The 54,899-nt window shown below is 69.6% G+C and carries 62 protein-coding genes and 4 pseudogenes (1 of these 66 running past the window's edge); 24 read left to right on the forward strand and 42 right to left on the reverse strand.

The window, feature by feature from the left end:
* The first annotated feature begins 25 nt into the window (after positions 1–25).
* Together G4X40_RS21630 and G4X40_RS21635 are read left to right on the forward strand one after the other, a co-directional pair.
* Entirely contained in the window at positions 26–472 is a 447-nt protein-coding gene (locus G4X40_RS21630) for a hypothetical protein (protein ID WP_277835705.1), read from the forward strand.
* A complete protein-coding gene (locus tag G4X40_RS21635; protein WP_277835706.1) occupies positions 472–897 on the forward strand; it encodes a hypothetical protein in 426 nt (141 codons plus the stop codon). Before G4X40_RS21630 ends, G4X40_RS21635 begins: the two co-directional genes overlap by 1 nt.
* Before the next feature lie 53 nt (positions 898–950).
* Here G4X40_RS21635 and G4X40_RS21640 read toward each other — a convergent pair whose 3' ends face one another.
* From G4X40_RS21640 to G4X40_RS21675, 8 genes are all read right to left on the reverse strand, one after another.
* On the reverse strand, positions 951–2,318 hold the full coding sequence (locus tag G4X40_RS21640) for a wax ester/triacylglycerol synthase domain-containing protein (protein WP_277835707.1): 1,368 nt from the start codon (positions 2,316–2,318) through the stop codon (positions 951–953).
* A gap of 64 nt (positions 2,319–2,382) precedes the next feature.
* Entirely contained in the window at positions 2,383–2,547 is a 165-nt protein-coding gene (locus tag G4X40_RS21645; protein ID WP_277835708.1) for a hypothetical protein, read from the reverse strand.
* Between the two features lie 208 nt (positions 2,548–2,755).
* Positions 2,756–3,640 carry a DUF3800 domain-containing protein gene (locus tag G4X40_RS21650; protein ID WP_277835709.1) on the reverse strand — a complete coding sequence of 295 codons (885 nt, stop codon included), beginning with the start codon at positions 3,638–3,640 and terminating at the stop codon, positions 2,756–2,758.
* Between the two features lie 486 nt (positions 3,641–4,126).
* Positions 4,127–4,615, reverse strand: coding sequence for a hypothetical protein (locus G4X40_RS21655; RefSeq protein WP_277835710.1), 489 nt, complete (start codon positions 4,613–4,615; stop codon positions 4,127–4,129).
* A complete protein-coding gene (locus G4X40_RS21660; RefSeq protein ID WP_277835711.1) occupies positions 4,612–5,151 on the reverse strand; it encodes a hypothetical protein in 540 nt (179 codons plus the stop codon). Before G4X40_RS21660 ends, G4X40_RS21655 begins: the two co-directional genes overlap by 4 nt.
* Before the next feature lie 158 nt (positions 5,152–5,309).
* On the reverse strand, positions 5,310–6,095 hold the full coding sequence (locus G4X40_RS21665) for a DUF2637 domain-containing protein (protein WP_277835712.1): 786 nt from the start codon (positions 6,093–6,095) through the stop codon (positions 5,310–5,312).
* Positions 6,092–6,346, reverse strand: a complete 255-nt coding sequence (locus G4X40_RS21670) for a hypothetical protein (RefSeq protein ID WP_277835713.1) — start codon at positions 6,344–6,346, stop codon at positions 6,092–6,094. Before G4X40_RS21670 ends, G4X40_RS21665 begins: the two co-directional genes overlap by 4 nt.
* 76 nt (positions 6,347–6,422) lie before the next feature.
* Positions 6,423–7,331, reverse strand: coding sequence for a helix-turn-helix domain-containing protein (locus G4X40_RS21675; protein WP_277835714.1), 909 nt, complete (start codon positions 7,329–7,331; stop codon positions 6,423–6,425).
* Positions 7,332–7,421: 90 nt separating this feature from the next.
* Between G4X40_RS21675 and G4X40_RS21680 the strand changes: the two are divergent.
* Together G4X40_RS21680 and G4X40_RS21685 are read left to right on the forward strand one after the other, a co-directional pair.
* A pseudogene (locus G4X40_RS21680) lies at positions 7,422–8,555 on the forward strand (amino acid permease); the annotation flags it as partial.
* A 79-nt stretch (positions 8,556–8,634) separates the two neighbouring features.
* On the forward strand, positions 8,635–8,778 hold the full coding sequence (locus G4X40_RS21685) for a hypothetical protein (protein ID WP_277835715.1): 144 nt from the start codon (positions 8,635–8,637) through the stop codon (positions 8,776–8,778).
* Between the two features lie 106 nt (positions 8,779–8,884).
* Here G4X40_RS21685 and G4X40_RS21690 read toward each other — a convergent pair whose 3' ends face one another.
* Positions 8,885–9,919, reverse strand: a complete 1,035-nt coding sequence (locus G4X40_RS21690; protein WP_277835716.1) for an NADP-dependent oxidoreductase — start codon at positions 9,917–9,919, stop codon at positions 8,885–8,887.
* 160 nt (positions 9,920–10,079) lie between these two features.
* Positions 10,080–10,436: a YrdB family protein gene (locus G4X40_RS21695; RefSeq protein ID WP_277835717.1), complete on the reverse strand. Its 357-nt coding sequence runs from the start codon at positions 10,434–10,436 to the stop codon at positions 10,080–10,082.
* Between the two features lie 105 nt (positions 10,437–10,541).
* Here G4X40_RS21695 and G4X40_RS21700 point away from each other — a divergent pair, with 105 nt between their 5' ends.
* The gene (locus G4X40_RS21700) at positions 10,542–10,973 is read left to right on the forward strand and encodes a nitroreductase family deazaflavin-dependent oxidoreductase (protein ID WP_277835718.1); all 432 of its coding nucleotides are present in this window, start codon (positions 10,542–10,544) and stop codon (positions 10,971–10,973) included.
* A 46-nt stretch (positions 10,974–11,019) separates the two neighbouring features.
* On the opposite strand, the gene G4X40_RS21705 is transcribed toward G4X40_RS21700, so the two are convergent.
* Positions 11,020–11,451: a PPOX class F420-dependent oxidoreductase gene (locus tag G4X40_RS21705; protein WP_277835719.1), complete on the reverse strand. Its 432-nt coding sequence runs from the start codon at positions 11,449–11,451 to the stop codon at positions 11,020–11,022.
* 106 nt (positions 11,452–11,557) lie between these two features.
* Complete coding sequence (locus tag G4X40_RS21710; protein WP_277835720.1) at positions 11,558–12,976, reverse strand: acyl-CoA synthetase; 1,419 nt, start codon at positions 12,974–12,976, stop codon at positions 11,558–11,560.
* 65 nt (positions 12,977–13,041) lie between these two features.
* Here G4X40_RS21710 and G4X40_RS21715 point away from each other — a divergent pair, with 65 nt between their 5' ends.
* A complete protein-coding gene (locus G4X40_RS21715; protein WP_277835721.1) occupies positions 13,042–13,878 on the forward strand; it encodes an SMP-30/gluconolactonase/LRE family protein in 837 nt (278 codons plus the stop codon).
* A 41-nt stretch (positions 13,879–13,919) separates the two neighbouring features.
* Here the strand turns inward: G4X40_RS21715 and dapC are convergent, their stop codons facing one another.
* The 6 genes from dapC to G4X40_RS21745 all read right to left on the reverse strand — a co-directional run bounded on the left by dapC (position 13,920) and on the right by G4X40_RS21745 (position 20,373).
* Positions 13,920–15,017 carry a succinyldiaminopimelate transaminase gene (gene dapC, locus G4X40_RS21720; RefSeq protein WP_277835722.1) on the reverse strand — a complete coding sequence of 366 codons (1,098 nt, stop codon included), beginning with the start codon at positions 15,015–15,017 and terminating at the stop codon, positions 13,920–13,922.
* 1 nt (position 15,018) lies between these two features.
* Complete coding sequence (fdxA, locus tag G4X40_RS21725; protein WP_277835723.1) at positions 15,019–15,342, reverse strand: ferredoxin; 324 nt, start codon at positions 15,340–15,342, stop codon at positions 15,019–15,021.
* 98 nt (positions 15,343–15,440) lie between these two features.
* Positions 15,441–16,283: a hypothetical protein gene (locus G4X40_RS21730; RefSeq protein WP_277835724.1), complete on the reverse strand. Its 843-nt coding sequence runs from the start codon at positions 16,281–16,283 to the stop codon at positions 15,441–15,443.
* Positions 16,280–18,907, reverse strand: a complete 2,628-nt coding sequence (locus tag G4X40_RS21735) for a bifunctional FO biosynthesis protein CofGH (RefSeq protein ID WP_277835725.1) — start codon at positions 18,905–18,907, stop codon at positions 16,280–16,282. The genes G4X40_RS21730 and G4X40_RS21735 overlap by 4 nt, the downstream gene beginning before the upstream one ends.
* Positions 18,908–18,975: 68 nt before the next feature.
* Complete coding sequence (locus G4X40_RS21740; protein WP_277835766.1) at positions 18,976–19,881, reverse strand: DNA-3-methyladenine glycosylase family protein; 906 nt, start codon at positions 19,879–19,881, stop codon at positions 18,976–18,978.
* A 36-nt stretch (positions 19,882–19,917) separates the two neighbouring features.
* Positions 19,918–20,373, reverse strand: a complete 456-nt coding sequence (locus G4X40_RS21745) for a VOC family protein (protein ID WP_277835726.1) — start codon at positions 20,371–20,373, stop codon at positions 19,918–19,920.
* On the opposite strand from G4X40_RS21745, the gene G4X40_RS21750 reads away from it, so the two are divergent.
* The 3 genes from G4X40_RS21750 to G4X40_RS21760 all read left to right on the forward strand — a co-directional run bounded on the left by G4X40_RS21750 (position 20,353) and on the right by G4X40_RS21760 (position 22,214).
* Complete coding sequence (locus G4X40_RS21750) at positions 20,353–21,174, forward strand: helix-turn-helix domain-containing protein (RefSeq protein ID WP_277835727.1); 822 nt, start codon at positions 20,353–20,355, stop codon at positions 21,172–21,174. The genes G4X40_RS21745 and G4X40_RS21750 overlap by 21 nt on opposite strands.
* On the forward strand, positions 21,171–21,356 hold the full coding sequence (locus tag G4X40_RS21755; protein WP_277835728.1) for a hypothetical protein: 186 nt from the start codon (positions 21,171–21,173) through the stop codon (positions 21,354–21,356). The genes G4X40_RS21750 and G4X40_RS21755 overlap by 4 nt, the downstream gene beginning before the upstream one ends.
* A gap of 165 nt (positions 21,357–21,521) precedes the next feature.
* Positions 21,522–22,214: a hypothetical protein gene (locus tag G4X40_RS21760; protein ID WP_277835729.1), complete on the forward strand. Its 693-nt coding sequence runs from the start codon at positions 21,522–21,524 to the stop codon at positions 22,212–22,214.
* A gap of 16 nt (positions 22,215–22,230) precedes the next feature.
* Here G4X40_RS21760 and G4X40_RS21765 read toward each other — a convergent pair whose 3' ends face one another.
* Positions 22,231–23,058, reverse strand: a complete 828-nt coding sequence (locus tag G4X40_RS21765) for an SDR family oxidoreductase (protein ID WP_277835730.1) — start codon at positions 23,056–23,058, stop codon at positions 22,231–22,233.
* A gap of 109 nt (positions 23,059–23,167) precedes the next feature.
* Between G4X40_RS21765 and G4X40_RS21770 the strand changes: the two genes are divergently transcribed.
* Entirely contained in the window at positions 23,168–24,424 is a 1,257-nt protein-coding gene (locus tag G4X40_RS21770) for a PucR family transcriptional regulator (protein ID WP_277835731.1), read from the forward strand.
* A gap of 26 nt (positions 24,425–24,450) precedes the next feature.
* On the opposite strand, the gene G4X40_RS21775 is transcribed toward G4X40_RS21770, so the two are convergent.
* The 5 genes from G4X40_RS21775 to typA all read right to left on the reverse strand — a co-directional run bounded on the left by G4X40_RS21775 (position 24,451) and on the right by typA (position 29,792).
* A complete protein-coding gene (locus G4X40_RS21775) occupies positions 24,451–24,870 on the reverse strand; it encodes a hypothetical protein (protein WP_277835732.1) in 420 nt (139 codons plus the stop codon).
* 72 nt (positions 24,871–24,942) lie between these two features.
* The gene (locus G4X40_RS21780) at positions 24,943–25,113 is read right to left on the reverse strand and encodes a hypothetical protein (protein WP_277835773.1); all 171 of its coding nucleotides are present in this window, start codon (positions 25,111–25,113) and stop codon (positions 24,943–24,945) included.
* 52 nt (positions 25,114–25,165) lie between these two features.
* A complete protein-coding gene (gene mshB, locus G4X40_RS21785; RefSeq protein WP_277835733.1) occupies positions 25,166–26,047 on the reverse strand; it encodes an N-acetyl-1-D-myo-inositol-2-amino-2-deoxy-alpha-D-glucopyranoside deacetylase in 882 nt (293 codons plus the stop codon).
* Positions 26,044–27,837: an ABC transporter family substrate-binding protein gene (locus G4X40_RS21790; protein ID WP_408642273.1), complete on the reverse strand. Its 1,794-nt coding sequence runs from the start codon at positions 27,835–27,837 to the stop codon at positions 26,044–26,046. Before G4X40_RS21790 ends, mshB begins: the two co-directional genes overlap by 4 nt.
* Before the next feature lie 59 nt (positions 27,838–27,896).
* On the reverse strand, positions 27,897–29,792 hold the full coding sequence (gene typA / locus G4X40_RS21795; RefSeq protein ID WP_277835734.1) for a translational GTPase TypA: 1,896 nt from the start codon (positions 29,790–29,792) through the stop codon (positions 27,897–27,899).
* Between the two features lie 244 nt (positions 29,793–30,036).
* Here typA and G4X40_RS21800 point away from each other — a divergent pair, with 244 nt between their 5' ends.
* Positions 30,037–30,264, forward strand: a complete 228-nt coding sequence (locus G4X40_RS21800) for a hypothetical protein (RefSeq protein WP_277835774.1) — start codon at positions 30,037–30,039, stop codon at positions 30,262–30,264.
* A gap of 2 nt (positions 30,265–30,266) precedes the next feature.
* Here the strand turns inward: G4X40_RS21800 and G4X40_RS21805 are convergent, their stop codons facing one another.
* On the reverse strand, positions 30,267–30,623 hold the full coding sequence (locus G4X40_RS21805) for a (deoxy)nucleoside triphosphate pyrophosphohydrolase (protein WP_277835768.1): 357 nt from the start codon (positions 30,621–30,623) through the stop codon (positions 30,267–30,269).
* A gap of 143 nt (positions 30,624–30,766) precedes the next feature.
* On the opposite strand from G4X40_RS21805, the gene G4X40_RS21810 reads away from it, so the two are divergent.
* The gene (locus tag G4X40_RS21810; protein WP_277835735.1) at positions 30,767–31,054 is read left to right on the forward strand and encodes a 4a-hydroxytetrahydrobiopterin dehydratase; all 288 of its coding nucleotides are present in this window, start codon (positions 30,767–30,769) and stop codon (positions 31,052–31,054) included.
* Positions 31,055–31,161: 107 nt separating this feature from the next.
* Here G4X40_RS21810 and G4X40_RS21815 read toward each other — a convergent pair.
* Positions 31,162–32,377: pseudogene (locus tag G4X40_RS21815) on the reverse strand (mannosyltransferase); the annotation flags it as partial.
* A 367-nt stretch (positions 32,378–32,744) separates the two neighbouring features.
* On the opposite strand from G4X40_RS21815, the gene G4X40_RS21820 reads away from it, so the two are divergent.
* Positions 32,745–33,536, forward strand: a complete 792-nt coding sequence (locus tag G4X40_RS21820; protein ID WP_277835736.1) for an Rv1157c family protein — start codon at positions 32,745–32,747, stop codon at positions 33,534–33,536.
* Between the two features lie 67 nt (positions 33,537–33,603).
* Here the strand turns inward: G4X40_RS21820 and G4X40_RS21825 are convergent, their stop codons facing one another.
* The 3 genes from G4X40_RS21825 to G4X40_RS21835 form a co-directional block, all read right to left on the reverse strand.
* A complete protein-coding gene (locus G4X40_RS21825) occupies positions 33,604–34,482 on the reverse strand; it encodes an RNA polymerase sigma-70 factor (RefSeq protein ID WP_277835737.1) in 879 nt (292 codons plus the stop codon).
* The gene (locus G4X40_RS21830; protein ID WP_277835738.1) at positions 34,479–35,627 is read right to left on the reverse strand and encodes an NAD(P)/FAD-dependent oxidoreductase; all 1,149 of its coding nucleotides are present in this window, start codon (positions 35,625–35,627) and stop codon (positions 34,479–34,481) included. Before G4X40_RS21830 ends, G4X40_RS21825 begins: the two co-directional genes overlap by 4 nt.
* A gap of 95 nt (positions 35,628–35,722) precedes the next feature.
* Positions 35,723–36,190: a MarR family winged helix-turn-helix transcriptional regulator gene (locus G4X40_RS21835; protein ID WP_277835770.1), complete on the reverse strand. Its 468-nt coding sequence runs from the start codon at positions 36,188–36,190 to the stop codon at positions 35,723–35,725.
* 318 nt (positions 36,191–36,508) lie between these two features.
* Between G4X40_RS21835 and G4X40_RS21840 the strand changes: the two genes are divergently transcribed.
* Positions 36,509–37,957, forward strand: a complete 1,449-nt coding sequence (locus G4X40_RS21840) for an MFS transporter (protein ID WP_277835739.1) — start codon at positions 36,509–36,511, stop codon at positions 37,955–37,957.
* A 40-nt stretch (positions 37,958–37,997) separates the two neighbouring features.
* Here the strand turns inward: G4X40_RS21840 and G4X40_RS21845 are convergent, their stop codons facing one another.
* The 3 genes from G4X40_RS21845 to G4X40_RS21855 form a co-directional block, all read right to left on the reverse strand.
* A complete protein-coding gene (locus tag G4X40_RS21845; protein WP_277835740.1) occupies positions 37,998–38,537 on the reverse strand; it encodes an NlpC/P60 family protein in 540 nt (179 codons plus the stop codon).
* Positions 38,538–38,814: 277 nt separating this feature from the next.
* A complete protein-coding gene (locus G4X40_RS21850) occupies positions 38,815–39,285 on the reverse strand; it encodes a limonene-1,2-epoxide hydrolase family protein (protein WP_277835741.1) in 471 nt (156 codons plus the stop codon).
* Positions 39,286–39,725: 440 nt separating this feature from the next.
* A complete protein-coding gene (locus G4X40_RS21855) occupies positions 39,726–40,442 on the reverse strand; it encodes a DUF1906 domain-containing protein (protein ID WP_277835742.1) in 717 nt (238 codons plus the stop codon).
* A gap of 257 nt (positions 40,443–40,699) precedes the next feature.
* Between G4X40_RS21855 and G4X40_RS21860 the strand changes: the two genes are divergently transcribed.
* Both G4X40_RS21860 and G4X40_RS21865 read left to right on the forward strand, forming a co-directional pair.
* The gene (locus G4X40_RS21860; RefSeq protein WP_277835743.1) at positions 40,700–40,939 is read left to right on the forward strand and encodes a maltose regulon activator MalT; all 240 of its coding nucleotides are present in this window, start codon (positions 40,700–40,702) and stop codon (positions 40,937–40,939) included.
* A 46-nt stretch (positions 40,940–40,985) separates the two neighbouring features.
* Complete coding sequence (locus G4X40_RS21865) at positions 40,986–41,444, forward strand: hypothetical protein (RefSeq protein ID WP_277835744.1); 459 nt, start codon at positions 40,986–40,988, stop codon at positions 41,442–41,444.
* A 12-nt stretch (positions 41,445–41,456) separates the two neighbouring features.
* Here the strand turns inward: G4X40_RS21865 and G4X40_RS21870 are convergent, their stop codons facing one another.
* Positions 41,457–42,194 carry a CPBP family intramembrane glutamic endopeptidase gene (locus G4X40_RS21870; RefSeq protein ID WP_277835745.1) on the reverse strand — a complete coding sequence of 246 codons (738 nt, stop codon included), beginning with the start codon at positions 42,192–42,194 and terminating at the stop codon, positions 41,457–41,459.
* 164 nt (positions 42,195–42,358) lie between these two features.
* Between G4X40_RS21870 and G4X40_RS21875 the strand changes: the two genes are divergently transcribed.
* The 4 genes and pseudogenes from G4X40_RS21875 to G4X40_RS21885 form a co-directional block, all read left to right on the forward strand.
* Complete coding sequence (locus tag G4X40_RS21875; RefSeq protein WP_277835771.1) at positions 42,359–44,056, forward strand: fumarate hydratase; 1,698 nt, start codon at positions 42,359–42,361, stop codon at positions 44,054–44,056.
* Between the two features lie 215 nt (positions 44,057–44,271).
* Positions 44,272–44,601 (forward strand): annotated as a pseudogene (locus G4X40_RS22990) (AAA family ATPase); the annotation flags it as partial.
* Positions 44,602–44,806: 205 nt separating this feature from the next.
* On the forward strand, positions 44,807–45,976 hold the full coding sequence (locus G4X40_RS21880; protein ID WP_277835746.1) for an AAA family ATPase: 1,170 nt from the start codon (positions 44,807–44,809) through the stop codon (positions 45,974–45,976).
* Between the two features lie 28 nt (positions 45,977–46,004).
* Positions 46,005–46,109 (forward strand): annotated as a pseudogene (locus G4X40_RS21885) (fumarate hydratase C-terminal domain-containing protein); the annotation flags it as partial.
* A gap of 75 nt (positions 46,110–46,184) precedes the next feature.
* On the opposite strand, the gene G4X40_RS21890 reads toward G4X40_RS21885, so the two are convergent.
* Positions 46,185–46,646, reverse strand: a complete 462-nt coding sequence (locus G4X40_RS21890; protein WP_277835748.1) for a carboxymuconolactone decarboxylase family protein — start codon at positions 46,644–46,646, stop codon at positions 46,185–46,187.
* A gap of 143 nt (positions 46,647–46,789) precedes the next feature.
* On the opposite strand from G4X40_RS21890, the gene G4X40_RS21895 reads away from it, so the two are divergent.
* Positions 46,790–47,716 carry a sigma-70 family RNA polymerase sigma factor gene (locus G4X40_RS21895; protein ID WP_277835749.1) on the forward strand — a complete coding sequence of 309 codons (927 nt, stop codon included), beginning with the start codon at positions 46,790–46,792 and terminating at the stop codon, positions 47,714–47,716.
* Between the two features lie 39 nt (positions 47,717–47,755).
* Here G4X40_RS21895 and G4X40_RS21900 read toward each other — a convergent pair whose 3' ends face one another.
* From G4X40_RS21900 to G4X40_RS21910, 3 genes are all read right to left on the reverse strand, one after another.
* A complete protein-coding gene (locus tag G4X40_RS21900; protein WP_277835750.1) occupies positions 47,756–47,971 on the reverse strand; it encodes a DUF4287 domain-containing protein in 216 nt (71 codons plus the stop codon).
* A gap of 74 nt (positions 47,972–48,045) precedes the next feature.
* Positions 48,046–48,633 (reverse strand): methyltransferase family protein, encoded by a 588-nt coding sequence (locus tag G4X40_RS21905; protein ID WP_277835751.1) that lies wholly within the window; start codon positions 48,631–48,633, stop codon positions 48,046–48,048.
* Entirely contained in the window at positions 48,630–49,553 is a 924-nt protein-coding gene (locus G4X40_RS21910) for a LysR family transcriptional regulator (protein WP_277835752.1), read from the reverse strand. The genes G4X40_RS21905 and G4X40_RS21910 overlap by 4 nt, the downstream gene beginning before the upstream one ends.
* Before the next feature lie 149 nt (positions 49,554–49,702).
* On the opposite strand from G4X40_RS21910, the gene G4X40_RS21915 reads away from it, so the two are divergent.
* Entirely contained in the window at positions 49,703–50,104 is a 402-nt protein-coding gene (locus tag G4X40_RS21915; protein WP_277835753.1) for a hypothetical protein, read from the forward strand.
* 132 nt (positions 50,105–50,236) lie between these two features.
* On the opposite strand, the gene ric is transcribed toward G4X40_RS21915, so the two are convergent.
* A complete protein-coding gene (ric, locus tag G4X40_RS21920) occupies positions 50,237–50,929 on the reverse strand; it encodes an iron-sulfur cluster repair di-iron protein (protein WP_277835754.1) in 693 nt (230 codons plus the stop codon).
* 83 nt (positions 50,930–51,012) lie between these two features.
* Positions 51,013–52,362 carry a wax ester/triacylglycerol synthase domain-containing protein gene (locus G4X40_RS21925; protein WP_277835772.1) on the reverse strand — a complete coding sequence of 450 codons (1,350 nt, stop codon included), beginning with the start codon at positions 52,360–52,362 and terminating at the stop codon, positions 51,013–51,015.
* Between the two features lie 157 nt (positions 52,363–52,519).
* Between G4X40_RS21925 and G4X40_RS21930 the strand changes: the two genes are divergently transcribed.
* Together G4X40_RS21930 and G4X40_RS21935 are read left to right on the forward strand one after the other, a co-directional pair.
* The gene (locus G4X40_RS21930) at positions 52,520–53,140 is read left to right on the forward strand and encodes a hypothetical protein (protein WP_277835755.1); all 621 of its coding nucleotides are present in this window, start codon (positions 52,520–52,522) and stop codon (positions 53,138–53,140) included.
* 169 nt (positions 53,141–53,309) lie between these two features.
* Positions 53,310–53,726 (forward strand): hypothetical protein, encoded by a 417-nt coding sequence (locus G4X40_RS21935; protein ID WP_277835756.1) that lies wholly within the window; start codon positions 53,310–53,312, stop codon positions 53,724–53,726.
* Here the strand turns inward: G4X40_RS21935 and G4X40_RS21940 are convergent.
* From G4X40_RS21940 to G4X40_RS21950, 3 genes are all read right to left on the reverse strand, one after another.
* Positions 53,696–53,911, reverse strand: coding sequence for a hypothetical protein (locus G4X40_RS21940; RefSeq protein WP_277835757.1), 216 nt, complete (start codon positions 53,909–53,911; stop codon positions 53,696–53,698). The two genes, G4X40_RS21935 and G4X40_RS21940, sit on opposite strands and share 31 nt — an antisense overlap.
* A 93-nt stretch (positions 53,912–54,004) precedes the next feature.
* Positions 54,005–54,493, reverse strand: a complete 489-nt coding sequence (locus tag G4X40_RS21945; protein WP_277835758.1) for an FBP domain-containing protein — start codon at positions 54,491–54,493, stop codon at positions 54,005–54,007.
* 164 nt (positions 54,494–54,657) lie between these two features.
* Positions 54,658–54,899: the 3' portion of a YhgE/Pip domain-containing protein gene (locus G4X40_RS21950; protein WP_277835759.1), read on the reverse strand. It continues 1,684 nt past the right edge of the window; only the last 242 of its 1,926 coding nucleotides appear in the window; its start codon lies beyond the right edge, outside the window; its stop codon occupies positions 54,658–54,660.

Raw genomic sequence — 54,899 nt, forward strand, 5'->3', positions numbered from 1 at the left:
CTACTCCCCAGCTAGGAGCTGACCTATGACCTACGCACCGAAGACCTGGGCAGATGGTCCGACCGGCGGGACGCCGATCAACGCGGCCGCCCTCAACCACATGGAGCAGGGCATCGCGGACGCCTCGATAGAGCCATTGGCGATTGTCCTGCCACACAGCGCAGCTGAGACGGTCCGCAAGGTCGGCGCTGGCGCAATGGCGATGGGCGCGCCAATGGAGTTCCCCGCCACCCTGCAACGCCACAAGGTGCGGCTAGCAACCGCGGACGCGTCCGGGTCGACGATCGTCGAGCTCCGCAAGAATGGAACGGCGATCCCCGGAGCGACGGTCACGATCGTCGCGCCCGCCCTCAGCGCCGTGGTGACCGGCACCTGGCCCGTCGCCATCGACGACGTGATCGTGCCTGTCGTGACGCAAGTCGGCGGCACACCCGGCAAGGGCCTGACGTCGAGCGTTGGGGGCGTGTCCTGATGCCGTACATCTACGTTGCCGCAGCTGGCCCTGGTACCGTGCCGATGGGCATGTCCTACTCGGGTTCGGGCGGCACGAACAACAACAACAGCTGGGAAAAGACCGTCGGCTGGACTGCTATGCCGGCATATCCAGACACGGTCATCGTCACCGACTCACTCGCTCCCTCCGCTGGGCAGTTCACCATCGATGCGAAAACCACCCGCACTGATGCTGATGGCGGCTTCCAGATGCGCGTGGTGGTCAGCGGGACCGTAGTCGCTACGTCTACGCCGGGAGGGAAGTCACAGACCGTCACCGCCACCGTCACAGTGAACGACGGCGACAAGGTGTGGATGGAGCACTACACCGGTACCGCGCCCGTGTACGCACGTCCCGTGCTCACGGGAGCTGCGAACACTTACCTGACGATCACCCCCGCCTGACCCTGGCCCCGCCGCACACCAGCGGCGGGGCCTATCGGCGTCTCACAGGTCAGTCAGGCTGCGGCGTGTACCGCTGCGGCCAGTCGCGCGAAGGTGGACCGAAGCAGGCCCTCGTACCGGCCGAGGGTGGGCATGATCGCGGAGTCAACCGTGAAGGACAGCGAGATTCGGTCGCCGGCAGACGAAACGAAATGGGTCAACGCTTCACCATGGCAGATGGTGAGCACACCGAACCGGTCCACAATTCTGGCACCCATGAACTCACCGTCGGATACGCCGCCCGGAACATTCGAGACCATCGTGTTCCCGAACCCCGGCTTCGCCACCGGTTCGGTCCTTCGCCGCAAGCGGTCGCCAGTGCGACGGGTGATGAACGCTGGCACCAGCTGGGCGAGCGACCGCTGCTGCTCGAGGGCCGGGTGCGACTGGCGGGCCTTCTCGGATGCCGTGGACGTCTGGACGCGCCGCAGTCGCTCAACCGGGTCCCGTTCGTCTGAATGCAGGACTACGGAGCCGAGCGCGAATCGGTTCGCGTTCTGAACTGCGTCGTTCATCGCGATCGGCATGAGCGCGCCGAGTGAACCATCGACAGGGTTGCCGAGTTCATCAAGCAGCTCGGCGAGCGCGCCACCGACCACGGTCAGGATCGCGTCGTTCACGGTGCCGCCGGCCATACGGCCGATGTCGCGCACCTCCGTGAGGTCGAAGTGGACCAAGCCGACAGTGGGTGACCCCTGCAGCGGCCGGTTGAAGATGCTCGGTGGCGACGTGGCCGGAGGGGTCGCGAACTCGCCCCGCGCTACCGCCCTCGCGGACCTGCGGGCGACAATCATCGCCCTGCCGATGGATCGTGCGAACTGTGCTGCCCTGCAGGGCAGTCGGAATGCGAGGCGCACGGCGCCGGCCATCTCTGTCTGCTGCCCGGACGCCCGCAGCCCCTCAACATTTCCGGTGAACACGGCCCGGCCGAATGCGGCAGTGGCGACCGCATCACCGACCGAGTGGTGGAACCTCAGCACTACGACGGTTGCACCGTCCGGGATGCCGTCACCGATGCCTCGCACACCGGTCATGACTGTCGCGTCCCACGGAGGCCTAGTCAGGTCCATTGGAGTTCCGACGAGGCTGCCGATGCGGGCCCTCGCATCGCACCAGTCGGCGACAGCTTCCACTGTGATCTGATCTCGCATATCGACCGTGTCGTCTGTGACCCATGCCGGATAGTCGATATCCGCCGCGGCACGTTGCAGGCGCCGGCGAGCGATCGGCAGCACCGCGACTCGTTCACTCAACCACTCCACGACGGCGGCGTGTTCGACCACGGCCGGAGCGAAGACGTAGACGTCGATGATGTTCGCGGGTGACGCGTCCGTCTCGAGATAGATGTTCGCTGCATCTCGGGCCGCCAACCGCAGCGGCATGTCTCGTTCAGGCATCATCATGAGCCCATACCTATCAGACGCTCAGGCGTGTCACGAAATGCATTCATTCACCCGAATGACATGGAACCTGTGAGTCCAGCGCCGCGTCCAAACCCACATGGATGCAGACGACCGGGCCGCCGCGCGCGAGGCTGGCCACGACCCCGATGACCCAGCCGTAGCCGCGGCATTCGATCTTGTTGACCGGGTGCTCGGGCGACTCCGCCACGGTCGGTATGGTCTCTCACGCGGGCCCGCACATCTTCACCGGTAGCGAACCGCAGACCCCGCCGTGCCTAACCCCGACGTGGCGCGGCGGGGCACGCAACATTGGCCGAACGGGCAGGGCTTGTGCTTTACTGAGGTTGCTAGCTGAGCTGGCCGCATGGCCAGGGTAGGTTAGCCGTCAAGGGGCACCCGCAAGGGTGCCCCTCTTACTATTTCGGGAACACGTAAAGGCCGTCGTTGCGGTCCTTCGTAACCGACTTCACCTGCACATCAGCAATGATGTCCCACATCAACTCGTTGCAAATACGTGCCGTCCCACCGTTTCGCGGGCACGCCTTGGTAGACGCGGCATACGCTGCCAGATCAGCCAACTGCACGAAGTATGACTGTTGCGAATCCCGCGGGCTCGGGTCCTCCACGAAAAGTGGCGCACTAGAACGCTGACCGGATGCCGTCCATGCCACCCGCCGGTATCGCCGGATCAGCTTGCGAATCTCGGCATCTTGACCTTGATCATGGACGATCATCACGGGCGCACCGGTCGATTCCGTCCGCTTCCTCAGCCGCTCGAGCAAATACCGCCATGCCATGTCTAGAACGTCTGTGTCACGCTTCCACAGTTTGTCCTTCCGGATCACAATCGCGAACGTGCCCGACGACACCCGATCTATGGCCCGCATATGTCGTTGATAGATATCCCGCATTTGACCATCGCCCAGACCCAAGTCGCGGTAGATCTTCTTCACTCCCGCAATATGATTCGCCTTCGCCTCCTGCTGCATCGGCACCCCGTACTTCTGCTTTGTAGACCGGCGCATGCGAACCATGTAATCCAGTCGGTCACTCCAGTCGTCTACCGGAACGAGGACGCATCCAAGAGTGAACGTCTTCGTGCCCTTGCTCATGCCAACGTCCCCAGACTCGTCGATGTACGCAAACTCTGCAGTCGGCGACTGGGCCGACAGTCTCATGCGGTCAAGGATCTCGACGGAAAACCCCGCCTGCGATGGATCTTGCTGTCCCCGCGACACTTCCGCTCGCTTCCATTCAGCCATATACGGAACGAGTCGGCTCATACGCATGCGGACGGCCACCACCGCATCCTCACGCCGAGAGTTGCATTAGGCGCGAGTTCACGTAGGCTGCGGGATGTCCGACCAAGACACTTCCGAGCCCTGCTGGAGTCCGCTCCGGCAGGGCCTCGGCGTTTCCGGGCCAGTTGTCTGCTGGCCTGTTGGTCGAGTCTAATAGGCCAGGTATGTCCGAACATGCTGCAGACATGCACACCGGGTCGAACTATCCAGGCACATCCCAGATCACCGCGTCGCACACCTGGCACCGCCACACACGGCACGGGACTGGCCGTAGGTTGTCCCATCCCACCAAGACGGTGCCGCACTCGAGCCGGTGGCCGTTCGGGCAGCACGCCGGCATCCGCTCGACAGCGCCGCCGTCGGTCCGATACCAGCGCTCGACCATGCCCACCACCTCGTGTGAGTGCGGCGACCCCGCTTCCCTCAGAGCCGCCGCAGAACGAGCCTAACGCATGACCCGAACATATGTTCGGAACAGTCGCGATCTCAGCGACAGATGGTGTTCCAGGCGGCGTCGACGATTCCGGCGGCCTGGCGTGGAGTGATGGTGAGGTTGTACTCGCGGGCGAATGTGGGCACGGTCTGCGCGATCATCTCGGTCTCGCCCATGCCGGCGTTCTTGGCTGCGCAGACGCCGATGGCGTAGCCGCCGGCGGTGCTGACTGCGTCATCCGTGGTCAGGGGCCACACGGTGTTGACGCGGGTCAGGTAGGTGTCGCCGTGGTCGCCGAGCATCGCGGCGGTGACGTCCCAGTTGTCGGGGCGTGGTCCGGCGGGTGCGTCGGTGTGCGTCTCGCCCGCGACGGCCGGGGTCTGCGCCGCATCGGTGGTGGCAGGTGTAGCGGTGGAGCTGGCGCGCGCAGCCGTGTTCGCGGTGCCGGAGACTGCAGCGTTCGCGGGATCGTTGGTGCCGCACCCGGCGGTGAGGAGCAGCACTGCGGCTGCGACGGTCACATAGATGCTGGTCCTGGTCATGCTCGTCCTGCCTCGTCGGTGGACTGAACCTCGTGCGGCGGCTGGTACTGGCCGTATGTGCCGATGGGATTGTCCTGCAGGTACATCTGGTGTTCGTACTCGGCGCGCGCCGAAACCTGCGCCGCGTCGGCGGCTTGGTCGGCGCGTCGCCACTTCACGAGAAGGCCGGCGCACACGGCCACAATCACGACGGCCAGAGCGGCCGACCCGAAGTCGCCGGATGTGAGGGTGCCGAATCCGCCGACGGCGAAGAACCCGCCGATGCCCCAGGCGAGTGGCTTCTTGTGTGCACGCGCCCAGGCAGCCGGGTCGGTTGCATCGGCGGGCTGCCTGCTGCCGCTGGCACCGTTGGCCAGTGTGGTTGCTCTCCCACCGCGGACCATCGTGATGATGACGCGCACGGGCCACAAAAAGATCAAGGCCATGATCTTCAGTGCCCACCATCCGCCTCTGAGAACGATGATCGGTAGAACAGTGAATAGACCGATGAAGCCGTTGACTGCGGCTCGCTCGGCACGGTAGCCGATGTATCCCACTGCGTCTCCCCTGTGTCGAATTGGTCAGGGTGGTGTACCACACAGATGATCATGTCGGTCGAACGGCCGACAGTTTCTGTCGCGTCGGGTCGTCCGGACCTGGGTGCTGCCGGATCTGCGTCGGGCCCGCGTCGGTCTCGCGGGCCCGGCGCGTTGGACTACTGGCCCACTGCGACGAGTGCCGGCGGCGCGTCGGCGGCCTTGCGCCACCGTCGCACCGTCGCCTCGGAGGTGCCGACCGCGAGCGCGACGGCGCGTTGCGACATGTCGGTGGTGTCGAGGAGGTGGAGTGCCCTGTCGCGCGGGCTTTGCGACGCGTCGCGGTCGGTTGCGTCGTGCGTCGCCTCGAGGTCGAACAGTGCGACGGCGGGGTGCGTCACGGTGCGTTCTGGCTGGCCGTCACGGGTGTCGCACTCGGTCTCGGCGGTCTGCTTGTTACGAATGGCGGCAGGTGCCGGCGCGTCCTCGGTGGTCGGTGCTGGTGCGTCTGGTCGCGTCGGCGCAGCGGCATCTGTCGCGTTGGCATCGGTCGTCGCGTCGGCTGCGTCCCGACGCAGTTGCACCGCGAGGTGCGGTGCGACGAGCAGACACAGCGGCGGCACGACCGCGACGACCGCACCCGCCCACCCGGGCAGCGGACCGGCGGGCAGGAGGTGCGCCGCCGCACCCGCCACGACCGACACCGTCGTCGCGGCGCCGAGAAGCGACCACGCGTAGGTGCGGCGCGCGCGCAGCCGCATCACCGCGACCGTCGCGACGACCGCCAGGCCGTCAACGACGAACGGCCACGTGTGCGCCATGAGCGGCGAGTAGCCGGCGCGGCCGGCCAGCGCGGCGAGGTTCGAGTACGAGAGCGCAAACGCAAGCAGTGCGATGCCGGCGGTCGCGGCGGCGTGCAGGTTGCAGGTCGCGGCGGCCGCGGTGGTGCGCAGTTGGCGGATCATCGGCCGGACTCCTCGGCGTAGAAGCGGTCAGCGAGGGCGCGGATGTCGTCCTCGATCGCCCACAGGGCACGCGCGTAGGAACGTGCCGCGGTCTGGCCGGGAGTGTGGGTCTCGGTGCACAGGCGGATGCGGGAGTCGTCGAGGAGCGCGCGGAGCTGGTCCGCGATGCTCGGCTGGCCCGTGGTGAGACCGGCTGTCGTGGTGCAGCTGGTGGTGGCTCTGGTGTGGTCGGTTCGTGAGAGGATGTTCATGCCGGGAGTGCCTTCCTGGTCGGCCCCTCGCAGGTCTCTGACCACCTGCGGGGGGATTCTTTTTGGGTTGGGCTGGTTAGCGGTTGGGGTGGCAGTCGGGGCAGCGGACTGCCTGGCCGAGTTCGTTGTCGTCGAGCCAGCCGTGGTCGCAGTCGTCGCGCGTGCACTCGGGTCGCGGCGCCTGCGCGGCTGCGGGGATGGGCTTGGCGAGCCACGCTCCGATCCAGGCTTGGGCGAAGCGGGCCGGGTTGGTGTCGCGGTGCAGTGTGATGGCGGTGTCGACGAGCGGCTTGGTGCCGTGGACGTCGACGAGGCGGGCGATCGTGAGGACGTGTTCGCCGGTGAGCCGGTCCCAGCGGGCGCCGAGCCCGGCGTCGCGGATGGCTTCGCGGAGTTCGTCGACGCGCTGCCTGGACGGGTCGAGGTCTTCGTCGGTCATGGACGCTGCCGCTGCTGCCGCCGAGTCGACCATCCACGACTGGTCGGTCGTCGCGCCCGGGGCAGCTGGTGGTTCTTGGTGGTTCATTGATGGTTCGGGTGCCACCGGCGCCAGGGTTGGGGTGTCACCAGCGCCAGGGTTGGTGATCGCGGATGCCAGGGTTACAACGTCAACCCGGTCGATTTGACCGGGTTCGGAATCGGCCCTGTGGATAGACATTGTTCCCGCAGGTGAGGGCGTGTTCTCGTCGCCGCGGTACGGCGAGTTATCCCCAACCCGGTCGATCTGACCGGGTTGCCTGCGCATGATGATCCGGTACCGGTTCGAAGTGCGGCCGTTCGACGCGGTCATGCGCACGACGATGCCGGCGCGTTCGAGCGCGCGGACGTGGCGGCGGGCGGTGGTTTCGGAGCAGCGGGCCCGGCGGGCGATGCTCTCGACGGCGGGCCAGCACAGGCCGGTGTCGTCGGCCCAGTCAGCCAGGCACAGCAGCACGAGGGCCTGTGTGGAGTCGGTGACGGGCGCTTCGTCGAGTGCCCAGGACATGAGTCGAATACTCATCGCGATGTTCCCCAAGGTGTACAGGGCGGCCTCGTGGTGGTGCACGAGGTCACCCGCCGATAAAAACGGATCTCCTGGGTGATGCTGATCATGGTGCTGGGCGCCGAGATCACCGGCGCCTCCGCGATCGTGTCCGGCTGGCTGCCCGCGGTGCCGCAGTGGGCCATCGCGCTGGTGTTCGTGGCCTTCTTCGCCGTCGTCAACCTGTCCAAGGTCGGCAACTTCGGCGAGTTCGAGTTCTGGTTCGCCGCCATCAAGGTCGCGGTCATCGTCGGATTCCTGGTCCTCGGGGTGCTGGTGATCTTCGGGGTGCTGCCGCACACCGACCCGGCCGGATTCACCCATTTCCTCGGCGACGGCGGATTCATGCCCAACGGCATCGGCGGTGTGGCCGCGGGACTGCTGGTCGTCGCCTTCGCGTTCGGCGGCATCGAGATCGTCACGATCGCCGCGGCCGAATCCGAGGACCCCGAACGCAGCATCGCCACCGCGGTCCGCAGCGTCGTGTGGCGGATCAGCGTGTTCTACCTGGGCGCCGTCGCGATCATGGTGTTCGTGCTGCCCTGGCACTCCGCCGACAGCGGCACCGGACCGTTCGTCGCGGTGCTCGATCAGGCGCACCTGCCGATGGTCTCCGGGCTGATGGAGGTCGTGGTCGTCATCGCGCTGCTCTCGGCGTTCAACGCCAACGTCTACGGCACGTCCCGGATGGCGTACTCGCTGGCGCTGCGCGGCGACGGCCCGCGGGTGTTGACGCGGCTCTCACGCACGGGTGTGCCGAGCGCGGCGGTGTGGCTGTCGGTGTTCTTCGGGTTCGTCAGCGTGCTGCTGAACTGGCTGCTGCCCGACCAACTGCTCTCGATCCTGCTCAACGCGGTCGGCTCGGCGCTGCTGGTGATCTGGGTGTTCATCGCGGTGGCCCAGTTGCGGCTGCGGCCGCGGCTGGAGCGGGCGGGCACGCTGCCCGTGCGGATGTGGGGTCACCCGTACCTGACGTGGCTCACCCTGGCCGCACTCGGCGGACTGATCGCGCTGATGGCCACCGACGCCGATGCCCGCAAACAGCTGCTCTCGACCCTGGTGTTGTTCGCGGTGATCGCACTCTGCGGGGTGGTCACCGCACGACGGCGCCACCGAAGGTCGAATGACAGTCAGACAAATCACGGGCAGGCGAATCACCCACCCGCCGCAGACCGTTCACCTGTGTGACATCCGGCATTCGACGGTGGTCCGACTTCCGCGGGCAAGGTGATCGTGTCCGCAAGCCGACACCCGCGAAGGAACGAATGTGAACATCATCGCCGAGCTGATCAAGTCCATGAATGCCGGTTCGACCGCCCTGACCACCAGCAGCGCCGACGGCGGCGCGGCCTCGATCTTCAAGAGCCTGTCGGCCGGTTCCTCCGCGCTGGGCACCGCCTCGGCCGCCTGAACACCTCCCGAAGCGGCCGTCGTCGGTCGTGCACGGATTCCGGTCTCCGGGTGACGCCACACCGACGTCGCCCGGAGATCGTCTTCGGTGCGCATGTCCCGGGCGGTCAGAGCGCCGCGGGCGCCACCTGCACGACCACCTTGCCGAAGTTCTCCCCGCGCAACATCCCCAGGAACGCCGACGGCGCGTTCTCCAGCCCGTCGACGACGTCCTCGCGGTAGCGCACCTTGCCCTCGGCGATCCACGTCGCCATGTCGTGTCGGAAGTCGGCGTGCATCTCGGCGACGAACTCGGCCTGGATGAACCCCCGCACGGTCAGGCTCTTGGTCAGCACCGCCGACAGGAAGCCCGGCAGCCGGTCGGGCCCCGCCGGGACCGCGGTCGCGTTGTACTGGGACACCAGACCGCAGACCGGCATCCGCGCGTAGGTGTTGAGCAGCGGCAGCACCGCGGCGGTCACCGGCCCGCCGACGTTCTCGAAGTAGACGTCGATGCCGTCCGGCGCCGCCTCCCGCAGGCGGTCGGCGAAGTCGGGCGCGCGGTGGTCGACCGCGGCGTCGAAGCCGAGTTCGTCCCGCAGAAACGCGCACTTCTCCGGCCCGCCGGCGATGCCGACCGCGCGGGCGCCGTGGATACGGGCGATCTGGCCGACCGCCGATCCCACCGGCCCCGACGCCGCCGCGACCGCCACCGTCTCCCCCGAGACCGGCCGGCCGATCTTCAGCAGCCCCGCATAGCCGGTGAAGCCGGGCATGCCCAACACTCCGAGCGACGCGGACAGCGGTGCCCGCGACGTGTCGAGCACCCGCACCGCGGACGCGTCGGCGACCGCGTGCGTCTGCCAACCGGTGTAGCCGAGGACGTGGTCGCCGGGTTTCACGGACGGATCGCGCGAGTCGATCACCTGCGAGACCGTCGCGCCGACCATGACATCGCCGACCTGTATCGGCGCCGCATAGGATTTCGCGTCGCTCATCCGGCCCCGCATGTACGGGTCCAGCGAGAGGTACACGGTCCGCAACGAGACCTGTCCGGGGGCCGGTTCGGCGACTGCCACGGTCTCGGTGCGGAAATCGGCGGCCACGGGCTCGCCGTGGGGTCGCGCGGCCAGGACGATGCGGGTGGTCTGCAGGGCGCTCATGGGACGTGACCGTACGCCCGCGTCCGGGCGGCCGCCGCTGTTCGGCCGCCGCTGTTCGGCCGTCGCGGTTCGGCCGTCGCGGTTCGGCCGTCGCGGTTCGGCCGTCGCGGTTCGGCCGTCGCGGTTCGGCCGTCGCGGTTCGGCCGTCGCGGTTCGGACCTCAGCGTTCGCGCCGGCTGCCGAGCCCGAACACGACCGCCGACACGATCACGAACACGACGGCGACCGGCACCAGGCCCGCGCCGATCCCGATGATCGCGGCGATGACGAACAACGCGATCTGCGCGGCGAGGCGCCCCGGATTGGCCAGCCTGCGCTGCGCCCCGGGAGCCATCCAGGTTGTCCACACCCCGGCGGCGACCAGCGGGAACAACACCGCCAGGATGACCTGCAGCGCCAGCCCGGACCCGATGCGCCAGCCCGAGACGGCGAGGATCACCAGCATCGCCAGTTCGCAGAGGAACGCCAGCGAATCGAGCACGGTGACCCGGCCTTCGTTCGGCTTCGCAGCGCCCATGGACGGCAGTCTACGACCACCACCCGCCGCGCTCGTGCGCATTTCGTCGCCCCATCTGTGGACGTTCGACACGCGCGAGCGGGCGATCGCGTGTTGACTGGGGCCATGTCCCAGACACCCGAATACGCCCCCAGCCCACAACAGTTCGTCAGCGACCAGGTCGCGAAGTTCGAGAGTTCCGGCGGTACCGAGGGCAACGAGATGAACGGCAAGCCGATCATCGTGCTCACCACCGTCGGCGCGAAGTCCGGCAAGCTGCGCAAGGCCCCGCTGATGCGGGTCGAGCACGACGGCGTCTACGCGGTCGTCGCCTCCCTCGGCGGAGCGCCGACCAATCCGGTCTGGTACCACAACATCGTCGCGAACCCGCAGGTCCAACTGCAGGACGGCGCCGAGAAGCACGACTACACCGCGCACGAGGCGACCGGCACGGAACGCGACCAGTGGTGGGAGCGCGCCGTCGCCGCGTGGCCGGACTACGCCGAGTACCAGCGCAAGACCGACCGGCAGATCCCGGTGTTCGTCCTCGAACGCTGAACGGGTGGCGCGGCGGCGGCCGGGTCCCCGGCCGCCGCCGCAGCGGTCAGGAACCCGCCATGCCGTAGACCCGTTCGACGATCACCGTCAGCAACAGCCGTCTCTCGCGGACCATCGCCTCACGGAACTCGTCCCAGTCGGGGTGTTCGCCCTGCAGGGTCCGGTACAGCTCGACGAGCCGGTTGACCGTGAGGTCGTGCGGGTCCTCGGCGTGCGGGGTCAGCTCGGCGCGCCCCTCGACGACCGCGTACGACCAGCCGTCGTTGCCGTTGACCTGCAGGCTGACCCGCGGGTCGCGGCGCATGTTCGTGGTCTTGGCGCGGGTGTCGGTCACCGAGATCTCGAAGCGCTGGTGCAGTTTGTCGAAGTGGTACATCACGTTGGACAGCTGCGGGCGGCCGTCGCGTTTGAGCGTGACGAGTGTCCCGATCCCCCGGTCCCCGAACAGGTCCTCGAGTTCTTTCTGATACGGGCTCATACCAGCGAGATTACCCAGCAAGATCGGTCGCGTCGCGGGTTTGCGCGCAGCGGTCCGGCTCCGGATCGCCTTCCGGTCACGCGCCGGATCGCCTCGTCGTCCGCCCTCAGCTCAGCCGGCGCTTCTGCACCTTGCCCATCGCGTTGCGCGGCAGCGATTCGACGAGTCGGATCTCGCGGGGACGCTTGTGCACGGACAGTTCCGACGCGACGTATCCGATCAACTCGTCGGGGGTCGGCGACGTCCCCGCCCTGGCCACCACATAGGCCACGACCCGCTGCCCTAGGTCGTCGTCGGGCACCCCGACGACCGCGACCTCGGCGACCTCGCCGTGCCCGAGCAGCGCGGTCTCCACCTCGCCGGCGCCGATGCGATAGCCACCGGACTTGATCAGATCGGTCGACGCGCGACCGACTATCCGGTGGAACCCGGATGCGTCGACGGCCGCGACGTCGCCGGTGACGAACCAGCCGTCGTCGGTGCGGGATTCGGCCGTCGCATCGGGCCGGTTCAGGTAGCCGTCGAAGAGCATCGGCCCGCGCACCTGCAGCGCGCCGATCGTCTCGCCGTCGTGCGGGACCGGCGCGCCGTCCTCGCCGACGATCCGGGTGCTGACCCCGGTGACGGGCACGCCGACCCAGCCGGGCCGTCGTTCCCCGTCGGCGCGGGTGCTCAGCGTGATCATGGTCTCGCTCATCCCGTACCGTTCGACCGGGCGCAGGCCGGTGAGCGCGGCGAGACGCTCGAACACCGGCACCGGCAGCGGCGCGCTGCCGGAGACGAGCAGCCTGGCCCCGGACAGCGCCCGCGCGGACCGCTCGTCCTCGGCGATCCGCGACCACACCGTCGGCACGCCGAAGTACATCGACCCGCGCGCCGACGCGTAGGCGGCTGGAGTCGGCCGGCCGGTGTGGATCAGCCTGCTACCGATCCGCAGCGGGCCCAGCAGCCCGAGGATCAGCCCGTGCACGTGGAACAGCGGGAGCCCGTGCACGAGGGTGTCCTTCTCGGTCCACTGCCACGCCTCGGCGAGCGCGTCGAGGCCGGCGGCGACGGCGCGCCGGGACAGCAGCACGCCCTTGGGCGCCCCGGTGGTGCCGGAGGTGTAGATGACAAAGGCGGTCGATGCGGGATCCGGCTCGGGGTGCGCGTGCCAGTCGCGGGCGTGCAACCGCACCGGGACCACCGGCAGTTCCCTTCCGACGGTGTCACCGGCGGGCGCCGTGCCCAGCCACGCCTGCGCCGCCGAGTCGGCGAGGATGTGCGCGCGTTCGGCCGGGCCGGCGTCGGCGGGCACCGGCACCACGGCGACCCCGGCGAACAGGCAGGCGACGACCGCGACGACGGTGGTCGCGGTCGGCTCCGCGAGCACCGCGACCGTCCGCGCGCCGGCGATCCGCCGGGCCAGCGCGCCCGCGGCGCCGACGAGGTCGCTGCGCGAGAGGGTGACTCCGTCGATCGTGACGGCATCGGGCACGTCGTCGCCCCGGGCGACGGCGAGAGGGTTCAGGGAACGGAGCAGCACGGATCCCAGCCTCTCACAGGACGACCCGCCCGCCGGCGCACAACCGGCGGACTAGCCTCGGTGACATGACCACGGCCACACCGGAAATCCTGCTGACCGACCTGGTCTTCCCCGAGGGCGCCCGCTGGCACGGGGACGCATTGTGGTTTTCCGACGTGCACGCCGACGTCGTGCTGCGTTTCGATCCGGCCGCGGGCCGACTCGACCGGGTCGCCGCGGTACCGGGCGGCCCCGCCGGCCTCGGGTTCCTGCCGGACGGCCGGTTGCTGGTCACCGCCGGACACGACCGCACGGTCCGGAGGCTCGAGCGCGACGGACGGCTGGTCGTGCACGCCGACCTGTCCGACCTCGCCTCCTGGCACCTCAACGACATGGCGGTAGACGGTCACGGGCGCGCCTGGGTCGGCAACTACGGCGACGACAGCGCGCCGCCGGCCCCGCCGCGGCCGGCGAACCTGGTGCGGGTGGATCCGGACGGCACCACGACGGTCGCGGCCGGCGAGATGCTGTTCGCAAACGGCATCGTCGTCACCGCCGACGGCGGCACCCTCATCGTCGCCGAGACCCGTTCCACGCCTGGACGATTGACCGCCTTCACGATCCTGTCCGACGGCACCCTGACCGACCGTCGCACGCTGTGCACGTTCGCGCCGTCGGTGCTGCCGGACGGCCTGACCATCGCCGCCGACGACGCTGTGTGGGTGGCGTCGCCGTTCAGCGGCGAGGTGCTGCGCGTCGACCCCGGCGGCGCCGTGACAGACCGGATCGAGGTCCCGCACCCGTATGCGGTCGCGCTGGGCGGTCGCCGCGGAGAGGACCTGTTCGTCTGCTCGGCCGACCACTGGGAGCCCGACCTGGCCCGCACGGCGCGCTCGGGAAAGATCCTGCGTCTTCGCCCGTGAACGCGTTGCGGGATCGACACCTCCCGACTCGCGCACGGCACTCACAGCCGGGCGGCGGCCGCCTCGATGCGCTCATCGGAGGCGGTCAGCGCGATCCGCACGTGCTCGCCGCCGCGGGGGCCGTAGAACTCGCCCGGCGCCACCAGGATTCCGCGATCGGCGAACCAGTCGACGGTGTCGCGGCACGGCTCGCCGCGGGTGGCCCACAGGTACAGACCGGCCTCCGAATCGTCGATCCGCAGGCCCGCGCCGAGGACGGCCTCCTTGAGGATCGCCCGGCGTCTTCCGTAGCGCTCGCGCTGGATGCGCTCGTGCTCGTCCTCGGACAGCGCCGCGGTCATCGCAGCCTGGATCGGCAGCGGCACCATCATCCCGGCGTGCTTGCGGACCGCGAGCAACTCGGCCACCAGACCCGGATCTCCGGCGATGAACGCCGCGCGGTAGCTGGCCAGGCTCGAGGTCTTCGACAGCGAGTGCACCGCCAGCAGCCCGTCGAGGCTGCCCCCGGTCACCCGCGGATCGAGGATCGAGACGGGCTCGGCATCCCAGCCCAGGCCCAGGTAGCACTCGTCGGAGACGACGATCGCGCCGCGCTGACGCGCCCAGTCGACGACCTTGCGCAGGTGGTCGACGCCGAGCACCTTGCCGGTCGGGTTCGACGGCGAGTTCACGTACACCATCGACACCGGCGCGGGACCGACCTGGGCGGTTCCGTCGGCGCGGAGCACACGGGCGCCGGCCAGCAAGGCGCCCACCTCGTAGGTCGGGTAGGCGAGTTCGGGGATCACCACGGTGTCGCCGATACCGAAGCCGAGCAGCCGGGGCAGCCAGGCGATGGCCTCCTTGCTGCCGATCACCGGCAGCACCGCATCGGCGGGGATCCCGGCCAGCCCGTAGCGCCGTTCCAGTGCCGCCGACGCGGCGGCCCGCAACTCGGGGGTGCCCGCGGTCGTCGGATAGCCGGGGCGGTCCGCGACCGATGCCAGCGCCTCACGGATGACCGGGGCGACCGGATCGACGGGGGTTCCCACCGACAGGTCGACGAGGCCACCCTCGTGGGCGGCCGCGCGGGCCGTCACGTCGGCGAGCGAGTCCCAGGGGAAGTCCGGCAGGGTCCGGGCGACCGGCGTGCGGGTCAACTCACTCCTCGCCCATCGGGGGGAGCGCCTTGACGAACGGGGCGTCGTGGTCGACCTTGCCGAGCTTGGCGGCGCCGCCGGGCGAGCCGAGATCGTTGAAGAACTCGACGTTCGCGTTGATGTAGTCGCTCCACTGGTCCGGGACGTCGTCCTCGTAGAAGATCGCCTCGACGGGGCAAACCGGCTCACACGCACCGCAGTCGACGCACTCGTCGGGCTGGATGTAGAGCATGCGGTTGCCCTCGTAGATGCAGTCGACCGGGCACTCCTCGACGCATGCCTTGTCCAAGACGTCGACGCACGGCTCCGCGATCGTGTAGGTCACTGCTACTCCCTCTGCCCTTCTGACACCGACCATTTCGGGGTGAACATCCCCCACCCCAGGGGAACACCAGTATTCCCCACCCGCGGTGGGGCGCCGGATCAGGGTGCCCTGACCGCCGGTTCCGGGACCAGTTCGGCCCCGGTGTTCTCCTCGATCCAGCGCCGGCCGGACTCGCCCGCCGCCACGGCTGCGCCGCGTTCCCCGGCATAGTCGGCGAGCGCGCCCATCAGCGGCAGGTGGCCGAGCCACCGGTAGACCGCGGCCGGGCGTGGTCGCTTGTCGAGTTCGTCCGGGATCGCGCGCACCGCACGGGAGGTCGCCCAGACGGTGCGCAGCGTCGGGAAGGGGCGTGCCGGCACGGCGACGTCGTCCCGCGCAATCGGCAGCGCGTGGACGGGAACGATCTCGCGCTGGTCGATCTCGCGGCGGAACAGCACGGCGGCGAGCATCTCGACCTGCACGCCGCGATCGGTGACACCGAACTCGCGGGCGACGGCGACCAGCATCAGCGCCTGGTTGGCGACCGCGAGCAGATCCTGCAGCGGCAGCCGTTTGGCCAGCGGCCCGAGGACCCCAGGCGCGGCGACGACGACAGCACCCCAGCCGCCGGCGCGCCGGACCCACCAGTGCGCGCGGCTGCGCCGGTCCGCGCGCGCCCACGCCGCGGTGCCGGGCACGCAGGCGGCGTCCAGCAGCCGGGCCGCGAGGTCGCGGAGGTGTTCGAGCAGCCGGTGGTGCTCGAACAGATCCGCGAAGGACCAGTCCGAGAAGCCGGCATCCCAGCCCAGGTCCGGGTCCCGTCCGAACGTGCGGGCCTTGAGCCCCAGCGGATCGGCGGCCACCAGGTCGAGGGCCGGGTTGATCAGCTGCGCGGCGTGGTCGAGCACTGCGACCACGCGCGCGTCGCCGACCGGATCGACGCCGTGCGCCGGCCGGCTCATCCCACCCCCACCGCGGCGGCGCCGGCCGATTCGGCGTAGCCGGTGCTGCGCTGGCGGGCGGGCCGTCCGATGCCCTCGGCGATCGCCCGCAACTCGGCGACCGTCTTCTCCGAGCCGTGCTGCGAGCCCGCCATCCGCGAGATGGTCTCCTCCATCAGCGTCCCGCCCAGGTCGTTGGCGCCGCCCTGCAGCATCGCCTGGGTTCCGGCGGTGCCGAGCTTGACCCAGCTGGTCTGGATGTTGCGGATCCGGCCGTGCAGCATGATCCGTGCCAGCGCGTGCGCGGCCCGGTTGTCGCGCCGGGTCGGCCCCGGGCGCGACGCCCCGGCCAGGTACAGCGGCGAGGACTGGTGCACGAACGGCAGCAGCACGAACTCGGTGAACCCGCCGGTGCGGTCCTGGATGCCGCGCAGGATGTTCAGGTGCCCGACCCAGTGGTGCGGCTGGTCGACGTGGCCGTACATCATCGTCGAGCTCGACGGGATGCCCACCTCGTGCGCGGTACTGACCACGTCGATCCAGCTCGAGGTCGGCAGCTTGCCCTTGGTCAGCACCCAGCGCACCTCGTCGTCGAGGATCTCGGCGGCGGTGCCCGGGATGGTGTCCAGGCCGGCGGCCTTGAGCTCGGTGAGCCAGTCCCGCACGCTCTGGCCCCCGCGGGACGCGCCGTTGACGATCTCCATCGGGCTGAACGCGTGCACGTGCATCGACGGCACCCGCGCCTTGACCGCGCGCACCAGGTCCGCGTAGCCGGTCACGGGCAACTCCGGGTCGATACCGCCCTGCATGCACACCTCGGTCGCGCCGGCGACGTGTGCCTCCCAGGCCCGGTCGGCGACCTCCTCCGCCGACAGTGTGAAGGCGTCCGCGTCGCCCTTGCGCTGCGCAAACGCGCAGAACCGGCAGCCGGTGTAGCAGATGTTGGTGAAGTTGATGTTCCGGTTGATCACGTAGGTGACGTCGTCGCCGACGGCGTCTTGCCGCAGCGCGTCGGCGAGCGCGACCATCGCCTCGAGTCCCTCGCCGTCGGCGTTCGCCAGCGCCCGGTACTCGTCGTCGCTGCAGCCCGCGGGGTCGCGTTCGGCGTGACGCAGCGCCGCCAGGACGTCGGAGTCGACGCGGGCGGGCGCGCTCAGCGAGAGCACCTGCTCGCGCACGGTGTCCCAGTCGCCGAACGCGCTGCCCAGGTCGGAACGCGTCTCGGTGTTGCGGCCCTCGGTGTCGATCGCCGTGTTCAGGTCGACCCGGCCGGACGACGACCACTGCTCGTCCGGTTCCTGCCACGGCGAGCCGGTCGGGCAGGTGTCGGGCCGGGCCAGTCCGGTGTCGGGGTCGACCAGCGCCGCGACGTGGCCGGCGATGCGCGGGTCGATCCAGGCGGCGCCGGCGCGCACGTACTTCGGCTGGGCCGCGACCCGTTCGCCGAGTTCGAAACCCGCGGCCGCGGTGAGTTCGGCGAGTGTGTCGAGGTTCGGCCAGGGTCGCTCCGGGTTGACGTGATCCGGAGTGAGCGGCGAGACCCCACCCCAGTCGTCGACGCCCGCCGCGAGCAGCGCCGCGCACTCGGACGCCGACACCAGGTTCGGCGGGGCCTGGATGCGCATGCCCGGCCCGAGCAGCAGCCGCGCCACCGCGATCGTCGCCAGGTACTCGTCGAGGTCCGCGTCCGGGGTGTCGCGCATGGCGGTGTCCGGCTTGGCCCGGAAGTTCTGCACGATGACCTCTTGCACGTGACCGAAGGCCTTGTGCGACTTGCGGATCGCGTGCAGCGACTCGGCCCGGTCGGCGACCGTCTCACCGATGCCGACGAGGATGCCGGTGGTGAACGGGACGTTGAGCCGGCCCGCGTCGGTCAGCGTGCGCAGCCGGACGGCGGGATCCTTGTCGGGGCTGCCGTGGTGGCACTGCCCCTTCTCGGTGAACAGGCGGGTGGAGGTGGTCTCGAGCATCATGCCCATCGACGGTGCGACCGGCTTGAGCCGGGAGATCTCCTCCCAGCTCATCACCCCGGGGTTCAGGTGCGGCAGCAGCCCGGTCTCCTCGAGCACGCGGATCGCCATGGCGCGCACGTAGTCCAGCGTCGACCCGTAGCCGCGGGACTCGAGCCACTCCTGCGCCTCCGGCCAACGGTCCTCCGGCCGGTCGCCGAGCGTGAACAGCGCCTCCTTGCAGCCCAGTTCCGCTCCGCGGCGGGCGATGTCGAGCACCTCGTCGGGGTCGAGGTACATGCTCTGGCCCTCGGCCTTGAGCTTGCCCGGCACGGTGACGAACGTGCAGTAGTGGCAGCGGTCCCGGCACAGCCGGGTCAGTGGGATGAACACCTTGCGCGAGTACGTGATCAGCCCGCGCCCGTCCGCGCCGAGCCGTCCCTCCGAGGTCAGGCCCGCATCGCGCACCCGCGCGGCCGACTCGCACAGGTCCCGCAGGTCGTCGCCGGTGGCCTGCAGCAGCGCGGTCGCCTCGTCGACGTTGAGCGTGGCGCCGTCGCGGGCCCGGCGCAGCACCCTGCGCATGGCCGACGCGGTCGGGGCGTCCGGCCGGGCCGCGGGCACCGTCGGGTCGGGGAGCATCTCGGGCTGGGAACTGTGGTCGCCTGTCGGGGTCACCCACCGATCATGCGCCATGGGCCGTGCCGGGACCACCGGGGTCCCGGACGGCGCGCCACGAATCCGCGGCAGTGTCCGGGGCAGGTTCAATGGCCGCGGTGGTCGGTCACCGGGGTGCGCGGGCCGAATCGCGGCAGCCGGGCCGCCCCGCTGACCTCGAGCAGCCGCACGGCGCGGTAGCGGTGCGGTTGCAGCGGTTCGAGGTATTCGAGCATCCCGGCGTCGTCGAGCGGACGACCCAGCAGCGTCCAGCCGATCATCGGCGCCAGGTGCAGGTCGCCCACCGACAGCGCGTCGGCGTCGCCGAACGCCCGCTGCGCGACCTCGGCGGCGGTCCACTGCCCCACGCCGGACAGGCTGCACAGGCGGCGCTGCGCCTCGTCGGGCCGCAACCGTGTGGTCGCCTCCAACCGCGCGGCACGCTGGGCGCAGCCCACGATGGCGCGGGCCCGGCGCGGGTCGACGTTTGCGCGGTGGAACTCCCAGGACGGCACCGCCCGCCAGATCTCGGCCGACGGCGGCACCCGCATGCCGGCGGGGGCCGGGCCGGGAGCGGGCTCGCCGAACCGGCTGAGCAACCGCCGCCAGGACGCGAAGGCGGCGACCGAGTGGACGCGCTGCTCCAGGATCGCCGGGACCAGCGCCTCGAGGACCCGGTCGGTGCGGCCGATCCGCAGCCCGGGGCAGCGGCGGTGCGCGTCGGCGAGCACCGGATGCTGCGGCGCGAACCCGTCGACCCGGTCGTGCGCGCCGAGCAGCGCGGCCAGTCCGTCGACCGCCTCGGCCGCACCGGCACCCCAGGCCTCGCAGTGCACCCGGTCGCCGCGCTGGGCAAGCCGGCAGGTGGCCGGTCCGGATTCGGGCCGGGTGGTGCGCCACAGCGCGCCGTCGTCGCCGCGGCGGAAGGCGGGGTCACCGGCGCCTCGCCGATGCGGCCGCAGCAACTGCTCGACGGTCGCCGAGGGTACGACGGTCACCGTCGCCTCGACCACCGAGCCCGCATGCACACCCCGATGGTACGAGCGGTGTCAGCCGTCGACGGCGGCGATCCGCACGGTCCCGTCGGCGGCGACGGAGAAGCCGGGGTTGTACGCGACCTCCCAGCGGAACCCATCCGGGTCGGCGAAGTACCCCGACACCCCGCCCCAGTCCCGCCTCGTGGCGGAGGTGATCGCGGTGGCGCCGGCGGCGACCGCCCGGTCGATCACCTGGCCGACCGACTGCTCGTCGGGGACAATGTGTCCCAGCGACATCGGCGCGGCCGTCGGCCCGTGCCCGACACCGCCCGCCTCGGCCGAGAGGTCGTCGACGCCCCACAGCGAGAGGAGCAGTCCGTGCCCGATCTGCACGAAGATCACCTCGCCGGGCACGTCGAGGACCGGTTCCCAGCCCAGCCCGTCGACGTAGAAGCGGCGGGACCGGTCCAGGTCGCGGACGCCGAGCGTGAGGACGTCGACCCGCGGTTGCATGCGCTCTGTTCCCATGCCGAGCACGCTACGGAGGTCGCGGCCGCGAGTCTGGAAGAAAACGGCCACATCGGCGGCTACTGCGAGGTCCCGGTCGACGAGCGGCCGGACCTGTTCGCGTGCTGGTGGGTGCACCGGAACGTCCCCGGCGCGGCGGCCACCGCGACCCCGCCGACCACCGCGACGAGGACGACGCCGCGGATCCTGCCGGACAACTGCGCCGACATCATCGTCACCGACCGCGGGCGTTCCTGGTTCGTCGGCCCACCCACCCGCGCCGACCTACCCCGGCTCACTGCCGGTGAGGTCGTCTACGGGTTGCGGCTGCGTACCGCCGCCATCGAGGCCGTCACCGGGTGCGCGGCGGATCTGACCGACACCGACGCCGGCCTCGAGGATCTCTTCGGCTCCCGCACGGCGCGCGAGTTGATCGAACGCATTCCACTCGGTCCCGCCGCGGTCGGCGAGGTGCTGCGCCGCCGGTGGGCCTCCCACCCCGTCGACGAGCGGGCGCGCCGCGCCGTGGCGGCACTGACGCACCCCACGCGTGACCGGATCGGTTCGGTCGCAACGGAACTCTCCTGGTCGCCCCGGCACTTCCGGCGCCTTGTCGAGCAGGCGACGGGACTGTCGCCGAAGACCATCCACCGGGTGGCCCGGCTGCACCGTTTCCTGGCCTCGGCCGAGGGCTCCCGACAACCACTCGCACGGGCCGCGGCGCAGGCGGGCTACGCCGATCAGTCCCATCTGGGCCGTGAGGTCCGTGCACTGGCGGGGATCTCGCCGGCCGCACTGTTGTCGGAACGGAGTCGACGATGACCACCCCAGCCCGCAACTCGGGCGGCGACGCCGGGACCGCCGAACCGACCGTCGACGAGTCCGATCTCGGCGGCGACCCCGTCTGCTGGCTCGACCGGGTCTGCCCGGAGTGCGGGCTGTTCCTGCCCGAACGCCCGCCCACCGTCTGCCCGCGCTGCGACGCACAGGTCGACGGCGACTGACCCCCGCCCCCGATCCCACCCGGCCCGATCGTGCCGGACCGAATTCCGCTCGGGCCGATCGAATCTCGGCGATCACAACGGGTGTGTTCCCGCCCCCGCGGCGGCAGGCTGTGTGACACCTCGGCTCCCCGAGCCGTTCCGGGTCCACAGAAGCGAGAACATCCCATGCAGATCAGGAAGTACGCCGTCACGTCGGCGCTGGTGATCGCCACCGTCGGCGCGGGCACCGGCCTCGCCCAGGCGGCGCCGCCGGCCGCCTCCCCCGCCACGGCCTCCGCGCCGGCTGCCACCCACACCGCCGACGGGGTCGGCTGGTCGGTAACCCGCACCGGGCAGCACGTCACGGTGCGCACCGAGTCCGGTTCGCTGGCCGTCGAATCCGGCCGGCTGGTCGTGCGCGACGATCGCGGCACGATCGTCGAAGCGGTGCCGCTGGCGCTCGAGCACGCGGGCAACCTCTACCCCGTCGCGGCGCACGTCGACGGCCGCCAGGCGACGCTGGCCGCGTCGCGCACCCCCTCCCCGCTGTCCGCCCGCCTGCACCAGGTGGACCTACCCGCGGCGGTCGGCGGGGTCCGGGATGCCATCGGGCTGACCGCATCGGTCGGCGGGTTCCTCGGCGCCGCAACCGGTTTGGTCGGCGGATGCCTGCTGGGCGCGACCGCGGCCGGCGTGGTCTCGGCACCCGCGGCCCTGCTCTTCGGCGCGGGCCCGCTGGCCGGCTGCGTCGGCGGCGCACTGCTGGTGGGCACCACCGCGTCGCTCGCCGGCACCGCGGTCGGCGGCATCGGCTCGGCGCTGGCCAACGCGCCGCAGTTCATCCGGCTGCTCAACGCGCCGCCGGCGAAGAAGGGCTGAACCGGGCGAGGAGCGGTCAGCAGGCCCGCACGCGGTCCTCGTAGGCGGCGCGCGCGGCGGTGTCGTAGCCGCTGATGAACTGCGACTCGACGCCGAACAGCCGGCTGACCGCCTCCCACAGCGGGCCCGGGACGAAGCCCTGCGCCTGCACGAGCAGGCCCGCGACCCGGGTGAGGCGCACCCGCGGTCGAGGCCGGGTGAGCAGGCCGGCGATCGCGTCGGCGACCTCCTCGGGCTGCACTTGGCGGAAGCCGCGCATCCCCGTCGTGCCCGACGCCAACTGGGTGTTCGTCAGGTTCGGCAACACCGACGAGACGTGCACCCCGGTGCCGCGCACCTCCTTGCGGACCGCATCGCTGAAGCCGAGCACGGCGTGCTTGGCGCCGCAGTAGGTGGACAGGCCGGGCATCGGCAGCTCGCCGGCCAGCGACGCGATGTTGACGACGTGGCCGCGGCCGCGCGGCACCATCCGTTGCAGGGCCAGCTTGGTACCGATGATCACGCCGAACACGTCGATGTCGAGGATCCGCTTGGTGACCGCGTCGTCCTCGTCGACGATCCGGCCGACCGGCATGATCCCCGCATTGTTGATCAGCACGTCGAGCGGCCCGACCGTCGCCTCGACGTGGTCGAGGAACGCGGCGAACGACGCCGGATCGGTGACATCGACGCGGTGGTGGGCCGAGGTTCCCAACTCCGCGGCCGCCGCCTCGAGCGCGTCGTCGTCGATGTCGCCGATCGCGACGCTGGCGCCGAGCGCGACGAGCCGTCGCGCCGTGGTGTGACCGATGCCGCGGGCACCGCCGGTGATCGCGACGACCCGGCCGTCGAGGGGCTTGCTCATCGGGGACTCCACTTCTGGTGCTGACGTTGACGAGTGCTGTGATCCTGTCCCAATCCGAGCGCCGCCGACAGGCCCGAACAACCGAAGTCACCGCTACTATTTGTGCCTGATGCACAATCCTGCCGACGGGACCCTGACCGAGCTGATGGCCGGCCTCGCGCCGCACTACCTGCAGCCCGCGATCATCGAGCACTTCGTCGCCCTCGTCGACGACGAGATCGCCGCCCAGACACCCGAGGTCGCCGCCGATGCCGAGCTGCGCCGGGACGTCGACGCCAGCACCCGCGCCCAGTTGCAGGTGATCATCGCCGCGGTCGCGCGCGGCTCCGACCAGATCACTCCCCCTCCCGAGGCCGCCGCCCTCGCACGCACCGTCGCGCGCCGGGGACTGGACCTGCGGGTGCTGCTGCGGATCTACGGGACCGCCCGGCAGTCGGTACTGCACTTCGTCGACGAAGCCGTCGGCGAACTCGACGTCGACGCGGAGACCAAACGCCTACTTCTGGTGCGGGTCTGGTCGACGGCGGTGCGCTGGCTCGAGTTCACCACCGATCTGGTGGTCTCCACCTACGCACAGGAGCGCGAGGAGCGGGCGCGCGGCGTGCAGGCCCGCCGCGAGGAGACGGTGCGCGCCCTGCTGACCGGCGCCGCGATACCGGTCGACGAGGCCTCCCGACTGCTCGACCACCCCCTGCGCGGCCCGCACACCGCGCTGGTGGTCTGGACCGGGGACACCGAGCCCGCGGCGGACGTGCCGACCCGGCTGGACCGCTTCGCCCGGGCGTGCGCGGACGACCTCGGAGCCCGGCAGATGCTGACGGTGTCCGCGGGCGCCCGGGAGGTGTGGGCCTGGGCCGCGGCACCGACCGGGGCGCCGGGGCACGCCGCGGCGCATCTCACCGTGTCCCCGCCGACGGGGCTGCGGGTAGCGGTCGGCACGACCGGGCGGGGACCGGCCGGCTTCGTGCGCAGCCACCGGGAGGCCGTCGCGGCCCGGCGCATCGCGACCGACATGCCCGCCGCTCCCGCGGTCGTGCACCACGACGACGTCGAGGTCGCGTGCCTGGTCTCCGGCGACCGCGATGCCCTGCGAGCCCTGGTCGCCCGCGAACTCGCCGGACTGGCCGCCGCGGACCCGACCGCGGCGCGACTGCGTGAGACGGTGCGAACCCACCTGGCGTGCGGCGGCCGGACCGGTGCCACCGCTGCGGCGCTGGGACTGCACAAGAACACCGTCCGCTACCGCCTCGAGCAGGCGCGCGACCTGCTCGGACGCGACCTCGGGACGCGCCGGCTGAAACTGGAGATCGCGCTGCTGGCCGTCGACACCTACGGCGCGGCGATACTCCCGGAGCAGCGCGCCTGATCGGGGCTGCGCAGCGGATGCCGGGGTCAGCGGGCGCCGGCGGCCCCCCGCGCGACCGCGAGGTTCACCGAGTTGCGCACCAGCACGACCAACGCCGGCACAACTCCGAGCACCAGCAGCAGCGGTGTGGTCCAGTTGCTGGGCAACAGCACGTCGCCGCCCGGCCCGCCGAAGGTGCACACCGCGAAGGCCGCGGTCCAGGCGATCAGCGGCAGCGCACGCACCCACGTCCGGTCCGAGAGACGGCAGGCCTCGAGGATGATCAGCACGTTCAGCACGCCGGCGACCAGCGCGGACACCGGCATCGGAACGGACCCCACGTGCAGCGGCAGGAACAGCACCGCGAGCACCGCCAAGATCACGCCGTCGACGATGAGCAGCCCCATGATGACGCGGTCGAGAATCGACGGAAGACGCCCGGGGTCCGCTTCGCTGCTCACACTCATGCGTCGATTTTCCGGCATCGGCCCGCCTTCACGGAAACCGGGGCGTCCGGCACGAGTGGTCCCGGCACCCGATCACGGCACCGGCGGGTATCCCAGGTTGGTGAGCATCTCGCTCTGCATGTGCACGAATCCGTACAGCGCGTTCATGTAGGCCTCGTGCTGGGACGGCCAGTCGGGCTTCATCGAGTTCACGAACGCCACGATCGCGTTCTGCACCGACCAGTTCATCAACAGCCTCCGCATCGTTCACCGTGTGATGGAGACCACATTAGTCGCTCGGCGGCGCAGCGGACCGTCAGGCCCGCACGCCCGCGAACAGATCGTGTTCGCGCCCGTCCGGGCCCCGTTCACCGTGGCGCCCCCGCACCAGCACGAAGTGCTCGCGGTCGAGGACCGGCTGCGCGATCAGGTTCGACAGCGTGTAGGAGCGGCCGTCGGGGGACACGAGCACCTGGGTGGCGTGCGCCGCGAGCGCGGCTCGCTTCTCACCCAGCACGCCGCGGATGTCGATCTCGGTGGTGACTTCGGCGGCCGGCACCGCCGGCAGCTCGCCCGGGTGCGGCATCCGCCAGGCGTCCGGCCTGTCGCCGAGATCCGCGAGACCCGCGGCGAGGGCATCGTCCTCGGTGACCGTCCAGTACAGCTTCGCCGGCTCCCACGGCGCGCCGCGGTCGGGGAACCGGTCGGTGCCCGCCGCCTCGACCGCGGCGGTCGTGATCCGGTGCACCTGGATGTGGTCGGGGTGCCCGTAGCCGCCGACCGGGTCGTAGGTGACGACGACGTGCGGTCGCAGGTCGCGGATCACCTGGACGACCGCACCGACCGCCTCGTCCCGGTCGGCCCGCACGAACGCACGCGGGTGTTCGGCCGACGGCGTGCCGGCCATCCCCGAGTCCCGCCAATGCCCGGCCCCGCACAGGAACCGGGGAGCGAGCGCGCCGCCGGACAGCTCGCCGAGCGCGGCCTTCAGCTCGGCGATGCGGTAGCCGCCGAGCTGGTCGGCCTGCCCCGTGACCAGCTGCGACCAGCGCTCACCGATCACCTCGCCCTCCTCGCCGAGGGTGCAGGTCAGGACCGTGACCTCGACGCCCTCCGCCAGGTAGCGGGCGATGGTGCCGCCGGTGGTGATGGTCTCGTCGTCCGGGTGCGCGTGGACGAGCAGCAGGCGGCGGCTCATCGCGGCGTCCGCGTCCAGCCGCTGGCGTCCGCGAACACCCCGGCGGCGACCGGCGCGTCCAGCGACACTCCCGCGACCGTCGGCCCCGAGGCCGCGACGGTGGTGTCCTGCAGGATCGGCAGCACCGCCGCCAGGTTCCACAGCGCCGGTTCGACCGCCGGGAGCACCTCTCCGATCGGGCGCTGTCCCTGCAGCGCGGCGTCGATGTCCGGCTGCACCGCGGGATCGCACGCGCCGGACAGGTTGCTCGGCGGCATCAGACCGCTCGGCGGCGGCAGCGGCTCGCTCGGCGCGTCCGTGACCGTCGGTGTCGGCGCCCCTGTGGTCGGGGTGGGGGCGTTGGGGGTCGCGGTGGGCTGGGCCGTGGCGGTCACCAGGCCCGGCGGACGTGCCGCGTTGGCCGCGAAGCACCCGAACCGGGACTCCAGCGAGGTCGCCGGGTCCCCGCCGACCTGCGACCAGCCGACGATCGCGCCGACCGCGCCGGAGTTCAGTTGCAGGCCGTAGAGCTGCTCGGGATCGGTTGGGGCGACGGTCGCGTCGATGCCGGCACCGCGCAGCATGTCGGCCGCGCTCGAGGCCACCGCACCGGCGGTGTCGTCGCCCGCCGGGACGCCGATGACCAGCTTCAGCGGCTTGCCGTCCTTGAGCAGCTTGCCGTCGACCTCGGTGTACCCGGACGTCGCGAGGTCGGCCAGGGCCTGCCCGTGAGAGATCGGCGGCGGTGCGGTCGGCGCGTAGCCCGGATCGGAGGGCGCCAGCGTCTGGGCCCGGTCCGGGGCGGATCCGCTGACGCTGCCGGCGCCGATGGTCGCCAGCCTGCCTGCGTCGAGCAGACCCATCAGCCCGCGGCGCACGTTGATGTCGTTGAGCGCCGGGGTGCGGGTGTTCAGCGTCAGCGACAGCAGCCGCGGCTGGAACTGCCGGATCGCGTGCACCCCGGGGATCGCGGCCAGTTGCTCCTCGGTGGCCTCGCCGCCGTGCACCTGCGCGACCTGCGCGTCATCGGTACGGAGCGAGTCGGCGACCTGAGCGGCGGTCCCGCCGCGGCGCAGCAGGATCTGGTCTGGGTCGACCCGTGAGCCCCAGAACCGGTCGTTGCGTTCGAGCAGGATCTCGTCGCGTCCGCGGTCCACCGACTTGATCTGGAACCGGGAGCCGGACACCGAGATCGTGTCCTTGAGCCCGGTGTTGAACCCGCCGGGCGAGTCCTTGACCAGGTGCGACGGCAGCAGGTCGGTGAACAGTTCCGGCCACGCCGGATACGGCTGCCGGAACACCACCGACACGGTCTTGCCGCCCTCGCCGGACGCCTTGACGTCGCTGATCTGGGCATAGCCGGCCGGATTGACCACGCCGGGCTGGCTGATCATCTGCTGCCAGAGGTACCGGAAGTCCTCCACCGCGATCGGTGCGCCGTCGGACCACTGTGCGTCGGTGCGCAACTGGTAGGTGACGGTGAACGGGCTCTGCGAGGTCACCCCTGCGGACACCAGCACGGTGGGGTCCGGCTCCCAGCGCACCTGGCCCGGGTGGTCCGCGACCGCGACGGGCCGGAACGGGCTGGGCAGCACCAGCGAGGCCACCGCGGTGTTCGTCGGCGACAAATCCGCCAGCAGGTGCGGGTTGAATCCGCGGCCGACGCTGTCGATCGCCACCGTCACCGTCGTCTTGGTGCGGGTCGGCGTCGTCGTGACCGGGATGTCGGTGCTCTGGATCGGCGGCGGCGGGTTCGCCGTGCACGCGGCGAGCGCGAGCACGCCCGCCACAATCAGCCCGGCACGCAGCACCCGGGTGTCCCTACGACTCGCTCGAGTGCGGGCAGGACGCCCGGGTGCTGGGCGCGTCACTATCCGGCGGCCTTGTCGCGGGACTTCGCGCGGGAGCGCTCGCGGGCCCGTTCCGTCGACGACAGGTGCAGCTTGCGCACGCGCACGATCTCCGGCGTGACCTCGACGCACTCGTCGGCCGCGCAGAACTCCATGGCCTCCTCGAGGCTCAGCGTGATCGGCTTGGCGAGGGTCTCCATCACGTCGGCGGTCGCGCTGCGCATGTTGGTCAGCTTCTTCTCGCGGGTGACGTTGATGTCGAGGTCCTCGGCGCGCGGGTTGATGCCGACGACGTGGCCCTCGTAGCTGTCGGCGCCCGGCTCGACGAAGAACGTGCCGCGGTCCGCGAGCTGGATCATCGCGAACGGGGTCACGGTGCCCTGACGGTCCGAGACCAGCGAACCGGTGTGCCGGGCGCGGATCTCGCCGGCCCACGGGGCGTAGCCGTGGAAGACCGCGTTGGCGATGCCGGTGCCGCGGGTCTCGGTGAGGAAGTCGGTGCGGAAGCCGATCAGGCCGCGCGAGGGCACGATGAACTCCATGCGCACCCAGCCCGCCGCATGGTTGGACATCTGCACCATCTTGCCCTTGCGGGCCGCGAGCAGCTGGGTGATCCCACCGAGGTGCTCGTCGGGGCAGTCGATGGTCAGCTCCTCGTACGGCTCATGGACCTTGCCGTCGACCTGCTTGGTGACCACCTGCGGCTTGCCGACGGTCAGCTCGAAGCCCTCGCGGCGCATCTGCTCGACGAGGATCGCCAGCGCCAGTTCGCCACGGCCCTGCACCTCCCACGCGTCGGGGCGGCCGATGTCGAGCACGCGCAGCGACACGTTGCCGATCAGCTCGGAGTCCAGCCGGGTCTTGACCATCCGGGCGGTGAGCTTGTGCCCCTGGACGCGGCCGACCAGCGGCGAGGTGTTGGTGCCGACGGTCACCGAGATGGCCGGCTCGTCGACGGTGATGGTCGGCAGCGCGACCGGGTTCTCGGTGTCGGCGAGGGTGTCGCCGATCATGATGTCGGGGATGCCCGCGACCGCGACGATGTCGCCGGCGACCGCCTCCTCACCGGGCTGACGGTGCACGCCGACGGTCTGCAGCAGCTCGGTGATCTTGACGTTCTTCACGCCCTCGCCGTGCATCCACGTGACGGTCTGGCCCTTGCGCAGGCGACCGTTGTGCACGCGGACCAGCGCCAGCCGGCCGAGGAAGTCGGACGCGTCGAGGTTGGTCACGTGCGCCTGCAGCGGCGCCTCCACGTCGCCCTTCGGGGCCGGGACACAGTCCATCAGCACCTCGAACAGCGCATCGAGGTTCTCGGCGTCGGGGGCGTGCCCGTTCTCCGGGCGCTCCTTCGACGCCTTGCCCTCGCGGCCCGAGGCATACAGCACCGGCAGGTCGAGTGCCAGCTCGGCGGCCTCGGCGGCGTGGTCGTCGAGATCGGAGGCCAGGTCCAGCAGCAGGTCGTGGCTCTCCTCGACGACCTCGGCGATCCGGGCGTCCGGACGGTCGGTCTTGTTGACGACCAGGATGACCGGCAGGCAGGCGGACAGCGCCTTGCGGAGCACGAAGCGGGTCTGCGGCAGCGGCCCCTCGGACGCATCGACCAGCAGCACGACGCCGTCGACCATGGACAGGCCGCGCTCGACCTCGCCGCCGAAGTCGGCGTGGCCGGGGGTGTCGATCACGTTGATGACGGTGACCGTGCCGTCCTGGTGGTGGCGGTGCACCGCAGTGTTCTTCGCGAGGATCGTGATGCCCTTTTCGCGCTCGAGGTCACCGGAGTCCATCACCCGATCCACCACCTCCTCGCGTTCGGCGAACGCGCCCGACTGCCGCAGCATGGCGTCGACGAGGGTCGTCTTGCCGTGGTCGACGTGGGCGACGATGGCGACATTACGGAATGAGGTGGTGCTCACGCGGGGCGTTCTCCTGGTTGTGCTCGATGTGGTGTGCTCGAATGCGGCCGGCCTGGTGATAGACCGGATTCGATGGCCGCGCGAGCCGAACACGTCAAAACTCCGCCCCGCCTCACAGCCTTGACTAGACTACCCGCCCTTACGGCCTCTCGACTGCGGCAGGGCACGTTAACCTTGGCTGACCGGCGTCGGCGCACGCACGCGGCACCCGCCGGACACCGACGAGCCGAGGGGAGCCGGGACCGTGGGCAAGCACAAGTCGGGCGGCAAGTCGGCCACCGCGAAGTCACGGGACAAGAAGGCACGCAAGGCCCGCAAGGTCGCGGGCCTGACCCCGAAGAAGAAGTGCTGCAAGTCCAGTCCCCGCTGCCTGCGCTGCCCGGTCGTCGTGCACCGGATGCAGAAGGCGGCCACGCACGATCCGAGCGACAAGAAGCTGGTCAAGGCCCTCAAGAAGGCGCGCGCCGCCTGAGCTCACGCGAGCAGGGCCAGCAGGTCCGGCAGCCAGGCCCGGTCGTTGTCCACCAGCTCGGCCGCCAGCAGTCCGTCGGCGTCGACCCAGCGGATTGCCGTGTGCACCAACGGCACCGGCTCACCGGCGATCAGCTCGGCCCGGTACGCCCGCAGCACCTTGCCTCCCGGCAGCGGGACATCCACCCCGATCCGCGGCCCCACCTGCGCCTGCACCCGCAGTTCCTCGTGCAGTTCACGGCGCAGCGCCTGCGCCGGCGTCTCCCCCGGCTCGACCTTGCCGCCCGGCAACTCCCACAGGCCGGCGAGTTCGGCCGGGTGCGACCGCCGGGCGAGCAGCAGCCTCCCGTCGCGCACCATCGCCGCGGCCACCACTTCCTGTCCCGTCACGCGCCAGACGGTAGCGCCCGCCGCACGACGCTGTGACGCCCGCCGCCCACCGCCCTTTGACGCCCGCCGCCCACCCCCTGGTGGGGCCGCGCCGCCGGTGGAACGATCGAGGCATGGCCAAGCTGTTGACGGACACCGAGATAGACGCGGAACTGGCGGACCTGCCGGAGTGGAACCGTGACGGTGACACCCTGGTCCGCATCATCAAGGCGGAGACATTTCCCGCCGCGATCGACCTGGTCGACCGGGTCGCCGTGGAGGCCGAGGCCCGGAATCATCACCCCGACATCGACATCCGCTGGCGCACGGTCACCTTCTCGCTCACCACCCACGCGATGGGCGGGATCTCACCGTTCGACGTCGGCCTGGCACACGCGATCGACCGCATCGCGCTCGGCTGACACCGCCTCGTGCTCGACTGGCACCGCCTCGTGCGGGGCGGGCGCCAGTGGCACCGGAGCGGAGGCGCCGACGTGGGTGTCGGACACCGCGCCGGACGGCAGCGCCCTGCCCCTCCGTCCCGCGTAGGCGACCCACGCCAGCAGCGCGAGCGCGCCGACCACGTTCACCGTGCCCAGCCACGCCAGCACCCAGTGCCGGGAGATCTCCCAGATGGTCGGCTGGAAGAAGCTGAGTACCCACGCGACGCCCACCAGCATGGCCACCAGCCAGGCGCCGGCCAGGATCTTGGTACCCAGCAACTGCCGCATCGGACCGTGCAGCATCCAGATCAGCATCGGCACCACCCACACCCAGTGGTGGGTCCAGGAGATCGGTGAGGCCAGCAGGCCGAACAGCTGGACGATCACCAGGGTGCCGAGCCGGTCGTCCCTGCCGAGGGCGCGCCAGGCGAGCAGGCACAGCACCACCGTGACGGCCATGCCGCCGAGCCAGAGGGGACCGGAGCCGACGTCGTGGCCGACGATCCGGCTCAGCGCCCCACGCATGGACTGGTTGATCACCGACCCGACCGGGCCGATCCGGTTCGGGTCGCCGAGCAGCTTGGTGAAGTACCGGTGCGCCTCGTGGCCCATCACCAGGTAGCTGATGCCGATCGTCGCCAGGAACGCGACTCCGGAGAAGACCGCCTCCTTCCAGCGCCGGCGGGCCAGGAAGTACAGACCGGTCACCGCGGGCGTCAGTTTGATCCCCGCCACGAACCCGACCAGTCCGCCGGCCAGCCACCAGCGGGTGCTGCGGACCGCCACCATCACGCCGAGCACCAGGAAGACGTTGACCTGCCCGTAGTCGAGCGTCGTGCGGACCGGTTCCAGCCACATGCCCAGCACGGTCCACAGCGCCGCCGCGGTACGCCAGCGCTGCTCCGCCGCGACCTGCTTGCCGAGCAGCAGCTCGAAGCTGATCCGGACGACCCCGTACAGCGCCGCCACGGTGAGGATCTGCCAGCACACCCCGACCAGCTCGAACGGCAGATAGTGCAGCGGGAAGAAGACGATGGCGGCGAACGGCGGATATGTGAACGGCAACGGGAAATCCGGCGTGTACCGCGAGAACGTGAAGTCGTAGAGGTGCCCCGACCGCAGCACTGCCGAGCCGTCGACGTACACGTGCAGGTCGACGAGGTTGTGCCCGTTGGGGCCGAACAGCGTCCAGACCAGCCGGATCAGCATCGACAGCGCGAGCAGCCACAGCGCGTGGGCCTGCACCCAGCGCGCGACGCGGACCGGGACGGTCGGCGCCGCCGTCGAGCGGGACGGCGGCATCGCCCCTCGCGCATTCTCAGACACGGCCTGGTGCACTCCCGATCGGATTGGGTACCGGGACGCGCCCGAATTGCCTCGTAGACGATAGCGGGCGGGCGGATCCGGCGACCATCGGCGTCGGCGCCACCATCCCCGGCCACGCCCGGATCATCCGGTTCGTCCCGAATTCCACCAGTTCACTCCAGTAACAATTGCATCACTGTGCATATCGGCCACTTCGGCCACGCACTAGGGTCGGCTGTGGACAGGCCTCGACGGCAGATGATGTCAGCAGGTTGGCGACAGGACGGGACGATCTAGTAGCTTGCAGGCCGTACGCCACCATCAGCTTCACCGACAGAACCGACCGACAAGGATGGACACAACGGTGCTCCGCATTCGAGGAACGAAAAGGACCGTCGCGGCTGTAGCGATCGCAAGTGCGGCCGCCCTCGTCGCCCCCGCTGTCGCGTCGGCCGATCAGCCGCACACGCCGCCCCCGGCCGCCCCCGCCGCGCCGAGCCCCGAGCAGCTCACCCTGCTGCAGGCCTTCGCGCCGGCGATCATCGGCGCCGCCGCCGACACCTCCGACCCGAGTGGGGCGCCGAACTCGCAGATCCTCGGCCAGGCGAAGAACCTGCTGGACAACTCGAACCTGCCGAAGGACATCAAGGACAAGCTCGGCCAGGTCATCACGTTCCTCGACGGCAGCGGCGGCGGCGGGCCGAAGATCCCGCAGCCCACCGACCCGCACGCGCCGGTGATCCAGCAGTTCCTGTTCCCGACCATCGGCAAGAACTGCATCGGCGGCACCTCGGACGCGGTCGGCACCGCGCTGATGACCGGCGGACCGCAGGCCGCGCCGAAGCCCGGCCCCGGACCGCACCAGGCCGGCTACGTCTTCACCGCGCTGGGCACCTCGGGCGCTCAACCCAACCCCGCGCAGCCACTGAACGTGTCCTGGGTCAACCTGGACACCCACGCGTCGGGAATCCAGGCGCTCACCAACGAGGCCGGGATCAACAAGGACGGCCCGACCACACTGTCCACCGTCGTCAACACCGGCTCCGGTCGCATCATCTCGACCGTCTACGGCTCGATCACCAGCAAGGGCACCGACGGCCAGGCGCCGGTCACCTGCTCGATCCTGCCGACCGTCGGGATCGGCGTCGTCAAGTAGCGCCTGGTACCCCACCATCGTCAGCGGCTCCGCGGGATCTTCCCGCGGAGCCGCTTTCGTCGCGCGCTCAGCGTGCGGTCTCCCGTGACCGCGCGAATGCGGCGAGCTTGTCGGGATTGCGCACGATGTACACGCCCGACACCAGCGCGTCCGCCACCTCGACGAGCAGCACGCAATCCAGCCGGTCGCCCGAATAGATCGCGACCGCGGGCATCGCGTTGCAGGCCATGGGTTCCAGGCGCATCTGCGGCACCCCTATGCGCACCAGACCGGACAGGTACCGGGCCACCCGCTCCCGGCCGACCACGGGCCGGCGCGCCGCGCTGACCTTGCCGCCGCCGTCCGAGATCTCGACGACGTCGGGGGCGAGCAGGTCCATCAGCGCCTGCACGTCGCCGCCGAGGGTCGCCGCGAGGAAGGCCTCCGCGACCTGTTGCGCCAGCACGGGATCCGGGTCGAAGCGCCGCCGACGCGCCTGGACGTGCTCCCGGGCGCGGTGCGCCACCTGCCGCGCCGACGCCTCGGTCCGGCCGACGCACCGGGCGATCTCCCGATACTCGAACCCGAACACCTCCCGGAGCACGAAGACCGCACGCTCGTCCGGGCCGAGGGTCTCGAGCACCAGCAGCATCGCCATCGAGATCGATTCGGCGAGAACGACATCGGAGGCCGCATCCGCGTCGACGCGGATCGGTTCGGGCAGCCAGCTGCCGACGTACTCCTCGCGGCGCCGCGCGCTCGACCTGAGCTGGTTCAGTGCCACGCGGGTGACGATCCGAGCCAGGTAGCTGCGCGGGTTCTCGACCTCGTCCGCCCGGACCGCGTTCCACCGAAGGTAGCTGTCCTGGACCGCGTCCTCCGCGTCGACGGCGCTGCCGAGGATCTCGTAGGCGATGGTGAACAGCATGGACCGGTACTCGGCGAACACCTCCGCCGGCCCGGTCACGAAGGAACCCTTGCGCCGGTGTCGGTTTCGTCGAGTCCCGCCCGGGGCCCGCCGGCCCAGCGATAGTCACCGTCGCGGATGTACCGCAGCGTGCCGCGACAGATCTGCTCCTTGACGCTCGCACCCAGGCGGCCCCGCACGGCCCAGCGGCGCGCGCTGTCGTCGGCCCGCACGGTCTGCACGTACCCGCCGCGGCGGCCGAGGCTGATGCACTGCAGCACCATGCCTATCGACAGCGGTTCCGGCGCCCGCCCGTCGATCTGCGCGAGCACCGTGTCGGCTCCGGTCGCACCAAGCGGAATCGCCGCCTGACAGCTCATACGCAGATGCGCCGCCACCCGCCGCGGCGGGGCGACCGCGTCGCCCACCCCGACGATGTCCGGTCGCTCCACGCACACCAACGATTCGTCCGTGCGCAGCCGGCCGGCCGCGTCCACCGGCAGTCCGCTCGTGCGCGCCAGGTCGGGCACCTCGAATGCCCCCGCCCAGACCGTGCAGGCGCTGGGCAGCGCGGTCCCGTCGTCGAGGTCGACCGAGTCGGACCCCACCCGTTCGGCCCGCACGCCGGTGCGGACCTCGACACCGAGTCGCTGCAGTCGCGCCGTGACCCGGCGCCGGCCCCGCTCGGGCAGCCCGCCGCCGATCGGCCCGGCCGACAGCAACCGCACGGCCAGGTGCGGGTGGGTTTCCGCGATCTCGGCCGCCGTCTCGACCCCGGTCAGGCCCGCGCCGACCACCGTGACAGGGTCACCGGCGTCCAGTTCCCGCAGGCGTCGTCGCAGCCGCTGCGCGCCGGCCAGGTCCCCGACCGTGTGCGCCTGCTCGCGGACCGCGGATCGACTGCCGACCGCGTACACCAGCCGGTCGAATCCCAGCTCGCCGCCGTCCGACAGCAGCACCGAGTTCCCGACGATCCGCGTGACCGCCGAGATGCGAAGTCCCACACGTGGATCCAGCACCGACGCCAATGGCGCCACCGCGTCACCGGTACCGGCCGCCAGCTGGTGCAGCCGGATCCGCTCGACGAACTCCGCGCGCGGGTTGACGACCGTCACCCGTACCCGGCCGTCGCCCTTCGACACCAGCCTGTTGGCAGCCATCACCCCGGCGTATCCCGCGCCGACCACCACCACATCCGTCACCATCGTCGCCACCCCTTCCACGTGTCCATCGAAGTCGTCTGACGACCTCAAGACACCGCGACGGCCCGGGATGTGACAGCACCGTGACGTGTTCTACGTCACGGCACCGGCGGCTCGTCCGGCCGTGGCCAGATGTTGCCCTCGAGCGCCTCGATCCCCGTGTTGAACTGCAACAGCCCGTCCCGCAGCCGATCGAGGTCGGCGCGGTTCCAGCCGTCGACCACGCGGGCGATGCCCGCCCGTGACGCCCGACGGTCGAGACGCAGCGCCGCCAGGCCCTCGTCGGTCGCACGGATCTTGCGGGCCAACCCACCATCGGGGTCGGGAACCCGGTCGACGAGCTTGTGCCGCACCAGCGCGCCGACCTGACGGTTGACGGTGGAGATGTCCAACCGCAGGGCCGTCGCGAGCTCCTTGAGGCTCATCAGCCCCTCGAGTTCGAGCCGGCCGAGGATGACGTAGGCGGACCGGTCCAGATGCTGGTCCTGCGAATGCATCCGGGCCCTGATGTAGTGCCGCGACAGCAGGGTCAGCTCGTACTCGATGCCCGCCACCAACTCGACCATCTCGTCGACGCTCTTCGTCACCGTGCCGTCTCCGTCGTCATCGTCTCGTGCCTCGTCGTTGCCCGTACGGGTCTGCCATCATGCCCCGTCGCGCCTCGTCGGCGGTCGCTCGTCCCACCGAATCCGATTGTGCCCGACCCAGCTGTCGGCGAGCTGCTTACTTGTGCATCATGCACATGATATGTACGCTGCACAAACATGCTTGAGGGGGGGCAACAAAGTTCCGCGCCCGGCATCCGGCCGCCGTCGGCAGCCTTGCCGGCGGACGCGCGCCACTCCCCCGAGCCCCGTTCGTACCGCGCCGTACAGAGGAGTTCGATGACGACACCTGCCGCCCTGCGCCCACAACGCACACCCAACGTGATCGTCGCGGTCCTGGGTCTGTGCGGCATCGTGGTCGCACTCATGCAGACCCTGATCGTGCCGTTGGTGCCGGTCCTGCCCACCATCCTGCACTCGTCCGCATCGAACGCCTCGTGGGCGATCACCGCGACGCTGCTGGCGGGCGCGGTCGTCACCCCGATCGCCGGCCGCCTCGGCGACATGTTCGGCAAGCGACTCGTCCTCGTCGCCAGCATGGCGCTGCTGACCATCGGATCCGTGCTCTGCGCGGTGTCCTCGTCGCTGATCGTGGTGCTGGTCGGCCGCGTGTTCCAGGGCCTTGCGATGGGCGCGATCGCCCTGGGCATCAGCATCATGCGCGACGAACTGCCCGCCGAGCGGGTCGGTTCCGCGATGGCGGTGATGAGCGCGACGCTCGGCGTCGGTGGTGCCATCGGCATGCCGGTCGCGGCGATCATCGCCGAGAAGTCCAACTGGCACGTGCTGTTCTGGGTCTCGGCCGGCCTCGGCCTGATCTGCGTCCTCGCGCTGCTCGCGGTGATCCCCGAGTCACCCGTGAAGACGCCCGGCAAGTTCGACTACGTCGGCGCCTTCGGCCTGAGCGCGGCACTGGTGGCGCTGCTGCTGCCGATCAGCAAGGGTGGCGACTGGGGCTGGACCAGCGGGCCGACCGTCGGCCTGGTCATCGCCTCGGTCGTGATCTTCCTGGCCTGGGGCTGGTACGAACTGCGCGTGTCCACGCCGCTGGTGGACCTGCGGGTCTCGTCGCGCCGCCAGGTGCTGTTCACGAACCTGTCGTCGGTCGCGGTCGGCTTCGCCATGTACGGCATGTCGCTGATCCCGTCGCAGATCCTCATGGCCCCCAAGGCCAGCGGCTATGGCATGGGCCTGTCGATGATCGAGGCGGGCCTGATCATGGCGCCGTCCGGCCTGGTCATGTTCTTCTGCTCACCGGTCTCGGCCCGCATCTCCGCCCGCAGTGGTCCACGCACCAGCCTGGGTCTCGGTGCCGTGATCATCGGGCTCGGCTATGTGTTCGGCCTGTTCCTGCAGAATTCGCCGTGGGAGATCATGGTGTCGACGATGATCATCGGCGCCGGCATCGGTATCGCCTATGCCGCCATGCCCGCGCTGATCATGGGCGCCGTGCCGATCACCGAGACCGCCGCCGCCAACGGCCTCAACTCGCTGATGCGCGCGGTCGGCACCTCGCTGTCCGCCGCGGTGGTCAGCACCGTGCTCGCGAACATGACGATCTCGCTCGGTGCGTTCGAGCTGCCCTCGCAGCACGGCTTCACCGTGTCGATCCTCATCTCCATCGGGGCGGCCGTGATCTCGCTGCTGCTGACCCTGCTGATCCCGCGTCGGCAGCCGGTCGAAACGGCTGCGTCCGCACCGGAGCGGGAGAAGGCCACCGTCGGCTGACCGACCGTTCCCCGTCCGTACCCGCCGGCGATGCCGTCGGTCAGAACCGCCGAATCTGGTTGATCGGCGGTTCTGCCGACAGCGGGGTCAGTCCGATCGGCACTCCGTAGTCGTAGGCGTTGAACACCTGGCCGAACCCCGCATAGATCCCGACGTGGTCGTTGGAAGTGCGGAAGGTGATGATGTCGCCGGGCTGCATCGCCCACAGCGGCACCGGCGTGCCGACCAGGGCCTGCTGCTGGCTGGTGCGGGGCAGATTGACGCCGGCCTGCCGGAACGCCCACTGGACCAACCCCGAGCAGTCCCAGGAGTTCGGGCCGGTGCCGCCCCATTGGTAGGGCTTGCCGGTCTGGGTGGCCGCCGCCGCCAGCGCGACCAGACCGGCCGGGCTGGGAATCGGCAGGGCGATCGACCCCGCGCTGCCCGAACTCCCGGAACTGCCCGCACTTCCCGAGGAACTGCCCGAACTGCTACCGCTGCTGCCGTCCAGCGGCGCCGCGAGCGCCGGCGCGGCGCAGACAGCCGCGACGGAGAACGTGAGCACCGCGACGATCGCCGACCGCCGAAGCGACGCGGTCAATCTGCCGACCGAGGTCGATCTGCCAACTGCTGTGTGTGACGACACGAGATCCCGTGCTCCGATCTTCGACTCGCCCGCCGACCGGCCCCGCCGCGATCCTGCGCGACTCCGACCGGCCCCCGACTCGGCGCCTCGTCGAGGCACCACACAATGGCGGTGTCCTGCGTCCCCACCCCGGACGAGGTGAGCTGTGCCACAGGATCCACCGAAGATTACAAAACAGACACGGTCCGACAGTGACGAATCACGGAATTACCAAGATCTCGACAGGAATCGGTCACAGACGCGGACGCAACCGCGGGATCAGTACCCCCACCGCGCCACGCACGGTGGCGCGCAGCATGTTCGACCAGTCGAAGTAGTCACGCCAGAGCGTGATCCGGCCGTCCGACACCTCGAACACCCCGCACACCCAGAACTGCAGTCGGAACGGACCGAGGAACAGGACGTCGGTGCGCTCGGTGAGCACCGCGGAACCGTTCTGGGCGATCCGGTGGATCCGCACATCGAACCCCGCCGGGGTGCGGGCCAGCACGCCGAACACGCGGCGCACGCGGTCACGTCCACGCAGAGTCGGCAGCGAGACGTTCTCGTACACGATCTGCGGTGCCACCAGTCGCATGGCGCCGTCGACGTCCTCGCGCGCGAGGGCCCGCAGGAACTGCGCGACCGCCTCGGCGCCGTCCGGCGTGGCCTCCTGGCCCTCCGGTCGCCCGCCCACTGCCGACGGATCCTCGGTGGCGGACATGTGCACTCCCTCGCGTCGACGACAACCCCGATCCCACCGGATTCCGGTGTCGATACGGGCCGTTCGGTAGTGAAGTTACTCTCACCCGACAGGCGCTATGACGCACCCCACAGGGTCGACCTGGGGAAACATAAGACAATCCTATTTGTCCGATTCGCCATACCTTGCAGGAGCTATACCCGCCGGTAGCCTGGATCGTGCGGGCCACCAGCCAGGCCCGATTCACTCGCAACACCAGGAGTAAACAGACATGGGATCCTCGGACATCTCCGACTTCTTCGGCGCCGTCTCCGACATCTTCGGTGCGTTCGACACCTTCACGGGTTCGGTGGAGAAGCTCAGCGGAAAGTAGACCCGAACAGAGGTCCAGGAAGGCCCGGCGGCAGGTGATGCCGCCGGGCCTTTCGCCTGCACAGAGCCTGTCCTGTTGCCCTACCGGGTCACCGCCACTGCCCGTAGTCGGCCTCGAGGATGCGGTTCACGTCGATGCCGATGCCCTCGATCGAGCGCTGATCGATCTCGAACTGGTGCAGATGGGCCGCCGGGTGGACGTATCCGGGCGCCGTGCCCCAGTTGTGTTGCCAGAAGTACCGTCCCACGCCCGCAGCCGAGGCCCAGTCGATCGTCGGCGCGTTGGCGTACACGCCGCTTCGCTCCGAACCGACCACCGACTCCCACCCGCGCAGGTACCCGGCGATCAGCGACTCGAACTGCCAGCGGGTCGGGTTGTCGTCGATCGAGGCGTAGATCGGCGCGTCGTCCGGGCCGCCGGCCGCCCGGTGCAGCGCCAACCCGCGCTCCGCATGCCGCTTGCCCGCCTCGGTGCCGCCGCGCCAGTCTGCGGTTGCACCCTTGCCGTATTGGTAACAGGAGACGACGGACAGTCCCGCCGCGCGCAACGCGTCGGCTTCGCCCGCGAGCATCGGCTTGCCCGCCATCCACTCGGCGCCGGCGCGGCGATCGGAGACATAACGGATCGCGCCGATGTGACCGGCCGCCCTGATCGCCGCGGCATCCGGCACCCCGGCCGCGTAGTCGACAAGGGTGCCCAGCGGCGCCGCCTGCGCGAGCGCGCCGGACCCCAGCACCCCGCCGACACCGAGGGCCGCGGAACCGGCCGCGACGTAGCGGAAGAGATCTCTTCGGGAAACCTGCACGACGACCTCACCTTGCTGTTCGTGGACCTGTGGTCTCGGGATCACCGGGGCCGGCGACCGGGATGATCGACGACCGCCCGGGACGTGGCCGAGTTCAGCATATTCACAGCAGCCTCACTGGCATCTCGAACCACTTTCATCACATCGTGAGGCGGACCCCCGGCGCGATCGACCGACCCGCGGCGGGTGCCCCTCGCCGGATTTCGGGCGTAACGTCCCCTGTGGAACCACAGTCACCTCCTGATGGGAACAGCATCATGAGCAAGGAGAAGTGGTGGGTCATGGCGGGGTCCGACTGCGGCTTCGCCCTCGAGCAGCGACCCGATGGCGACCTGGTCGTGGTCAACACGTCGACCGCCGAGGAACACGCGATGCACGGCTACGTCTGGATGCACGCGAAACACCCCGAGTCCATGGGCGCCGGACGCAGCGACATCCAGATCCGCAGCGAGGGCCCGCCGCCGTACGGGGTGTGGGTGGAGCACCCGGAAGGGTAATGTGATCTAGGACACTCACATCCCCGATGGGCACTCAGGAGTTGCCATGACTGCCCGACGATTCGCCCGAAAGTTCCTCACGATCGCCGCGCCGGTCGCCGCCGCGGTCACGGTCGGGGCGCTCTTCGCTGCTCCGGCATCGGCCGATCCGCCGCATCCGTTCGGCGGCCCCGCCTACACCATCGGCTGTCCCAATCAGGGCAGCATCGCCTCGGTGACCGCGGTGACCGGCCAATCGGGGGCCCCGATCGGACCCGGCCAGATCCTGTTCGAGTCCCATCCCGCGCTGCCACCGATTCCCGCGGCCGGGCAGATGACCGTCGCCTGGGTCAACACGAACACCGGACAGTCGGGGATCGTCAACCTGATGGGCACGTATCCGAACCTCTCGGCCCTGGTGACCACCGGCCCCGGAAACGTGGTCGCCACCGCGTTCGGATCGATAAACTTCGGCAGCAGCCCGATCTGTCAGGACAACCCGACCATCGGCACGTTCGTCGTGTGATTTGCCGCAGGCTCAGCGCACCGACAGGTGCCACACCACCGCGGCCGCCAGTGCGCCGACGCCGTTGAGTGACCAGTGCAGTGCGATCGGCGCGAGCAGACTGCCGCTGCGACTGCGCAGCCACGTGAAGACGAACCCCGCCGCCGCGGTCGCCGCGACCGCGCCGAGGATGCCGAGGATCTGACCGGCGGGGCCGCCGCCCAGCAGGTGGGTGAGCCCGGTGTTGCCGGAGGTCAGCCCCAGCGACGACGCGATGTGCCAGAGGCCGAACAGCAGCGACCCCGCGGCGAAGACGCCGCGCGCTCCCCAGACCCGGCCGAGCGTGCCCTGCAGCACCCCGCGGAAGGCGAGTTCCTCCGGGATGACGGTCTGCAACGGGATCACGACCATCGACGCGAGGACCGCGCCGGACACCGTGGCATAGCGGTTGTTCAGGAAGAACTGCCGGGTGAACGGGAGCGCGACGCCCATCGCGACGACCGCCACGACCGTGCCCGCCGCGGCAAGCGCGTAGAGACTGCCCTTGCGCCAGTGCCGCGGGGACAGACCCAGTTCGGCCCAGTCCAGACCGCGCCGGCGGGTCAGCACGACCAGGACCACCGCCGCGATCGGCACGGTCGCGATGCTCGCCCAGGGGGTGGTGAAGTGGGCGATGAGATTGGTGGCGACGAGCACGGCCACGACGACGGCCACGTCGATCCAGGCATGTATCGGACGCAGTTTCGGGGCGTCGGCCGTCGCGGTGATCACTTCATCCAGAGTAACCGGCAAGCGGTGCCGCAACTGTGAGTCATAACACCCCCCGGGGCATATTCGGCGGCCGGCCCACGCCCCGCCGTCGACCGGCGCCGCGGCGTCGTTAGCCTGGGAACAAGCCTGGATATACCTCGCACAGCCCGCGAACAGGAGAGATGATGGCCGACTTCCTCTACGAGGACCTGCTGCCGATCGGTGAAGATCCCACCGAATACCGGCTGCTGACCGCCGAGGGGGTGTCGACCGTCGAAGGACCCGGCGGCCGAACCTTCCTGAAGGTCGAACCCGAGGCCCTGCGGTTGCTCACCGAGACCGCACTGCACGACATCTCGCACTACCTGCGCACCGACCACCTCAAGCAGGTCGCGAAGATCCTCGACGACCCCGAGGCGTCGAACAACGACAAGTTCGTCGCGCTCGACCTGCTCAAGAACGCGAACATCGCCGCCGCCGGCGTGCTGCCGATGTGCCAGGACACCGGCACCGCGATCGTGATGGGCAAGCGCGGCCAGCAGGTGCTCACCGAGGGAGACGACGAGGAGTCCCTCGCCCGCGGCGTGTACGACGCGTACACCCGGCTGAACCTGCGGTACTCGCAGAACGCGCCGCTGACGATGTGGGACGAGAAGAACACCGGCAACAACCTGCCGGCGCAGATCGAGCTGTACGCGGACACCGCCAAGGGACACGAGAACTCCTACAAGTTCCTGTTCATGGCCAAGGGCGGCGGGTCGGCGAACAAGTCGTACCTGTACCAGCAGACCAAGGCCATCCTGAACCCCGACTCGATGATGCAGTTCCTCGAGGAGAAGATCCGCTCGCTCGGCACCGCGGCCTGCCCGCCGTACCACCTCGCGATCGTCGTCGGCGGCACGTCGGCGGAGTTCGCGCTCAAGACCGCGAAGTACGCCTCGGCGCACTACCTCGACGAGCTGCCCACCGAGGGCGCCATGACCGGCCGCGGCTTCCGCGACCTGGAGCTCGAGAAGAGGGTCTTCGAGCTGACCCAGAAGATCGGCATCGGCGCGCAGTTCGGCGGCAAGTACTTCTGCCACGACGTCCGCGTGGTCCGCCTGCCCCGGCACGGCGCCTCGCTGCCGGTCGCGATCGCCGTGTCCTGCTCGGCCGACCGCCAGGCGAAGGCGAAGATCACCCCCGAGGGCGTCTTCCTCGAGCAGCTCGAGTTCAACCCCGGACAGTTCCTGCCGGAGGTCACCGACGTGCAGCTGGACGCCGACACCGACGGCGTCTCCGGCACCGGCAAGGGCGCGGCCGTCAAGATCGACCTGACCCGCCCGATGCCGGAGATCCTCGCCGAGCTGTCGAAGCACCCGGTCAAGACCCGGCTCTCGCTGACCGGCCCGCTGGTCGTCGCGCGCGACATCGCGCACGCGAAGATCAAGGAGCGCCTCGACGCCGGTGAGGAGATGCCGCAGTACCTCAAGGACCACCCGGTGTACTACGCCGGACCGGCGAAGACCCCTGAGGGCATGGCATCGGGCTCGTTCGGCCCGACCACCGCGGGCCGGATGGACTCGTACGTCGAGCAGTTCCAGGCCGCCGGCGGCTCGATGGTCATGCTGGCCAAGGGCAACCGGTCCAAGCAGGTCACCGACGCCTGCGACACGCACGGCGGCTTCTACCTCGGCTCGATCGGCGGCCCCGCGGCGCGCCTGGCGCTCGACTGCATCAAGCACGTCGAGGTCATCGAGTACGAGGAGCTCGGCATGGAGGCGGTCTGGAAGATCGACGTCGAGGACTTCCCCGCGTTCATCGTCGTCGACGACAAGGGCAACGACTTCTTCGCGCACACCGGCGAGGTCACCCTGACGGTCGGCAAGCGCCCCGGTCTGTAGATCCCGGCTTCTGCTCGCAGCGACGCGACGGCCCGGCGGTGTGTACCGCCGGGCCGTCCGTCGTGCGTCTGCGGATCAGTCCCGCGGTGCGACGCCCTTATCGCAGAAGCACTACGGAGCGGCGCCGGACGCTCATAGCTCAAAGCTCAAAGCTGTAGGATCACCTGGATTTACCCCCTCAATCCTCAAATTTCAAGACGGGAACTGCGAATCACATGGGCGACCTGATCAAAGAAATCTTTATCGAGAACTTTCGATCAGTCCGCAGGCAAAGGTTTACAACAGATTCACACCTAACTCCAATACTTGGCCTCAACTCTGCGGGCAAGTCGAATATCCTTCGCGCTCTCGACCTATTCTTCAACGACGCCGTCGAAGGCTCGCCAATCTCATTCGCACACGACTTGAGCAGCCACATCCCTGGCGGCACCAAGAAGCGAATTTGCGTCGGCATACACCTGAACCCAGAGAAGACACTTGGTCTAAAGGGAAATCGTGAGTTTCTAAAAAATAACGGGCTCACCGAAGGAATTTTCCTCAAGAAAGAATGGAGCCTGACACGAAACGGCCGCAGCATACAGCAATTGATTCTATTTGGGGACGATTTTGAAACCGTACGCACGCCAGAACGAGGAGAAGAGGATTCCGTATTAGCGCTTGTCAGGTCAATTCGATATCACTACGTTTCCAACCACGTGAGGCCGGCAGACAAGGTCAAAGAGGTACTGGAAAGCGCTACGCCCCGAAATAATGAAGACTTGGAAGAATTCCAGCAAGACCTCCGTCAACCTTCTCGAAGAGTTAACGGTGTCCGCAAATCAAATGTTTGCGCCCGTATCAGAGTCGGTCGCCCGCGGCATCGATGGGTTACAAATATCAGCCGCCGTACCACAGGACCTTGCAGACCTGGCGTTTGAACTGGGAATGAACGCCGTTGCAGGCGTCGACGTTGTACACGACATCACCCAAGAAGGATCCGGAGCGCAGGCTTTTACCCTGCTCCATTTTCTTCATCTGCAAGATAGTGCCGCACGAAAGCGCAGCTTCGGCTGGGTACAGGCCAGCATATGGGGGCTCGAGGAACCTGAATCATTTCTCCACGCCGGTCTTCGAACTAGGTTTGCAACAGATCTCTACGAGTACGCAGCGAACGAACGTCGTCAGGTTTTCATCACGACCCACGAGGATGACTTTGTCAGGAACGCGAACCACACTGTAGTCGTGTCTCCGAGCAGATCTGGGTCCTCTATCGCAACACTAGAAACACGCGATGCCCTTGCCGCCTCAGCCAAACAACGAATTACATCCTTCCGGCACCCGTTAATGACCCATCCGGATACACCCATCGTGATCGTTGAAGGTAAAACCGACAAGCAATATCTCACACAAGCAATTCGCGAGGCCGACCTGCGCCCTAGGTGGATACTCGTATCCCCCGACGAAGACCTTGAGGTCGGAGCTTCAGGCGACGGTCTGCTAAATTACATCAAAACCAACAAGTCCGCACTCCGGTCCCGCCCAGATGGCGCATTCATTTTGGCACTCAAGGACTGGGAGGACGGCAAAAAGACATCCAGCCTTGATGGCGCCCTGAAGGAACATCCTTATTCGAGGAGCATCGTGTGCCCGGAATCATTGTGCAACCCGGAGCTTGGCCAGAGTTTTGTCGGGATCGAACGTTATCTACCAGTAGATCTAATTCAGCAAGTAGCCAACCCTAAATATTTGAGTACAAATAATGTAAGCAATTCGATCGGGATCGAACGCTCGCACCTAAATACCATCAAACCGAGGCTCGCAACGAAAGCCCAAACTGGAGCCACGGTCGGAGAGTTCATGGTCGGCCTTGTCGAATGGATCAACAAGCTGGTCGAGGAGACCCTCGCTGAGGTACCTATCGATGCCTATTTGCCCTCGTAGACCGCCGGTCATCAAACGACGACGAGGCGTCGAGGACTTCCCCGCGTTCATCGTCGTCGACGACAAGGGCAACGACTTCTTCGCGCACACCGGCGAGGTCACCCTGACGGTCGGCAAGCGCCCCGGTCTGTAGATCCCGGCTTCTGCTCGCAGCGACGCGACGGCCCGGCGGTGTGTACCGCCGGGCCGTCCGTCGTGCGTCTGCGGATCAGTCCCGCGGTGCGACGCCCGCGGGCTGGCGGACCGTCGCATTGAGCCGGTTCCACAGGTTGATCATCGCGATCTGCATGGTCAGCGCCGCCAACTGCTGCTCGTCGTAATGGTCAGCGACGGTGTCCCACACCTCGTCCGAGACCGCGTCGGGCCGGTCGGCGATCCGGGTGACCTCCTCGGTCAGCGCCAGCGCGGCGCGCTCGGCGTCGGTGAAACGCCGCGACTCGCGCCAGGCCCCCACCGCGACGACCCGCTCGATGGTGTCCCCCTCGTCGAGCGCCTCCCGGGCGTGCATCTCCACGCAGTAGCTGCACCCGTTGATCTGGCTGGCACGCAGGTGCACCAGGTGCACGGTGCGGGCCGGCAGCCCGGTCCCCTCGAGGGTCTTGCCCAGCGCGAGAAGGGCGTCCATCGTGCCGGGGAGCACCATCGCGGGCTGGTTCATGCGTGCCTTCATCGTCTTCTCCTGTAGTCCTGCTGTCGACGGCATTGCCGTCGATCACGCTCGTGTCGGTGAAACTGCTGCCGATCACACCGCTCTCGGCGCGTTTCGTTGTCCTTCACCTCATTGACGGATCGGGACGGAAGAATGTGACAGCTGTGGACAACGAATTTTTGGCGCGCGAGTTCGAGACCCATCGCGACCATCTGCGGGCGGTGGGATATCGCATGCTCGGGTCGACCGTCGAGGCCGAGGACGCGGTGCAGGAGACGTGGCTGCGGCTGGGCGGGGCCGACACCACCGCGGTGTCGAATCTCGGCGGATGGCTGACCACCGTGATGAGCCGGGTGTGCCTGGACATGCTGCGCTCACGCGGGTCGCGGCGGGAGAGTTCCCTCGACGAGCACGCGCAGGTGGACCCGGCCGACACGGATCCGGGTGCAGCCCCGGAACACGAAGCGCTGCTTGCCGATTCGGTGGGCGTGGCGATGCTTGTCGTGCTCGACACCCTCAGCCCGGCCGAGCGTCTGGCATTCGTGCTGCACGACATGTTCGCGGTGCCCTTCGACGAGATCGCGCCGATCATCGACCGCTCCCCCGCCGCGACCCGGCAGCTGGCCAGCCGAGCCCGGCGCCGGGTCCAGGGCCCGGCCGCCGGCGAGGGAGCCGACGCACCGTCGCCGGCGGACACGGCACAGCGCCAGCAGGTCATCAAGGCGTTCCTCACCGCCTCCCGCGAGGGCCGGTTCGACGACCTGCTCACCCTGCTCGACCCCGACGTCGTCCTGCGGGCCGACGACGCCGCGGTGGCGGCCGCGACCGCGGCGCTCGCGCACGGGGCCCCGGCACTGGCGGGCGTGGTGCACGGTGCGGACGCGGTGGCCGGGGCGTTCGTCGGCCGCGCCAGGGAGGCGCGCGTCGTCACGCTCGACGGTCGGCCTGCAGCCGCCTACGTTCCGGACGGCACCGCTCGGTCGGTGTTCACGTTCACGGTCGTCGCCGGCCGGATCGTCGAACTCGGCGTGGTCGCCGACCCCGGCACCCTCGCCGGATTCGACATCGACCTCGCCGCGACCGACGCGTGAGCCGGCGGCGCCGGGCCGGACACCCGGCGCCCGCACCGCTCACTGCTGCTTGAGCGTGTGCGCCACCAACGCGTTCGCGTGCCCGTGTCCCAGCCCGTGCTCGGCCTTGAGCCAGTTCACCAGGTCCATGTGCTTGGCCAGGTCCGAGGTGCGGATCAGCTCGATCCAGTGCTCGATCGGCTGCCCGTACTTCTTCTCGATGGAGGGGAAGTACGAGACGGGCCCCTTCACGGGTGCTCCGTCTGCTGCGGTCATCGTGGTCTCCTCGGTGCGTGCGGTGATCGGTCTCGCACAGGTGGACCGTTCCGCGACCGGAAACTCATCGGCGGCTACAGCACGAACGGGATCACCCGCTTGGTGCGGCCGATGTAGCGACGGTACGGCTCGCCGAGGCCCGCGATCAGCACCCGCTCCTCGTGCGGGATCCGCACCACGTACGCGGCCGCGAGCACCAGCACGGTCAGCGGCGACAACCAGTTGGTGTACGCGATCGTGAAGCCGAGCGCGCAGATCAGGGCTCCGGTGTAGGAGGGGTGACGGATCCGGCGGTAGAGCCCGGTGTCCACCACGCGCTGACCCGGCGCGGTCTGCACCCGCACCGTGAACGCCGCACCGAGCTGGTGCACCGCACGCAGCCGCAGACCCTGCCCGCACGCCGCGACCACCAGGCCCGCCGCGAACCACCACCAGGCTCCCCTGCCGATCACGGTCGCCGGTACCAGGACACTGATCACCGCTCCCCCGACGTACACCGCCAGCAGGCCGAGTCCGACTGCCGCACCGCTCCATTCGTCGCGGCTCAGCTCCGGCCGTCCCGGATGGGTGCGCCCGATCCGGTACTCGGAGCCGACGAAGGCGGCGAGCGCGAGCGCCAGCACCACGGACGCGGCGGGGTCGGCGACGAACAGCGGGCTCACGGCGCACCGACCGTGCCGTCGTACGGGTCGGCGGCGAGATGTCCGCGGGCGTGGTCGACGAACCGTTGGACCAGCGGATTGGCCGAGTCCGCCCGCCACGCCAGCGCGGTGGTGACCGGTTCGAGGTCGGCCACCGGCACGTACCGCACCCCGGGCCGGGGGAACGCCAGTTCTGTGGAGGCTTCGGAGAGTCCGACGGCCTCACCGCTCTGCACCAACCGCATGTACTTCTCCATCGTGGCCGCGGCCGGACCGAGCCGCGGCGGCTTGCCCCCGCGGTGGTCCATCGCCAGCCAGAAGTCCCGGCACACCTCGTCGTCGGTGGCCGAGACGACCCACGGATCGTCGAACAACTCACTGACCAGCACCTCGGATCGCTGCGCGAGCGGGTGGTCCTCGGCGACCACCGCGGCCCGCGGCTGGGTGTAGACCTCCAGGAAGCTGAGCCCCTCGTGGACGAACGGCGGCTGCACGAACGCCACGTCCACCTCGTTGGTGTTCAAGCCCGCCGACGGGTCCGCGAACGTGTAGTCGGAGTATTCGACCCGCACCTGCGGGTACCGGCGTTTGAACCCCTGCAGCAACTGGATCGTCGGCTCGATGTAGACCCCGACGATGATGCCGATCCGCAGGATGCCGGCCTGTCCGCGTGCCGCCATCCGGGCGACCGCCACCGCCGAGTCGACCGACCGGAGCGTCGCCCGCACCTCGGTCAGGAACCGGGCGCCCACGGGGGTCAGCTCGACGCCGAGCCGACGGCGCCGGAACAACTCGACGTCGAGGACCTTCTCCAGGTACTTGATCTGGGCACTGAGCGACGGCTGGGCGATCCGCAGCCGCGCGGCCGCCCGGGTGATGTTTCCCTCCTCGGCCACGGCCACGAAATACCGCAGGTGGCGCAGCTCGAACGAGCCAGGCATAGGTACAGGCTATCGCTGTCGCGACTCTTTTGTCTTGGACAGCTCACGAAAACCGAGCGAACCTAACGGTATACGCGATGCAGCGTTCACCGGCAGTTACGGAGAACCCGTCCGAGGGCTACCGATCACATCCCCATCAAGGAGCTTCCATGCGTAACAACTTGTCTGGACTCGCAGGATACGCGCTGGGCCTGCTCGGTATCGCCTGCTACGCGCTCTGGCTCGTCAGCCTGGCCGACGGCATGAGCGGCGCGATGATCGCCGCCGGTGTGTTGACCGCGGCCCTGCTGGTGCTGGGCGCGGGCCTCCTGGCCGCCACCCTGCGGTGGGACCTGCACTCCACCAAGGTTGCTGCGCCACACCGCGATCCGCTCGAGCCGGAAACCAGCGCGGAGGACTCGCGTAAGTACGAACTGATCTACCACCACCGCCTGGATCCGCTCCCGCGCGTGGAGGCCGAACGCCGCGAGTGGCCGCGCACCGAGCGTCGCCCGCTCGCCGAGACCCACCACCGGGAGATGGTCGAAGCGGGGGCACACACGAACAACTGATCGAACTCCGCGACGGTGAGATGGGGCGACAGCCGTCGACGTGACACTTCAGGGCCGGTACGCACGAGGGGTGCGCACCGGCCCTGTGTGATGCTCCGCGAAGTGTGACGCTCCTCCGGGAGGACGCGAGGTTCAGTCGTCGAGCACCGCGATGACCCGCGGGAACAGCACGTTGTTCTCCTTGTGCACGTGCATGTGCAGGTCCGTCTCGATCTCCTCGAGCCCCGCAAGCATCGCCGTGTAGGAGGCGCACGCGTCCTCAGGCGGGGTGAAGCCGCCGGTGATCTCCCTCAGGTCCGCGAGCAACTCACCCGCCCGGTCGTGCTCGGCGATCATCGCCTCCACCTGCAGGATCAGCCGATCCTTGACCGCGACGTCCATCTCGGGATCGAGGTCGCCGAACACCGGGAACAGGTCGATCTCCTCGCGGCGCAGATGCGGTTCTACGTCCTCGCGCAGTTCCGCGAAGTCCTGGCGCACGCGGGCCAGCTCCGGGTGGTTCGCCCCGTGCACACCGGCCACCTTGTCGATCAGCGCGGTCATCCGCGGATACTCGCTCCACGCGAACGCGTGATGGGTCGACTCGATGTGGCCGGCCAGTCCGGGGATGTCCATCGACGACCACTCCGGCGGCGACGACGCCGGCCCGCTCTCCAACGCCGCGATCACCTCCGCCAGCGAGACGCCCTCCGCGGCGGCGGCCGCGGCGAGCGGACGGTTTCCGCCACAGCAATAGTCCAGGCCGAACGACTCGAGGATCCGCGTCCGCGCGGGATCTTCGGTCACCAGGTCGCCCAGTGTGGTCTCCGGCGTGATCGACGGCATGTAGACCTCCCTCTCCAGATGTCCTCGATCATCGGCCGACCGGCGGTCGCGCGCAACGTCGTCGTGGTGCGCGCCACCGACCGTCACCGGCGCAGCACGCGGCCGACGGCGTCGATCGACTCGCCGAGGATCGCGGCGTAGCGGTCGGGATCGGGCAGCACGGCACGGCCGGAATGCGCCGAGACCGTCACGGTGTCACCGATGCCGTAGACGCCGTGGGTCAGCGCCATCGCCGACGACAGCGCCGGGAAGCCCGCCGTCAGCAGGACCCGTCCGCCCAGCAACGACAGGTCAGCCGCGCCACGATCGACACTGGTCAGGACCGTGTGCCCCGACACCGCCTCGGGCGCCCGGTCGACCGCCTGGCCCGCGATACCCGCGTGCAGCAGCGCGGCGGGCAGCACGTCGAGGGTCCGCTCCTGACGGCGCACCAACTCGTGCGCCGACCTGACCCGGCGCCCGGCCAGCACGGTGGCGATCTGTCCGGCACGCACCTCGAGGTCCGGCTCGTCGGGGAACAGGTCGACCGAGATGTTGCGGAAGTTGTTGCGGGACAGTACCGGCGACGACTGAGCGACCGAATCGGCGACGGTGACCTCCGCGCCCAGTCGCGGAACATGCGGGCTCCCGTGTTCGGCCAGATACCGCGGCAGCGCGAGCGAGATCGCGGTCAGCGCGGCGACGGTCACCGTCACTCCCTCGGCCCGCAGTGCCGACAGCGGACGGACCACCACGCGCAGGTCGTGCCGCGGCCCGGGCGGACTGTTCAGCGCGGTCGGCGGGCGAGACGCGAGCGGGGCGGGCAGTTCGCCGCGCTCGACCAGCGCACACTCGTCGCGGTGCGCGCGGAACGCCTCCACTCCGCGCACCACCAACCCGGCGCCCTGGCCGGGCAGGCGCAGCACCGCCCGCGTCAGCGTCGTGGGCGTCGTCGGGACCGCCAGGTGCTCCGGCGGCGGCTGGTCCGCCGGTTCCGGGCCGAACAGCGCCCGGGCGATCGCGGCCGCGCGCCGTCCGTCCGCCAGTGCGTGCGAGAGCTGCAGCACCGCGACCACCGCCGGTGCGTCGGCACATCCCGGCACGCCGCGCACCGCCCGGTACAGGTGCAGCCGCCACGGGCTGACCCGCGCGTCGACTCCGTCCCCGAGCCGGCGGGCGACGTCGTCCAGACAACGCTGCCAGGTCGGATCCTCGAGCGGATGCTCCACCAGTTGGTCGTCGCCGAACTCGCGGGTGACCCAGTAGGGGTAGTCCAGGTGCGCGGGCACGTCCTCGACCCGCACGCGCAGGTCCGGGATCGACCACGTCCGGCCGGCCACGAAGTCGCGCACCGAGGTCCAGGACGCGCCGAGGTCCTCGAACGCATAGAGCAGGTACTGATCGTTCGGCATCCGCGCGGACGCCCAGTACAGCTGCGCGTCCCGCGGGCTCATCTGTGCCACGACACCACCGTAGGCACGCGGCGACGGCGGCCGTCACGCAGGTGGGAACGCCCTCGCAAACCATTGCCACCGGGCCCGCGGGCGAGGATGGTGGACGGTGACCGGCGGCGCCGCCGGGGCGCTGCCCCCGAGCAGAAGGGGGTGGAACGTGTACGCACGCTCTACCACGATTCACGCGCATACGTCGGCGATCGATCAAGGCATCCTCCACGTGCGCAACTCCGTGATGCCGGAGTTGACGGACATCGAGGGGTGTCTGGGACTGTCCCTGTTGGTCGACCGCGACTCCGGTCGCTGCATCGCCACCAGTTCGTGGCGCGACGAGGACTCGCTGCGCGCCAGCGAGGGTCCGGTTCGCGAGCTGCGTGACCAGTCGGCGGCGATGTTCAAGGGCACCACCGAGGTTCAGCGTTGGGACATCGCGGCGCTGCACCGCGACCACCGGACCGCGCGCGGCGCATGTGTCCGCGTCACCTGGCTGAAGGCCGAGCCGAGCCGGATGGACCGGGCCGTCGACGTGTACAAGATGGGCCTGGTCCCGCGGATGGAGGATCTCGAGGGATTCTGCAGTGCGAGCCTGATGGTCGATCACGCGGCCGGGCGGGCGGTGTCCTCGGCGACTTTCGACAGCATGGACGCCATGCGGCGTGGCCGTGAGGCCGCAGAGTCCATCCGAACCGAGGGCCTGCGCGACATGGGCGCCGAGCAGTTGGAGGCCTGCGAATTCGAGCTCGCGATCGCGCACCTGCACGTGCCGGAGATGGCCTGAACGACACGATGATCTGAACACCTGTTGACACGGCCGACCGCGCACCGCCGCGGCCGGCCTCGTCACGGCCCGGAATGCTTGCCGGTGCGCCCATGAACTTCGCCGGTGCAACGAATTGCGGCTGTTGATCGATAGATCGGGTGAATGTCCGCACTACCCGAGGAGAGCCATGCGACAGCGCACCCGCCGCGTCACCCGCCTCGCCGCGACCGCGGTGCTGACCGGGTCCATCGTCACCACCGCCGGAGCGGGGGTGGCACTCGCGGATTCGTGGCCGACACCGCCGCCCTACCCGACTCCGACCGCACCGTACGAGACCGCGGACTTCCTGACTCCGGCCGACCCCGGCTACTGGAACCCGTTCGTCAGCGCCGACAGGCTGACCTCGCCGTTCGGCACCAGCACCAAGATCGTGTGCGAGAGCTTCCACGGGGTCAAGCTCGACTGCTGGCAGGCCGACCTCCAGGGCAATCCGCACAAGCTGGTCCAACTGCCGCTGGACTTCCCCGGGTCCACCGGGGCGGGCCTTCCCGGCGGCGGGCCGGGCCACTTCGTCTACCCGTTCTGGTCGGCGCCGTCTGCCTGAGCGGCACGGCCTGTGGACCGGCGCTCGACGAACCACATCATCGTGATGAACAACGCCGTCGCGACCGCACCGCTGACCGCCGCCGAGCCGAGACTCCGATGCGACGGCCACACCAGAAGCGCGGTCCACATCACGTAGAAGACGACGGCCCTCGCACACAGCGATTTCAGCGAAAGCACTCTCATCGTGGATCACCCCTCGATTGACTGTCACCCGAATGTTATTCGATCGGTGCCGCCAGTTCCTTTGAACAAGAGGCGAAGACGTCGAGGGTTCGGTCAGCTGTACAGGCGCGCGATCAGCGCGTCGATGTTCTCGCGCACCCGGCCGACCTTCTCCTCGTCCGTGAGGTTCTCGCGATAACGGTTGCCCAGCGCAGGCCGCTTCTTGTTGCGCGCGTAGAGCGAACAGGCGAGGTCGGTGCACATGTAGGTGCCGATCGAGTTGCCCTTGCGGCCAGACTCGCCGGCCTTGTGCGCAGTCATCAGCGACACCCCGCCGCCGGTGTGCGTGGTCATACAGATCGTGCACATCTGAGCCTTGCCCGACCCGCCGGTCTCGAAGCGCATGGCGATGCCGACCAGGCGGTCGTCCTGCGGCACCACGACATAGCCCCGGCCGGGATACGACGGGTCGGTCCACCCGAGAAAGTCCAGGTCGTTCCACGGGCGAGCGTCGAGATCGCGCGGCACCGGCAGGCGCTTCGCGTCGCCCTTGGAGCAGTTGACGAACGACGAGCGGATGTCACGTTCGGTGATCGGGTCCATGGCGGCAGTCTTCTTCCGGTCGGGGGCGTGGCGATCCCAGGGTACGAATCGACCGTGAGTGGCGGCAACGAGTTTTCCGGCCGGCGGCGGCGTGACCGGGTCGCCGAACGGGCGGTTGTGCGGGACGCCACTCGACGTTTGCCCGGACAACCGCCCGCTCGAGGTCAGTACGCCATGCTGTGCTGCGCCTCCAAGGTCCGCTCGGTATGGGCATTCATCGCCCGGCCGGGCTTGTGCGGGTAGCGGTTCCACCCGCGTTGGATGAACAGATACTGCAGCCCGATGGCGGCCGCGGCGATCGCGACCATCACCAGCACTGCCGAGCCGAATCCCTGCCCATCACTGAAGGCCGCCATCAGCCCCTTGCGCATGTACGTCATCGGCGCGATGGGGTGCAGCCACCGGA

Source organism: Speluncibacter jeojiensis, from assembly GCF_029589495.1.
GTDB lineage: Bacteria > Actinomycetota > Actinomycetes > Mycobacteriales > Mycobacteriaceae > Speluncibacter > Speluncibacter jeojiensis.

Coding starts and splice junctions, on each gene's coding strand:
- G4X40_RS21630 (WP_277835705.1), top strand. CDS start 26: ATGACCTACGCACCGAAGACCTGGGCAGATGGTCCGACCGGCGGGACG.
- G4X40_RS21635 (WP_277835706.1), top strand. CDS start 472: ATGCCGTACATCTACGTTGCCGCAGCTGGCCCTGGTACCGTGCCGATG.
- G4X40_RS21640 (WP_277835707.1), bottom strand. CDS start 2,318: ATGCCGCTGCGGTTGGCGGCCCGAGATGCAGCGAACATCTATCTCGAG.
- G4X40_RS21655 (WP_277835710.1), bottom strand. CDS start 4,615: ATGACCAGGACCAGCATCTATGTGACCGTCGCAGCCGCAGTGCTGCTC.
- G4X40_RS21665 (WP_277835712.1), bottom strand. CDS start 6,095: ATGATCCGCCAACTGCGCACCACCGCGGCCGCCGCGACCTGCAACCTG.
- G4X40_RS21670 (WP_277835713.1), bottom strand. CDS start 6,346: ATGAACATCCTCTCACGAACCGACCACACCAGAGCCACCACCAGCTGC.
- G4X40_RS21675 (WP_277835714.1), bottom strand. CDS start 7,331: ATGTCCTGGGCACTCGACGAAGCGCCCGTCACCGACTCCACACAGGCC.
- G4X40_RS21690 (WP_277835716.1), bottom strand. CDS start 9,919: ATGAGCGCCCTGCAGACCACCCGCATCGTCCTGGCCGCGCGACCCCAC.
- G4X40_RS21695 (WP_277835717.1), bottom strand. CDS start 10,436: ATGGGCGCTGCGAAGCCGAACGAAGGCCGGGTCACCGTGCTCGATTCG.
- G4X40_RS21700 (WP_277835718.1), top strand. CDS start 10,542: ATGTCCCAGACACCCGAATACGCCCCCAGCCCACAACAGTTCGTCAGC.
- G4X40_RS21705 (WP_277835719.1), bottom strand. CDS start 11,451: ATGAGCCCGTATCAGAAAGAACTCGAGGACCTGTTCGGGGACCGGGGG.
- G4X40_RS21715 (WP_277835721.1), top strand. CDS start 13,042: ATGACCACGGCCACACCGGAAATCCTGCTGACCGACCTGGTCTTCCCC.
- G4X40_RS21730 (WP_277835724.1), bottom strand. CDS start 16,283: ATGAGCCGGCCGGCGCACGGCGTCGATCCGGTCGGCGACGCGCGCGTG.
- G4X40_RS21735 (WP_277835725.1), bottom strand. CDS start 18,907: ATGGCGCATGATCGGTGGGTGACCCCGACAGGCGACCACAGTTCCCAG.
- G4X40_RS21745 (WP_277835726.1), bottom strand. CDS start 20,373: ATGGGAACAGAGCGCATGCAACCGCGGGTCGACGTCCTCACGCTCGGC.
- G4X40_RS21755 (WP_277835728.1), top strand. CDS start 21,171: ATGACCACCCCAGCCCGCAACTCGGGCGGCGACGCCGGGACCGCCGAA.
- G4X40_RS21760 (WP_277835729.1), top strand. CDS start 21,522: ATGCAGATCAGGAAGTACGCCGTCACGTCGGCGCTGGTGATCGCCACC.
- G4X40_RS21765 (WP_277835730.1), bottom strand. CDS start 23,058: ATGAGCAAGCCCCTCGACGGCCGGGTCGTCGCGATCACCGGCGGTGCC.
- G4X40_RS21770 (WP_277835731.1), top strand. CDS start 23,168: ATGCACAATCCTGCCGACGGGACCCTGACCGAGCTGATGGCCGGCCTC.
- G4X40_RS21775 (WP_277835732.1), bottom strand. CDS start 24,870: ATGAGTGTGAGCAGCGAAGCGGACCCCGGGCGTCTTCCGTCGATTCTC.
- G4X40_RS21780 (WP_277835773.1), bottom strand. CDS start 25,113: ATGCGGAGGCTGTTGATGAACTGGTCGGTGCAGAACGCGATCGTGGCG.
- mshB (WP_277835733.1), bottom strand. CDS start 26,047: ATGAGCCGCCGCCTGCTGCTCGTCCACGCGCACCCGGACGACGAGACC.
- G4X40_RS21805 (WP_277835768.1), bottom strand. CDS start 30,623: ATGGTGCGCGACGGGAGGCTGCTGCTCGCCCGGCGGTCGCACCCGGCC.
- G4X40_RS21810 (WP_277835735.1), top strand. CDS start 30,767: ATGGCCAAGCTGTTGACGGACACCGAGATAGACGCGGAACTGGCGGAC.
- G4X40_RS21830 (WP_277835738.1), bottom strand. CDS start 35,627: ATGGTGACGGATGTGGTGGTGGTCGGCGCGGGATACGCCGGGGTGATG.
- G4X40_RS21835 (WP_277835770.1), bottom strand. CDS start 36,190: ATGGTCGAGTTGGTGGCGGGCATCGAGTACGAGCTGACCCTGCTGTCG.
- G4X40_RS21840 (WP_277835739.1), top strand. CDS start 36,509: ATGACGACACCTGCCGCCCTGCGCCCACAACGCACACCCAACGTGATC.
- G4X40_RS21850 (WP_277835741.1), bottom strand. CDS start 39,285: ATGTCCGCCACCGAGGATCCGTCGGCAGTGGGCGGGCGACCGGAGGGC.
- G4X40_RS21860 (WP_277835743.1), top strand. CDS start 40,700: ATGAGCAAGGAGAAGTGGTGGGTCATGGCGGGGTCCGACTGCGGCTTC.
- G4X40_RS21865 (WP_277835744.1), top strand. CDS start 40,986: ATGACTGCCCGACGATTCGCCCGAAAGTTCCTCACGATCGCCGCGCCG.
- G4X40_RS21875 (WP_277835771.1), top strand. CDS start 42,359: ATGGCCGACTTCCTCTACGAGGACCTGCTGCCGATCGGTGAAGATCCC.
- G4X40_RS21880 (WP_277835746.1), top strand. CDS start 44,807: ATGAAGACTTGGAAGAATTCCAGCAAGACCTCCGTCAACCTTCTCGAA.
- G4X40_RS21890 (WP_277835748.1), bottom strand. CDS start 46,646: ATGAAGGCACGCATGAACCAGCCCGCGATGGTGCTCCCCGGCACGATG.
- G4X40_RS21900 (WP_277835750.1), bottom strand. CDS start 47,971: ATGACCGCAGCAGACGGAGCACCCGTGAAGGGGCCCGTCTCGTACTTC.
- G4X40_RS21910 (WP_277835752.1), bottom strand. CDS start 49,553: ATGCCTGGCTCGTTCGAGCTGCGCCACCTGCGGTATTTCGTGGCCGTG.
- G4X40_RS21915 (WP_277835753.1), top strand. CDS start 49,703: ATGCGTAACAACTTGTCTGGACTCGCAGGATACGCGCTGGGCCTGCTC.
- ric (WP_277835754.1), bottom strand. CDS start 50,929: ATGCCGTCGATCACGCCGGAGACCACACTGGGCGACCTGGTGACCGAA.
- G4X40_RS21925 (WP_277835772.1), bottom strand. CDS start 52,362: ATGAGCCCGCGGGACGCGCAGCTGTACTGGGCGTCCGCGCGGATGCCG.
- G4X40_RS21935 (WP_277835756.1), top strand. CDS start 53,310: ATGCGACAGCGCACCCGCCGCGTCACCCGCCTCGCCGCGACCGCGGTG.
- G4X40_RS21940 (WP_277835757.1), bottom strand. CDS start 53,911: ATGAGAGTGCTTTCGCTGAAATCGCTGTGTGCGAGGGCCGTCGTCTTC.
- G4X40_RS21945 (WP_277835758.1), bottom strand. CDS start 54,493: ATGGACCCGATCACCGAACGTGACATCCGCTCGTCGTTCGTCAACTGC.